The sequence below is a fragment of the Nocardioides sp. GCM10027114 genome (assembly GCF_042659625.1).
Taxonomy (GTDB): domain Bacteria; phylum Actinomycetota; class Actinomycetes; order Propionibacteriales; family Nocardioidaceae; genus Nocardioides.
The window spans coordinates 1-55695 of record NZ_JBHSSS010000016.1 but is presented as its reverse complement, the minus strand read 5'-3'; the positions used below and the strand labels follow the sequence as shown (position 1 = coordinate 55695).

Below are 55695 nucleotides of genomic sequence, written 5' to 3'. Positions count from 1 at the left end.
GGCCACTGCGACGTCTACCCGGTCGGCGCCGTCACCGTCGGGCTCGCCGGCGAGCGGCTCGCCGAGCTCGGCGCGATGGCCGACTCGGCCGCCCGGGTGCGGGTCTTCTCCGACGACGGCAAGTGCGTCAGCGACCCGCTGCTGATGCGGCGCGCGCTCGAGTACGTCAAGGCCTTCGACGGCGTCATCGCCCAGCACGCCCAGGAGCCGCGGCTCACCGAGGGCGCCCAGATGAACGAGGGCGAGCTCTCCGGCCGGCTGGGCCTCGCGGGCTGGCCGGCGGTCGCCGAGGAGGCGATCATCGCCCGCGACTGCCTGCTCACCGCGCACGTCGGGTCCCGGCTCCACGTCTGCCACGTCTCGACCGCCGGCTCGGTCGAGATCGTGCGGCAGGCCAAGGAGAAGGGCTGGAACGTCACCGCCGAGGTCTGCCCCCACCACCTGCTGCTGACCGACGAGCTCGCCGCGACCTACGACCCGATCTACAAGGTGAACCCGCCGCTGCGCTCGGCCGCCGACGTGGAGGCGCTGCGCGCCGGACTCGCTGACGGCACCATCGACATCGTCGCCACCGACCACGCGCCCCACCCCCATGAGGACAAGGACTGCGAGTGGGCGGCCGCGGCGTTCGGCATGCTCGGACTCGAGACCGCGCTGTCGATCGTCCAGCACACGATGGTCGACCCGGGCCTGCTCGACTGGGCCGGCGTCGCCGAGCGGATGTCCGCCGCCCCGGCCCGGATCGGCCGCGTCGCCGACCACGGCCAGGGGGTCGTCGAGGGCGCACCCGCGAACCTCGTGCTGCACGACCCGACCGCCCGGCGGGTGATCGACCCGACCGAGTCCGCCTCGCTCTCGCGCAACACCCCCTACCGCGGCATGGAGCTGCCGGGCCGGGTGATGGCGACGTTCCTGCGGGGCCGGCCCACGGTGCTCGACGGCAAGCTCGGCTGACCCGGTCGTGGAAGCCCCTGTCGCGCCCGGCCTCGACGGCCTGGACCGTGCCGTCGACGAGGTCGCCGCGACGACCGGCTTCGCCGGTGTGGTGCGCGTCGACCTTCCGGGGGAGCCGGTGCTCGAGCGGGCCTACGGCCTCGCCGACCGGCCCCACGGCGTCCCCCACGCCGTCGACACGATGATCGGGGTGGCCAGCGGCGCCAAGGTCTTCACGGCACTCACCGTGCTCCGGCTCGTGGAGGAGGGGGATCTCGCCCTCGACACGCCGGCCCGCGAGCTCCTCGGCGCCGACCTGCCGCTCGTCGACGACGCGGTGACGGTCGAGCACCTGCTGTCGCACCGCTCCGGCATCGGCGACTACCTCGACGAGGACGAGCTCGACGACGCCACGGCGTACCTCATGCCGGTGCCCGTCCACCGGCTCGACAGTGCCGAGTCCTACCTCGCCGTCCTCGACGGCCTTCCGCAGAAGTTCCCGCCCGGCACCGGCTTCTCCTACTGCAACGGGGGCTACTGCGTGCTCGCGCTGCTGGCCGAGCGGGCGGCCGGCGAGCCCTTCCACGACCTGGTGCGCCGGCACGTGATCGGGCGCGCCGGGCTGCGTCGCACCGCGTACCTGCGCTCCGACGAGCTGCCGGGCGACGCGGCGACGGGCTACCTCGGCGAGGGGCCGCGCACCAACGTCCTCCACCTGCCGGTGGTCGGCGGGGGCGACGGCGGCATCTTCACCACCGCCGCCGACGTACGCCGACTCTGGGTCGCCATCGACGACGGTCTTGTCGTCTCCGGGCCCGTGCGGGAGGCGATGTACCGCTCGCGCAGCGTGCTCGGCGCCCAGGGAGGCGACCAGGGCGACGAGAAGGTCGGCGACGACGGCTACGGCCTCGGCGTGTGGCGCTCGGGCGCCGCCGTGGCCCTCGAGGGGGCCGACGCGGGAGCGTCGTTCCGCTCCGTCCACGTGCCGGGCCGGGCCACCTGGTCCGTCCTGTCCAACACGACCGAAGGGGCGTGGCCGGTCGCGTCTCGCCTCGCCGGTCTGATCACCGGAGGGGGCCCGTCCCGCTGATAGGGTCGGGTCCGCTCGACATCCTTTAACGATCCGTCCCGTGAGGCGGAGAAGGAGGTAAGCGCGTGTCTGTGCACGCCCCTGCGATGCTCGTCCTCGAGGACGGCCGCACCTTCCACGGCGAGGCCTACGGCGCCGAGGGCGAGACCTTCGGCGAGGCCGTCTTCAACACCGGGATGACCGGCTACCAGGAGACGCTCACCGACCCGTCGTACCACCGCCAGGTCGTCGTCATGACGGCCCCGCACATCGGCAACACCGGCGTCAACGACGAGGACCCCGAGTCCCGTCGCATCTGGGTCGCCGGCTACGTCGTGCGCGACCCCGCCCGACGGGTGTCGAGCTGGCGCGCGACCCGCAGCCTCGACGAGGAGCTGCGCGAGCAGGGCGTCGTCGGGATCTCCGGCATCGACACCCGCGCGCTGACCCGCCACCTGCGCGAGCGCGGGGCGATGCGGGTCGGGATCTCCACGACCGAGACCGACCCGGGAGCGCTGCTCGCCCGCGTCCGCGGCTCGGCCGAGATGGCCGGCTCGGAGCTCGCCAGCGCGGTCTCCACCCACGAGGCCTACGTCGTCCCGGCGGTCGGGGAGAAGCGGTTCACCGTGGCCGCGGTCGACCTCGGCATCAAGGGCATGACGCCCGCGCGGATGGCCGAGCGGGGCATCGAGGTCCACGTGCTGCCCGCGACCAGCACGCTCGACGACGTGCTCGCCGTGCAGCCCGACGGGCTCTTCTTCTCCAACGGCCCCGGCGACCCGGCGGCCACCACCCACCAGGTCGAGCTGCTGCAGGACGCGCTCGGCCGGGGGCTGCCCTACTTCGGGATCTGCTTCGGCAATCAGCTGTTCGGCCGCGCCCTCGGCTTCGGCACCTACAAGCTGAAGTACGGCCACCGCGGCATCAACCAGCCGGTCATGGACCGCACCACCGGCAAGGTCGAGGTCACCGCCCACAACCACGGGTTCGCCGTGGACGCAGCGCTCGAGGGCAGCACCACCACGCCGTACGGCGAGGCGAGCGTGAGCCACGTGTGCCTCAACGACGACGTGGTCGAGGGCCTGGAGCTGCGCGACGACGGGGGCCGGCTGAAGGCCTTCTCCGTGCAGTACCACCCCGAGGCGGCCGCGGGGCCGCATGACGCGGCGTACCTCTTCGACCGGTTCTGCCAGCTGATGGACGGGAAGGCCTGACATGCCCAAGCGCGACGACATCAAGTCCGTCCTGGTGATCGGCTCCGGGCCGATCATCATCGGCCAGGCCTGCGAGTTCGACTACTCCGGCACCCAGGCGTGCCGGGTGCTCAAGGCCGAGGGCCTGCGCGTGATCCTGGTCAACTCCAACCCGGCCACGATCATGACCGACCCCGAGTTCGCCGACGCGACCTACGTCGAGCCGATCACGCCCGAGTTCGTGGAGCGGATCATCGACAAGGAGCGCCCCGACGCGCTGCTGCCGACGCTGGGCGGCCAGACCGCGCTCAACGCCGCGATCGCGCTGCACGAGCGCGGAGTCCTGGAGAAGTACGGCGTCGAGATGATCGGCGCGAGCTTCGAGGCGATCCACCGCGGCGAGAACCGCGAGCTGTTCAACGGCATCGTGGAGAAGGTCGGCGGCGAGGTCGCCCGCAGCTTCATCTGCCACTCCCTCGAGGACTGCGAGAAGGCCGTCAGCGAGCTCGGCTACCCGGTGGTCGTGCGCCCGTCGTTCACGATGGGCGGCACCGGCTCGGGCATCGCCTACGACGAGGGCGACCTGGCCCGGATCGCCGGCGCCGGCCTGGCCGCCAGCCCCACCACCGAGGTGCTGATCGAGGAGTCGATCATCGGGTGGAAGGAGTACGAGCTGGAGGTGATGCGCGACAAGGCCGACAACGTCGTCATCGTCTGCTCGATCGAGAACTTCGACCCGATGGGCGTCCACACCGGCGACTCGATCACCGTCGCGCCGGCGATGACGCTCACCGACCGTGAGTACCAGCGGCTGCGCGACCTGGCGATCGACATCATCCGCGAGGTCGGCGTCGACACGGGCGGCTGCAACATCCAGTACGCCGTCAACCCGGCCGACGGGCGGATCATCGTCATCGAGATGAACCCCCGCGTCTCGCGGTCCTCGGCGCTGGCGTCGAAGGCCACCGGCTTCCCGATCGCCAAGATCGCGGCCAAGGTGGCGATCGGCTACACCCTCGACGAGATCCCCAACGACATCACCACCCGTGACGACGGGCAGAGCACGCCGGCCGCCTTCGAACCGACCCTCGACTACGTCGTGGTGAAGGTGCCGCGGTTCGCGTTCGAGAAGTTCCCGGGCGCCGACCCGCGGCTGACCACCCACATGAAGTCGGTCGGCGAGGCCATGGCGATCGGGCGCAACTTCACCGAGGCGCTGCAGAAGGCGCTGCGCTCGCTGGAGAGCAAGGACGCCGTCTTCGACTGGCACCAGGAGTGGGTCGAGCTCGACAAGACCGCCCTGCTGGAGGAGATCCGGCTGCCCCACGACGGCCGGCTGCGCAAGGTGATGGACGCCCTGCGCTCGGGCGCCACCGCCGAGGAGGTCTTCGAGGCGACCCGGATCGACCCGTGGTTCGTCGACCAGCTGCTGCTGATCAACGAGGTCGCCGCCGAGGTGACCGCCGCCCCCGAGCTGACCCCGGCACTGCTGCGCAAGGCCAAGCGGCACGGCTTCTCCGACGCCCAGATCGGCAAGATCCGCGGGATGACCGCCGACGTGGTCCGCGGCGTGCGGCACGCCCTCGGCATCCGGCCGGTCTACAAGACGGTCGACACCTGCGCCGCCGAGTTCGCGGCAGCCACGCCGTACCACTACTCGTCCTACGACGAGGAGTCCGAGGTCGCGCCGCGCGAGCGGCCCGCGGTGATCATCCTCGGCTCGGGCCCCAACCGGATCGGCCAGGGCATCGAGTTCGACTACTCCTGCGTGCACGCCTGCCTCGCCCTGTCGGAGGCCGGCTACGACACGATCATGGTCAACTGCAACCCGGAGACCGTGTCGACCGACTACGACACCTCCGACCGGCTGTACTTCGAGCCGCTGACGCTCGAGGACGTGCTCGAGATCGTCCACGCCGAGCAGGCCGCCGGTCCGATCGCCGGCGTGATCTGCCAGCTCGGTGGGCAGACCCCGCTCGGGCTCGCGCAGGGCCTGGCCGACGCCGGCGTCCCCATCGTCGGCACCGCCCCCGAGGCGATCCATCTCGCCGAGGAGCGCGGCGCCTTCGGCCGGGTGCTCCACGAGGCCGGGCTGCCGGCCCCCAAGCACGGCATGGCCGCCTCGTACGGGCAGGCGCAGGAGATCGCCGCCGAGATCGGGTACCCCGTCCTGGTGCGGCCCTCCTACGTCCTCGGCGGCCGCGGCATGGAGATCGTCTACGACGACGAGGCGCTGCGCGGCTACATCGAGCGGGCCACCGAGATCAGCCCCGAGCACCCGGTGCTGGTCGACCGGTTCATCGACGACGCCGTCGAGATCGACGTCGACGCGCTCTACGACGGCACCGAGCTCTACCTCGGCGGCGTGATGGAGCACATCGAGGAGGCCGGCATCCACTCCGGCGACTCCTCGTGCGCGCTGCCGCCGATCACCCTGGGCGCGGCCGAGATCGACCGGATCCGGCGCGCCACCGAGGCGATCGCGCGCGGCGTCGGCGTCCGCGGCCTGATCAACATCCAGTTCGCGCTCGGTTCCGACGTGCTCTACGTGCTCGAGGCCAACCCGCGTGCCTCGCGCACGGTGCCCTTCGTCTCCAAGGCGACCGCCGTACCGCTGGCCAAGGCGGCCGCCCGGGTGATGCTCGGGGAGAGCATCGCCGACCTGCGCGCTCTCGGGGTGCTGCCCGCCGTCGGTGACGGGGGAGACCTGCCCGGGGACGCGCCGATCGCGGTCAAGGAGGCCGTGATGCCCTTCAACCGGTTCCGCACGCCGGACGGCCGCCAGGTCGACACCGTGCTGGGACCGGAGATGAAGTCGACGGGCGAGGTGATGGGCTTCGACGCCGACTTCGGCACCGCCTTCGCCAAGGCGCAGGCCGCGGCGTTCGGTCCGCTGCCCACCTCGGGCAAGGTCTTCGTCTCCATGGCCAACCGCGACAAGCGGCACATGATCTTCCCGATCAAGGTGCTCGCCGACCACGGCTTCGAGATCCTGGCCACGCAGGGCACCGCGGAGGTGCTGCGCCGCAACGGCGTACGCGCCGAGGTCGTCCGCAAGCACTACGAGGGCGAGGGCCCGCGGGGGGAGAAGACCACCGTCGGGCTGATCCTCGACGGCGACATCCAGCTGGTGATCAACACGCCCAACGGCTCGAGCAAGAGCGCCAGCGCCCGCGTCGACGGCTACGAGATCCGCACCGCCGCGGTGATGGCCAACATCCCCTGCATCACCACCGTGCAGGGGCTCGGCGCCGCGGTGCAGGGCATCGAGGCGATGCGCGCCGGCGACATCGGCGTGCGCTCGCTGCAGGAGTGGGCGGCCCGCACCACCACCGGCAACAACGGTGCCGGGGGAGGGGTCGCCGGGTGACGGGCTACCGGCTGCTGTTCGACCGGGTGCTGACCCGGACCGACCCCGAGCGCGCGCACCACGCGGCGTTCCGGGCGATCCGGGCGGCCCGGCCGGCGCTCACCGTCGTCGACCGAATGGATCGACGCACGACTGGCCCCGTCGAGGCCCTGGGCCTGACGTTCCCGCACCCGCTCGGCCTCGCGGCGGGCTTCGACAAGAACGCAGTCGGCATCGACGCGCTCGCCGCGCTCGGCTTCGGGCACGTCGAGGTCGGCACCGTCACAGGGGAGCCGCAGCCCGGCAACCCCCGGCCACGGCTGTTCCGGCTGCCCGAGGACCGGGCGATCGTCAACCGGATGGGCTTCAACAACGACGGCGCGGAGGCGGTCGCCCGACGGCTCGCCGCCCGGCAGGGGCGGCTCCGCCGGCGTGAGCACGGCGCCGGCCCGATCCTCGGGGTCAACATCGGCAAGACCAAGGTGGTGCCCGAGGAGGAGGCGGCCCGCGACTACGAGAAGAGCGCCCGGCTCCTGGCGCCGTACGCCGACTACCTCGTCGTCAACGTCAGCTCGCCCAACACCCCGGGCCTGCGCGACCTCCAGGCGGTCGAGAAGCTCGGGCCGCTGCTGGCGACCGTGCGCCGCGCCGCCGACGACGCGACGGGGCACAGCGGCGCGGACCGTCGGGTGCCGCTGCTGGTGAAGATCGCGCCCGACCTGTCCGAGGACGACGTGCTCGCCGTGGCCGACCTCTCGCTCGCCGAGGGGCTCGACGGCATCATCGCGACCAACACCACGATCCGCCGGGACCACCTCCGGACCGACCCCGCCCGGGTCGAGGCGATCGGAGCCGGCGGCGTCTCCGGCGTGCCGGTGGCGGAGCGCTCGCTCGAGGTGCTGCGGCTCCTCCACGGCCGGGTCGGCGACGCGCTGACCCTCGTCGCCGTCGGCGGGATCTCGACCGTCGAGGACGCCCGTGCCCGGCTCGACGCCGGCGCGACACTGCTGCAGGCCTACACGGCCTTCGTGTACGAGGGGCCGGCCTGGCCGCGGCGCATCGTGCGCGGCCTGGCGTCGAGCCCGAGGGCCTCAGGGGTGGCATGAGCCCGGGAGCAGTCACGGGGGCCGGGGGGCCCCGGGGTCCGGTCCACGTCACGGGCGAGCTGCTGGGCAGCCGTCGGCTCGGCGCGTTCCGGCTGCTCACGCTGGCCGCGCCGGGGGTGCCGGAGCGGTTCCGGCCGGGCACCTTCGTGGCCGTGTCGACGGGGCCCGAGCGGCTCGCCCGCCGGGCGCTGTGGATCCACCGGGTCAAGCCCACCGGCGGCTACGGCGCCACCCTCGAGCTCGTGGTCGAGCCCCGCGGCGCCGGGACCCGCTGGCTCGCCGAGCTGCCGGTCGGCGCGCGTCTCGAGGTGACCGGCCCGCTCGGCAGGCCGTTCGCGCTGCCCCGCGAGCGGGTGGGCTGCCTGCTCGTCGGCGAGGGGTATGCCGCCGCGCCGCTGTTCCCGCTCGCGGAGCGGCTGCGCGAGCGCGACTGTGCCGTGACGCTGGTGGTGGCCGGGGAGGACGAGGCACACCTGCTCTCGGCGCTCGAGGCGCGGCGCAGCGCCCGCGCGGTGACGGTGGTGACTGCCGACGGCTCGGTCGGCCGCCGCGGTCGCGTCGAGGACGTCCTGGAGACCGCCCTCGCCGAGTCCGGCGCCGAGGTCGTCTACGCGGCGGGACCCGCCCCGATGCTGCACGCCGTGGCCGCCGCCGCCGAGGCCGCGGGCGCGTGGAGCCAGGTGGCCCTCGAGCCAGACGTGGTCTGCGGCACCGGGTTGTGCCAGGGCTGCGCGGTGCCCGTCGTCGGCGAGGACGGCGTGGGGCGCGTGGTCCGCGGCTGCGTCGACGGGCCCGTGTTCCGCGGCGACCGGGTGCGCTGGTCCGACGTGCCGGCGGCGGCAGGAGCCGTCCGATGACCGCGACCGACGGGACCACGGCGGCCACCGACCTGCCCGACCTGCCCGACCTGGCGGGCCTGCCGCTGCGCAGCCCGGTCCTCGTGGCCGCGGGCTGCGGCGGGACGGGCCGCGAGCTCGAGTCGTTCGGTGCCCTCGACGTGGTCGGCGCCTTCGTCACCCGCTCGATCACCGTCGCGGCCCGCCCCGGCGGCCCGGTGCCGCGCGTCGCGGAGTCACCGTCGGGGCTGGTCCACGCGACCGGCCTGCAGAACCCCGGCCTCGACCACTTCCTCGCCACCGAGCTGCCGTGGCTGGTGCAGCGCGGGGTCCCCGTCGTCGTCTCGGTGGTGGGCCGCTCGCTCGGGGAGTACGCCGAGCTGGCCCGGCGGCTGGGCCGCGCCCCCGGGGTCGCCGGGGTCGAGGTGAACCTCGCCGAGCCGGACCCGGTGGGCCAGGGCCTCTTCGACGTGCGCGAGCCGTTCCACGCCGCGAGCGTGGTCGCCGCCGTTCACCGTGAGCTGCCGCGCGGCACCGCCGTCCTGGCGAAGCTGCGCTGCGACGCGGGGCGCGTGGTCGAGGCGGCGCGGACGGTCCTCGACGCCGGAGCCGGCGCCGTCGTGGTCGGCGGGTCGCTCCCGGCCGCGCTGCCGGACGGCCGGCCCGGCGGCCTGAGCGGACCCGCCATCGGCCCGCTCGCGCTGCGCTGCGTGGCCGACGTCCGCGCCGCGCTGCCCGACGCCGCCGTGGTCGGCTGCGGCGGGATCCGCGACGCCGACGGCGCCCGGGCGTTCCTCGCCGCCGGCGCCACCGCCGTCCAGGTCGGCTCGGCGCTGCTGCACGACCCCACCACCGCCACGCGACTCGTGGCAGAGCTGAAGGAGAGCACCCCATGACCCAGCCCCGGCCGACCGGGCCGTTCGGCGCCCGACTCCACGCCGCGATGGCCGAGCGCGGCCGGCTCTGCGCCGGTCTCGACCCCCACGCCTCGCTGCTGCGCGCCTGGGGCCTGGCCGACGACGTGGCCGGCCTGGAGCGGTTCGCCCTGGCCGCAGCCGAGGCGCTGGCGCCGGTGGTGCCGGTGGTCAAGCCGCAGTCGGCGTTCTACGAGCGGTTCGGCAGCCGTGGGATGGCGGTGCTGGAGCGGGTGGTCGAGACCTGCCGCGAGGCCGGCGCGCTGGTGCTGCTCGACGTGAAGCGCGGCGACATCGGCTCGACCTCGCAGGCCTACGCCGACGCCTACCTCGACCCGGTCTCGCCGCTCGCCGTCGACGCCATCACGGCGAGCCCGTTCCTAGGCGTCGGCTCGCTCCGGCCGATGGTCGACACCGCCCGCAAGCACGGCGCCGGGCTGTTCGTGCTCGCGCTCACCTCCAACCCCGAGGGGCCGGAGGTGCAGGGCGCCGTCGGCGCGGACGGACGGACCGTGGCCGGACGGGTGCTCGACGAGCTCCGCGACCTCAACCGGGACGAGGTGCGGTCGGGGCCGCTCGGGTCCTTCGGTGCGGTCGTGGGCGCCACCCTCGACGGCACCGACGAGGACCTGGACATCCACGGCCCGCTCCTGGTGCCCGGCTACGGCGCGCAAGGCGGCACCGTCGACGACATCCGGCGGATCTTCGGCCCGGTGTCCGGCTCTGTGCTGGCCAGCTCCTCCCGCGGCCTGCTCGAGGCGGGACCCGACGCGGCTGCCCTGCGCGACGCCGCCGGGCGGGCCACGGACGACCTCGCGGGGCTGGCGCGGTGAGGCAGCGGGTGAGCCCGCGTCCGGGGCTGGCCGCGGCGGTCCTGGTCGGCCTGGTCGGCCTGCTCGCCACGGCCGGCTGCGCCACCGAGCAGGAGCGCTACTGCGAGGCCGTGAGCGAGCGGCAGGCCGAGCTCAGCGAGGTCGTCGCCGAGGGCGGACCGACCGCGCTGCTCGACGCGCTCGAGATCTACCGCGAGCTCGAGGAGGAGGCCCCGCGCGACATCCGCGACGAGTGGCAGCAGGTCGTGGGCAGCCTCGAGTCGCTCGAGCAGGCGCTCGACGACGCCGGCGTCGACCCCGCGTCGTACGACCCCGAGGCGCCGCCCGACGACCTCACCGACGAGGAGCGCGCCGCCATCGAGTCGGCCGCCGACCGGGTCGGGTCCCTCGAGACGCGGGAGGCGCTCGCGGGCCTGGAGCAGCAGGCGCGCGACGTCTGCAAGACGCCGCTGACCCTCTGACCGGGGCGACCCCTCAGGACGGCTGCAGCCGGGCGAACAGCGCGGCCGTGGCCTCGAGCTCGTGGCGGCGCATGGGCGCCGCCAGCGCGCGCGGGGCGAAGAGGTGCTCGACGAGGGCGAACCGGTCACCGGTGTCGGTGTCGTCGATCATGAAGCGGTCCGTGACCTGGCCGGCCGCCGGCTCGACGCGGCCGTCGGAGGGCCTCACCACGCGGGGTGCGGTGCGGGAGTCTCCCATGACGAGACGGTAGGACCGCCTGGGCGCCGGCGGAAGCCTCGTTCGCGGTACGTCCGCGCCGTGCCCGGGTGGCCGGCCCAATTGCCGCGGGCTCCGGCTTCTGACTAGATTGGCGACCTCGCCCGCCCCCTGTCGATCGAAGGACCGCTGACCCGTGGCACTGCCCCCTCTGACGCCCGAGCAACGACAGGCCGCCCTCGACAAGGCCGCGGCGTCCCGGAGGGAGCGGGCCGAGGTCAAGAGCCGGCTGAAGCACTCCGGTGCGTCTCTCGTCGACGTGCTCCGCGAGGGGGAGAAGAACGAGGTCATCGGCAAGATGCGGGTCCTCGACCTGCTCCAGGCGATGCCCGGGCTCGGCAAGGTGCGGGCCCGCCAGGTCATGGAACGGCTCGGCATCGCCGAGAGCCGGCGGGTGCGGGGGCTCGGCGCCAAGCAGGTCGCCGCCCTCGAGCGCGAGTTCGCTGCTCGTGACTGAGGCGGTCAGGTCCCGGCTGGTCGTGCTCGCCGGCCCGACGGCCGTGGGCAAGGGCACCGTGGCGGCCGCGATCCGCGCCGACCACCCGGAGGTGTGGATCTCGGTCTCGGCCACCACCCGGAAGCCGCGTCCGGGCGAGGTCGACGGCGTGCACTACTGGTTCGTCTCCGACGCGGAGTTCGACGCCATGGTGGAGCGGGGCGAGCTGCTCGAGTGGGCGGTCGTCCACAAGGCGGCCCGCTACGGCACGCCGCGCCGGCCCGTCGAGGAGGCGCTCGCCGCGGGACGCCCCGCGATGCTCGAGATCGACCTCCAGGGGGCCCGCCAGGTCCGGCAGACCATGCCGGAGGCGCTCTTCGTGTTCCTGAAGCCGCCGTCGTGGGAGGAGCTGGTGCGCCGGCTCATCGGCCGGGGCACCGAGACCGAGGAGGAGCGGACCCGGCGCCTGGAGACCGCGCGGCTCGAGCTGGCCGCCGAGCCCGAGTTCGACGTCACCATCGTCAACCACGAAGTTCACGCCGCTGCCGACGAGTTGGTAACCTTGATGACGCTCCACCGGAGCGCCTGATCTGCCTGCCCGTCGGGCGGGCGTCCAGCCGACCAACCAACTCATGTGAGGCTCCCGCGTGTCTGCCCCCAACATCGCCGCCGAGGGCGTGACCAACCCCTCGATCGACGACCTGCTCACCAAGACCGACAGCAAGTACAAGCTGGTGCTCTACAGCGCCAAGCGGGCGCGCCAGATCAACGCCTACTACTCGCAGCTCGGTGAGGGGCTGCTCGAGTACGTCGGCCCCCTCGTGGACACCCACGTGCAGGAGAAGCCGCTCTCGATCGCGCTGCGCGAGATCAACGACGACCTGCTGACCTGCGAGGACATCGACCCCGCCGAGCTCGCCGCCGAGCAGGAGGCTGCCCGCGCCGCCGCCCTCGACACGGACTTCGGCACCACCGAGTGACCCACCCGGTCCGGTGACCACCCACGCGCACGACGAGGCCGCGACCCCCACGGGGGCGCGGCCCCGTGTCGTCCTCGGGGTCGGCGGCGGCATCGCCGCCTACAAGGCCTGCGAGCTGCTCCGCCGGTTCACCGAGTCCGGCCACGACGTCACCGTCGTCCCCACGGCCGCCGCGCTGCAGTTCGTCGGTGCCGCCACCTGGTCGGCGCTGTCGGGCAAGCCCGTGGCGGCCGACGTGTGGACCGACGTCCACGAGGTGCCCCACGTGCGGATCGGCCAGGAGGCCGACCTCGTGGTGGTCGCGCCGGCGACCGCGGACCTGCTCGCGAAGGCCGCCCACGGCCTGGCCGACGACCTGCTCACCAACACCCTGCTGACCGCGCGCTGCCCCGTGGTGCTGGCGCCGGCCATGCACACCGAGATGTGGGAGCACCCCGCCACCCGCGCCAACGTCGCGACGCTGCGCTCGCGCGGCACCCTCGTCGTGGAGCCCGCCGAGGGCCGCCTGACGGGCAAGGACACCGGCAAGGGCCGGCTGCCGGAGCCCGCCGAGATCTACGAGCTCGCCGTGGAGGTCCTCGCCCGCGGCGGCGAGGCGGACCTCTCGGGCCGTCGCGTGGTGGTCTCCGCCGGTGGCACCCGCGAGTACCTCGACCCGGTCCGGTTCCTCGGCAACCGCTCCTCGGGCCTGCAGGGCTACGCCCTGGCCCGCGCGGCCGCCGCACGCGGCGCGGAGGTCACCCTCGTCAGCGCCAATGTCTCGCTGCCCGACCCCGCCGGGGTCAAGGTGGTCCACGTCGAGACCACCGCCGAGCTGCGCGACGCCGTCGTCGGGGCTGCGCCCACCGCGGACGCCGTGGTGATGGCTGCCGCCCCGGCCGACTTCCGGCCGGCCTCGGTCAGCGGCAACAAGATCAAGAAGGCCGCCGACGGCTCGGCGCCCGCCATCGAGCTCACCCAGAACCCCGACATCCTCCACGAGATCTCCCACGGGCGGACGAACCCCGACGTGGTGGTCGTGGGCTTCGCCGCCGAGACCGGGGACGAGAGCGGCTCGGTCCTCGACCTGGCCCGGGCGAAGCTGGCGCGCAAGGGCTGCGACCTGCTCGTCGTCAACGACGTGAGCGGCGGCGCCGTGTTCGGCAGCCCGGACAACGAGGCCGTCGTACTCGGCGCCGACGGCTCCGCGACCGAGGTGCCGCGCGGCACCAAGGCCGCGCTTGCGCACGCCGTCTGGGACCTCGTCGCCCAGCGGCTGCCCTGACCACAGAGAGACGGGGCCACTGAGACGCCCGTCCCGCATCTCGGGACGACGGTTATGGTTGCCCCAACGACCCCCTACGGGAGAGGACCACAGTGCCCGGACGCCTGTTCACCTCGGAGTCGGTGACCGAGGGTCACCCGGACAAGATCGCTGACCAGATCAGCGACACCGTCCTCGACTACCTCCTCGAGCACGACCCCGCCAGCCGTGTGGCCGTCGAGACGCTGCTCACCACCGGCCTCGTGGTCGTGGCCGGCGAGGTCGCCACGACGGCGTACGCGCCCGTGGCCGAGCTGGTGCGACGCAAGATCCTCGAGATCGGCTACGACCACTCCGAGAAGGGGTTCGACGGCTCGACGTGCGGGGTCACCGTCGCCATCGGCGGCCAGTCGCTCGACATCGCTGCCGGTGTCGACGACGGCCACGAGTCGCGCGTCGGCTCGTCCGTCGACGAGCTCGACCGCCAGGGCGCGGGCGACCAGGGCCTGATGTTCGGCTACGCCTGCGACGACACCCCCGAGCTGATGCCGCTGCCGATCACCATCGCGCAGCGGCTCGCCGAGCGGCTGTCGACGGTCCGCAAGGACGGCACGCTGTCCTACCTGCGGCCCGACGGCAAGACCCAGGTCACCATCGAGTACGACGCCGACAACCGGCCCGTGCGCATCGACACGGTCGTGCTCTCCACCCAGCACGCCGACGACGTCGACCTGGTCTCGACCCTCGAGCCGGACATCAAGAAGCACGTCATCGACCCGGTGCTGGCCCACTTCGACATCCCGTCCGAGGGCTACCGGCTGCTGGTCAACCCGACCGGCCGCTTCGTCGTCGGCGGCCCGATGGGCGACGCGGGCCTGACCGGCCGCAAGATCATCATCGACACCTACGGCGGCATGGCCCGCCACGGCGGCGGCGCCTTCTCCGGCAAGGACCCGTCCAAGGTGGACCGCTCCGCGGCGTACGCCATGCGCTGGGTGGCCAAGCACGTCGTGGCCTCCGGCCTCGCCAAGCGCTGCGAGGCCCAGGTCGCCTACGCCATCGGCAAGGCCGCGCCGGTCGGCGTCTTCATCGAGACCTTCGGCACCGGCGTCGTCCCGGACGAGAAGATCCAGGAGGCCGTGCTCGAGGTCTTCGACCTGCGCCCGGCCGCGATCATCCGTGACCTCAACCTGCTGCGCCCGATCTACGCCAAGACCGCGGCGTACGGCCACTTCGGCCGCGAGCTCCCCGAGTTCACCTGGGAGCGCACCGACCGGGTCGACGAGCTCCGGGCGGCCGCGGGCCTCTGACCCCGCGCTTCGCGCCCCCACGCAGCGATCCCCGGATATCCGGGGATCGCTGCGCTTCTGGGGCATCGGAGTGCCCGAGAAGCGCGGCGAGTGCCGGGGGAGTGTGACTGATGAGGCGACATCCACACTGTCGCCGGGCGCTGGTAGACATGCGCGCATGACCGGCCACGCCCCCGAGGACGAGCTGCTCCCGGGGATGCGGGAGCAGGTGAAGGCCTCGCGCGCCAAGGCCGCAGCCACCCGGCGCCGCAAGGCCGCCGAGGTGGAGCCCGCCGCCACCGCCCCGGTCGCGCAGGTGCTCGTCGACGTGCCGCTGGCCCACCTCGACCGCCCCTTCGACTACCTCGTCCCCGCGGGCATGGCCGACGACGCCGTGCCGGGCGCGCGGGTCAAGGTCCGCTTCGCCGGCCAGGACGTCGACGGGTACGTCGTGGCGCGCGTCGACGCGAGCGAGCACGGCGGCCGGCTGTCACCGCTACGACGTGTCGTGAGCCCCGAGGCGGTGCTCAGCCCCGCCGTCGCCGAGCTCTCCGCCGTCGTCGCGGAGCGGTACGCCGGCACCCGTTCCGACGTCCTCCGGCTCGCCGTCCCGCCCCGCCACGCCACCACCGAGAAGCAGCCGTCCCCGGCGCCGGCCCGGCCGGCCACCCCCGACCTCGCGGCGGGACGGGCCGCGTGGGCCGGCCACGAGCCCGGCCCCGCCTTCGTCCAGCACCTCGCCGACGGCGGCACGCCCCGCGCCGTCTGGGCCGCGGCCCCGGCGACCGACTGGCCGCTGCTGCTCGCCCATGCGGCGGCGGCGACCCTGGCCTCCGGCCGCGGCGCGCTGCTGTGCGTCCCCGACCGGCGCGACCTCGAGCGGCTCGACGCCGCCCTCACCGCGGTCCTGGGGGAGGGCCACCACGTCGCGCTCACCGCCGACGCCGGGCCCGCGGCCCGCTACCGCGACTTCCTCGCCGTCAGCCGCGGCGCGCGCCGCGTCGTCGCCGGCACCCGCGCCGCCGCCTTCGCGCCCGTCCGCGACCTGGGCCTGGTGGCGGTGTGGGACGACGGCGACGACCTCCACGCCGAGCCGCGCGCCCCCTACCCCCACACCCGGGAGTTGCTGCTGCTGCGCGCCGAGCGGGAGGGCGCCGCCGCGCTCGTCGGCGGCTTCGCCCGCTCCGTCGAGGCGAGCTACCTGCTGCGCTCCGGCTGGGCCCGCGAGATCTCCCCGCCCCGGGCGCTGGTGCGCGAGCGTGCCACCGTCGCCGTCACGGGCGGCAACGAGCACGAGCTCGACCGCGACCCCCACGCCAGGGCCGCGCGGGTTCCCGCGGAGGTCACCCGCACCATCCGGAGCGCGCTCGAGCACGGTCCGGTGCTGGTGCAGACCCCCCGCACCGGCTACGCCGTCAGCCTGGCCTGCGAGCGCTGCCGCACCCCCGCCCGCTGCCGGGCCTGCACCGGCCCGCTGGCGCTGCCCGGCCCCACCCGCCCACCGGCCTGCCGCTGGTGCGGCGAGGTCCACGAGGGGTGGGCGTGCTCCGAGTGCGGCCACCGCGGACTGCGCGCCCCGGTGCTGGGCGACGTCCGCACGTCCGAGGAGCTCGGCCGGGCGTTCGCGCCGACCCGGATCGTCACCTCCAGCGGCGACCGGGTCCGGGCCGCCGTGGGTCCGGAGCGGGTCATCGTCGTGGCCACGCCCGGTGCCGAGCCGGTCGCGGACGGGGGCTACGCCGCGGTGGTGCTGCTCGACACGTGGCTCACCCTGTCGCGCGTCGACCTGCGGGCCGGTGAGGAGGCGCTGCGCCGATTCCTCGCCGCGGCGGCGCTGGTGCGGCCCGGCGGCCGGGTCGTCGCCGTGGGCGACCCCGCCCACCCGGTGCTGCAGGCCCTGGTCCGCTGGGACCCCGCCGGCTTCGCCGAGCGCGAGACCGCCGACCGCCTCGCCGCCCACCTTCCGCCGGCTTCCCGCCTGGCCACCGTCACCGGGAAGCCCGGTCCGGTCGACGACGCCCTCACGCTCCTCGACGCCCCCGCCTCCGCCGAGGTGCTCGGCCCGGTGCCGGTCGGGGAGGAGGAGTGCCGCGTGGTGGTGCGGGTGCCCCGGGCCCAGGGCGCTGCCCTGTCGGCGGCGCTCGGCGAGCTGCAACGGGTCCGCGCGAGCCGCAAGCTCGACCCGGTCCGGATCCAGGTCGACCCGCCCACCCTGTGACCCGTCCGGCGCCACCTAGACTTGACCGCTGCCCGCAGCCCAGCAGTTCGACCAGCAGCCCGAGGAGCCCCGTGGCCGTCCGCCCCATCCGCCTGTTCGGTGACCCCGTGCTGCGCCGCCCCGCGATCGAGGTCGTCGACTTCGACAAGGAGCTGCGCACCCTCGTCACCGACCTCACCGACACCATGCTCGACGCGCCCGGCGCGGGCCTCGCGGCGCCGCAGATCGGCGTCGGCCTGCGCGCCTTCACCTGGAACGTCGACGGCGAGGTCGGCCATCTGATCAACCCCGTGCTGGAGCTCTCGGAGGAGAAGCAGGACGGCCCCGAGGGCTGCCTGTCGATCCCGGAGCTCACCTTCGACTGCCTGCGCGCCCTGTCCGTGGTCGCCCGCGGCTTCAACATGTACGGCGACCCGGTCACGATCGAGGGCAGCGAGCTGCTCGCCCGCGCCATCCAGCACGAGAACGACCACCTCGACGGGGTGCTCTTCGTCGACCGCCTCGACACCGAGGCCCGCAAGGCGGCGATGCGGGCGATCCGCGAGTCGGAGTGGTTCGGCGCCGAGCAGCCGACGGTCAAGGTGAGCCCCCACCGCACCAACGGCCTGGGGTTCTGAGCATGCGCGTGGTCTTCGCCGGCACCCCCGAGGTCGCCGTCCCGTCGCTCGACGCCGTGGCGGCGTCCTCCCACGAGCTGGTCGGCGTCGTCACCCGGCCCGACGCACCCGCCGGCCGCGGCCGGCGGCTGGTCGCCAGCCCCGTCGCGCAGCGCGCCGAGGAGCTCGGCGTCCCGGTCCTCAAGCCCGAGCACCCGCGCGACCCCGAGTTCCAGGAGGCGCTGAAGGCGCTGCGCCCGGACTGCTGCCCCGTCGTCGCCTACGGCGCGCTGGTGCCGCAGGCCACCCTCGACATCCCCGTCCACGGCTGGGTCAACCTCCACTTCTCGGTGCTCCCCGCGTGGCGCGGGGCGGCGCCGGTGCAGCACGCCCTCTGGGCCGGCGACGAGGTCAGCGGTGCCACGACCTTCCGGCTGGTGCGCGAGCTCGACGCCGGCCCGACGTATGGCGTGATGACGGAGACGATCCGGCCGCGCGACACCGCCGGCGACCTGCTGGGCCGGCTCGCGGAGGGCGGCGCCGGACTGCTCGTGGCCACCCTCGACGGCATCGCCGACGGCTCCCTCGAGGCGCGGGAGCAGCCCGCCGAGGGTCTCTCGTTCGCGCCCAAGATCTCGGTCGAGGACGCCCGCGTCGACTGGACCGAGCCCGCGGTCGCCGTGGACCGTCGGGTGCGCGCCTGCACCCCGGTGCCCGGGGCGTGGACCACCCACGACGGCCAGCGGCTCAAGCTCGGCCCTGTGGTCCCGGTCGAGCACACCCTTCCCCCCGGGCAGCTGGAGGTGCGCAAGAACGAGGTCCTCGTCGGCACGGGGAGCTACGCGGTCCGGCTGACGGACGTCAAGGCCTTCGGCAAGCGCGAGATGCCGGCGGCCGACTGGGCGCGCGGCGTCCGGGTTGAGTCCGGGGACCGCCTCGGTGACGCTTGAGGCCATGACCGGAGGTGCCACGACCGCGGCGGACGGGGACCGGCCCGCCACCCCCGACGACGTCGACGAGATCTGCCGGAGCCTGCCGGAGACCGAGCTGGGGACATCCTGGGGCGACGTGCCGACCTGGAAGGTGCCGGCCGGCGAGAAGGGCCGCGGGTTCCTGCTCTACCGGCATCCGCACCCCACCGCCGTCGACCCCGCCACCGGCGAGATGTACGACGACCTCCTCGTGATCGTGACCCCGACCGCGGCCGAGAAGCAGGCTCTCGTGGCGGACGAGACCTCGCCGTTCTTCACCATCGACCACTTCCGCGGCAACAACGCCGTCCTCGTGCAGCAGTCGCGGCTCGGCGAGCTCGCCCGGGGCGACCTGGCGGCGATCATCACCGACGCGTGGGCAGCCCGCGCACCCCGGCGCCTGGTACGCCAGCACCTCGGCGAGGGCGATCGTGATGGCTGAGCGCCGAGGTCCCCGTCGGCCGGGCCCCCGGAGCACCCGCCGCCGACCGGCCGCGGACCCGGCCCGCGCCGCGGCGTACGACGTGCTCACCGCGGTGCGCGTCGACGATGCCTACACCAACCTGGTCCTGCCGGCCGTGCTGCGCCGCCACGGGCTCACCGGCCGCGACGCCGCGTTCGCGACCGAGCTGGCGTCGGGGACGCTGCGCCGCCTCGGGACGTACGACGCCGTGCTGGCCGCCTGCGTCGACCGGCCGCTGGCGAAGGTGCAGTCGAAGGTGCTCGACGCGCTGCGGCTCGGCACCCACCAGCTGCTGTCGATGCGGGTCCCGCCGCACGCCGCGATCAGCTCGACCGTCGACCTGGTGCGCGACCGCGTCGGTCAGGGGCCGGCGGGCTTCACCAACGCGGTGCTGCGCCGGGTGACCGACAGCGACCTGTCCGGTTGGGTGCGTCGCGTCGCCCCGGACCCGGCCGCCGACCCGCACGGGTTCGCCGCGGTCGCCCACGCCCACCCGGGCTGGGTCGTCGACGCGCTCGCGGAGGCCGTGGGCGAGGACGAGCTCGACGCGCTGCTCGCCGCCGACAACGACCCGCCGCGGGTGGTCCTCGTCGCCCGCCCCGGACGGGCGACGCGCGACGAGCTCCCGGGAACGCCGACCCCGCTCTCGCCGTACGGCGTGGTGCTCGACGGCGGTGACCCGGGCGGCGTCGCGGCCGTGGCCGAGGGCCGCGCCGGGGTGCAGGACGAGGGCTCGCAGCTGGTGGCGCTGGCGCTGGCCCGTGCGGGCGTCGACCCGGACCCGGCAAGGGACCCGGAGCGCGCGACCGAGCGCTGGCTCGACGCCTGCGCCGGTCCGGGTGGCAAGGCCGCCCTGCTCGCGGCGCTCGCGTACGAGCAGGGGGCCCTGCTGCTGGCCTCGGAGCGGCAGGAGCACCGCGCCGGGCTCGTCCGCCGAGCCGTCGCCGGTGCCGAGGGTTTGGTGGGTGTCGTGACCGCCGACGGCACCCGCCCCGCGTGGCGGGAGGGCTCGTTCGACCGGGTCCTGGTCGACGCGCCCTGTTCGGGGCTGGGTGCGCTGCGCCGGCGGCCCGAGTCCCGCTGGCGGCGCCGGCCGGAGGACGTGACGGAGCTGGTCCCGCTGCAGCGGCGCCTGCTCGGCGCCGCCCTCGACAGTGTGCGGCCCGGCGGCGTGGTGCTCTACGCGACCTGCTCGCCCGTTGTCGCGGAGACCGCCGGCGTGGTGCGCGACGTGCTCGCTGCCCGGGAGGACGTGGTCCTCGAGGACGCCGGGCCGTTGCTGCCCGAGGTGGCGGACGCCGCCGGGCCGCTGCCCGGCACCCTCCAGCTGTGGCCGCACCGGCACCGGACCGACGCGATGTTCCTGGCGCTGCTGCGCCGGCGTTGACCGGTCGCCGCCGGTGGTCCAGCGGATGACTAGGCGCACCGGACCGGCCCATCCCGCATCTGGGTGAAACGTGTGGCCATTGTTGGTGGTCGGTGGTCCAATGGCGCTACGGCGTCGCCACGGGGGGACGGGGCCGGTGGACGTCGGGAGGGCCCTATGCGACGGGCGACGGTCGTGACCGCGATGACCGCGGCACTCTCGCTGCCACTGGCGCCCGCGCTCGCCGACACCACCGTGGTGGTGCCCGGCCTGGCGTTCCCCGACTCGGGGACCTACCTCACCTGGTTCGGCTGCACCGACCTCTACCACGCGGACACCCGCTCGCCACAGATCCGCATCGCCCGTGACCAGGGCGGCGCCCCTGCCGGCACCCGGAGCTTCGGGGTGCGCATGCCCGGTGACGGCACCGCCTCTGGTCCGGTGTTCCGCGTCGACTCGGTGGCCGACACCACCGTGGCCGGCTTCACCGCGCGCTCCGACGGGGGAGGGGCCGGCGTCGCCTACGTCTGGTTCGTGACCCCCGACCTGCTGCCCGGCGAGGTCTGGTCCGGGCGCGCCGACCTGTCGGTCGGCCCCCAGTGGACCGAGGTCGACGCCGCCGGAGCCGACTACACCTGGACCCGCTACCAGGCCGTCACCGGCGAGGTCCTCGAGGACGGCGGCAGTGCCGGGATCGACACGTTCACCGCCGAGCACGGCGACGGGCCGGGCTATCTGCTGGCCGGCCTCGGCTGCGACGGAGAGGAGTTCGCCCTCGACGCGCTGGAGTTCGGCAGCCCCGGCGAGGTGACGACGTACGACCTCGAGGGGATGTCGGTCGCGACGACCATCACTGCCTCCGCGACCCGCGTCGAGCGTGGGGGAGAAGTGACGCTAAAGGGGTCCACCGTCGACGCCGACGGGGAGCCCGTGGGCGCGACGCTGGTGCTCGAGAGCAGGCCGGAGGGCGCCGCGGGGTTCAGTCCGGTGCCGGGTGGTGCGGTGCACGCGGGACCCGACGGGGACGTGACCGCGACCGTCTCGCCCAAGGTGACCACGGCCTACCGCTGGGCCCGGCCGGCCACCGGGTACGCCGACGGCGGCCACTCCGGCGAGGTCACGGTGAGGGTCGCCGAGGGCGCGACCCCGTCACCCACGTCGCCGTCCACCCCGACGAACGAGCCGAGCCAGACCAGCGAGCCGACCCCGTCGAACCCGGCCGGCCCGTCGAACCAGCCGAGCCCGACGCCTCCACCGCCGCCGACTCCGTCCGACACCCCGGGCCCGACCGGGTCGCCCTCGCCCAGCCCGTCCCAGAGCGAGTCGACCTCGCCTTCGCCCTCCTCGACTCCTGCGCCGACCCCGTCCGAGGGGACAACGACCGACCTGACGCCCGGACCCGAGGAGCCCCAGACGCCCGCGCTCCCGGAGCCGCCCCTCCCCGAGGCGTCCGCGACGTCCCCGGCCGGGTGAGCGCCGGCGCCGCGGCCGGTGACTGCCGTGCCGTAGGTTGAACGCATGCCGGACAGCCGGGACGCCGCCCACCGTAACCCCGACGTGGACGCCTGGTTCGCGTCCTGCTCCAACCCGCAGAAGGACCTCGTCCAGGCCGTGCGCGACGTCGTGCTCGGGGCCGACGACCTGGTGACCGAGACGATCAAGTGGCAGGCGCCGACGTTCAGGTACGACGGCAACATCGCGTCCCTCTACCCGAAGGCGACCAAGCACGTGTCGCTGATGTTCCACACCGGCGCGGCCCTGCCGGACCACGCGCTGCAGGGTCTCCGGGCCTGGATCGCCTCGCGGGACTCCGGGTCCTGACGTGGGGTCCTCCACCACCCCGGCCGTGGAGGTCGAGGTCGACGGTCGCGTCGTCCGCGTGAGCAACCCCGACCGGGTCTACTTCCCGGAGACCGGCGCCACCAAGCTCGACCTCGTCGAGTACTACCTGGCGGTCGGCGACGGCATCGTCAACGCCCTGCTCGACCGCCCGTGCATGCTGCACCGCTTCCCCAAGGGGCTGGCCGGCGACAAGGTGCACCAGAAGCGGCTGCCCGCCGGCGCTCCCGACTGGGTGGAGACGGTCCGCCTCCACTTCCCCCGGTGGAACCGGACCGCCGACGAGCTCTGCGTCACGGAGCTGGCCAGCGTGATCTGGGCGGTGCAGATGTCCACGGTCGAGTTCCACCCCTGGAACAGTCGCCGGGAGGACACCGAGAGCCCCGACGAGTGGCGGATCGACCTCGACCCCGGCCCGCTCTGCGACTTCGCCACCGTGCAGCGGGTGACCGGGGTCGTCCACGAGGTGCTCGACGGGCTCGGAGCGACCGGCTTCCCCAAGACAAGCGGCGGGAAGGGCCTGCACGTCTACGTCCGGATCCCTCCCGACCACGGCTTCCAGGACGTCCGCCGTGCCGCCCTCGCCTTCGCGCGGGAGGTCGAGCGCCGGGCGCCCGACGACGTCACCACCGCCTGGTGGCGCAAGGACCGCGACCCGCACCACCTCTTCGTCGACTACAACCAGAACGCGCGCGACCACACGATCGCCGCGGCGTACTCCGTGCGCGGAGTGGCCGACGCCCGGGTCTCCACCCCGGTGCGCTGGGACGAGGTCGACGACGTCGACCCGCGCGACTTCACGATCGCCACGGTCCCCGAGCGCTACGCCCGGCTCGGCGACCTGCATGCCGCCATCGACGACCATCCGTTCGACATCGCCCCGCTGCTGGAGTGGGCGGACCGTGACGAGCGCGAGGGCCGGGAGACCCCGGCCGACCCGGACGAGATCTGACCGCCCCTAGGATCAACGACCGTGGGCATCCAGATCACTCCGAGCATCCTCAACGCCGACTTCGCCGCGCTGGGCGCGGAGGTGGGCCGCATCCCCGGGGCCGACTGGGTCCACGTGGACGTCATGGACAACCACTTCGTCCCCAACCTGACGTTCGGGCCCACCATGGTCGAGGCGCTGGCGCGCAGCACCGACACCCCGCTCGACGCCCACCTCATGATCGAGGACCCCGACCGCCACGCCGTGACGTACGTCGAGGCCGGCTGTGGCTCGGTCACCTTCCACGTGGAGGCGGCAGCCGCCCCGGTGCGGCTGGCACGCGAGATCCGCTCCCACGGTGCCCGGGCCTCGATGGCGCTGAAGCCGGCCACGCCGGTGGAGCCCTACGAGGACCTGTTGCCCGAGCTCGACATGCTGCTGATCATGACCGTGGAGCCGGGGTTCGGCGGCCAGAAGTTCCTCGACCTGTGCCTGCCGAAGATCCGGCGGGCGCGCGCCATGCTCGACCGCCACGGCATCGAGACCTGGCTGCAGGTCGACGGTGGCGTCTCGCTGGAGACCATCGAGCGCTGCGCCGAGGCAGGCGCGGACGTGTTCGTCGCCGGCTCCGCCGTCTACTCCGCCGAGGACCCCGACGCGATGGTGGCCTCGCTGCGCAAGGCCGCCGAGCAGGCCGCTCCCGGGCGGTAACGGCCCGACGACCGGACCGACGACCGGACCGGGACGGCGGGCGCAGCCTGCCGTGTGGCACCCTTGTGCCAGCAGAGCCATGTGCTCGCGTGCACTGGGGTCGGTGAAATTCCGAGCCGGCGGTGAAAGTCCGCGACCCGGTCACAGCCAGTGACCGGTTGACCAGGTGGAACTCCTGGACCGACGGTCAGAGTCCGGATGGGAAGCGCACGCCGCAGGTCCCGACCGTTGCGACGGTCCGGGCAGCCAGGCCTCCCACCACCCCTGTCCCGCGGGCCGCCGACACGGACGGAGCGAGACGCATGGGGCGCGAGAGGCCCTTCACCGGGGCGGAGACCGTCGCGATGCGGCGTGCGCTCGCGCTGGCGGCCACGCCCGGCGTCCCCCTCGGCCCCAACCCCCGCGTCGGCTGCGTGCTGCTGGGAGAGGACGGCACCGCCGTCGCCGAGGGCTTCCACCGCGGCGCGGGCAGCGCCCACGCCGAGGTCGATGCGCTGCGTGCCGCCGGCGAGGACGCGCGCGGGACGACCGCGGTCGTGACGCTCGAGCCGTGCAACCACACCGGCCGGACCGGGCCGTGCGCCGAGGCGCTGCTCGCCGCCGGTGTACGCCGCGTGGTGTTCGCCCAGCCCGACCACAACCCCGTTGCGCAGGGTGGCGCCGAGACGCTGCGCGCCGGGGGCGTCGACGTCGCCGGCGGCCTGCTCGAGGACGAGGCCCGGGCCCTGAACCGGGCCTGGACCTTCGCGCTGGACCACCAGCGCCCCTTTGTGACCTGGAAGTTCGCCGCCACCCTCGACGGACGCAGCGCCGCGGCCGACGGGACCAGTCGCTGGGTCTCCGGCCGCGCTGCCCGCCTCGACACCCACCGGCTCCGCGCGGAGTGCGACACGATGCTGGTCGGGACCGGCACCGTGCTGGCCGACGACCCGCAGCTCACGGTCCGCGACGAGGAGGACCGGCCGCTGCCGCGTCAGCCCCTGCGGGCCGTCATGGGCCTGCGCGAGATCGACCCGGCCAGCCGTGTCCTGGACGACCAGGCCGAGACGGTCCTGCTGCGCACGCGTGACCCCCGCGAGGCGCTCGCCGAGCTCTTCGCGCGCGACCGGCAGCACGTCTTCCTGGAGGGCGGCCCGACGCTCGCCGCGGCCTTCCTGGCGGCCGGGCTCGTCGACGAGGTCGTCACCTACGTCGCGCCGATGCTGCTCGGCGACGGCCGCAGCGCCGTGGGCGACCTCGGCATCGGCACCATCGCCGACGCCCGTCGGCTCCGGCTCACGGACGTCACCACCGTCGGCACCGGCGCCGACGCCAACGTCCGCCTCACCATGACCCCGGGGGAGACCCCGGGGCCCAGCCCCCGAGAGGATCGCTGAATGTTCACCGGAATCGTCGAGGAGCTCGGCACCGTCGAGCATGTCGAGGACCAGGGCGACGCCGTACGGCTGACCGTCCGTGCCACGACGGTGCTCGAGGACGCGAAGCTCGGCGACTCGATCGCCGTCAACGGCTGCTGCCTCACCGTGGCCGCCCGCACCGACGACACCTGGACCGCCGACGTCATGCAGGAGACGCTCGACAAGACCTCGCTGCGCGGCGTCGCCGCGGGTGACCGGGTCAACCTCGAGCGCGCGGTCACCGCGCAGACCCGGCTCGGCGGCCACATCGTGCAGGGCCACGTCGACGGCGTCGGCGAGGTCCTGCGGCGGACCCCGAGCGAGCACTGGGAGGTCGTGGAGGTCTCCGTCCCCGAGCACCTCTCGCGCTACCTCGTCGACAAGGGGTCGATCACCGTCGACGGCGTGAGCCTGACCGTGGTCGAGGCCGGTGCCGACCGGTTCACCGTGAGCCTCATCCCCGAGACCCTGGCCCGGACCACGCTCGGCTTCCGGGCGCCGGGGGACCGGGTCAACCTCGAGACCGACGTCATCGCCAAGCACGTGGAGAAGCTGGTGCGCGCCTACACGCGCCCCGAGGAGCAGGAGACCCCCGCATGACCCCCCGCACCCCCCAGCACGGGACGGTCCGGCTCGACAGCGTCGAGCGTGCGATCGCCGACATCGCCGCCGGCAAGGCGGTCGTGGTCGTCGACGACGAGGACCGCGAGAACGAGGGCGACATCATCTTCGCCGCGTCGAAGGCCACACCGGAGCTGATGGCCTTCACCATCCGCTACTCCAGCGGCGTCATCTGCGTGCCGATGCCCGCGGACATGCTCGACCGGCTCGAGATCCCGCTGATGACCCCGCACAACAAGGACCGGCTCCGCACCGCCTACACGATCTCGGTCGACGCCCGCGACGGCGTCTCGACGGGGATCTCGGCGGCCGACCGGGCCCACACCGTGCGCGTGCTCGCCGACTCGGCCACCGAGCCGTGGGAGATCACCCGCCCCGGCCACGTCTTCCCGCTGCGCTACCGCGAGGGCGGCGTCCTGGTCCGGCGCGGGCACACCGAGGCGGCGGTCGACCTCGCCAAGCTGGCGGGCCTGACGCCGGCCGGCGTGCTCGTCGAGGTCGTCAACGACGACGGCACCATGAAGCGCGGGCCGGAGCTGCGGGAGTTCGCCGACGAGCACGGGCTCGCGATGATCTCGATCGAGGACCTCGTGAAGTACCGCCGCCGCCACGAGGTGCTCGTCGAGCGGGTCGCGGAGACGCGGCTGCCGACCAAGTTCGGCGACTTCACGGCGTACGGCTACCGGATCACGGTCGACGACTCCGAGCACATCGCGCTCGCGTACGGCGACCTGTCGGGCGACCAGCCGGTGCTCACCCGGGTCCACTCCGAGTGCCTGACCGGCGACGTGTTCGGCAGCCACCGGTGCGACTGCGGCCCGCAGCTCGACGAGGCCCTCGAGCGGATCGTCGCCGAAGGTCGCGGCGTCGTGGTCTACCTGCGCGGCCACGAGGGGCGCGGGATCGGGCTGGTGGCCAAGCTGCAGGCGTACGCGCTGCAGGACGGCGGTCGCGACACCGTGGACGCCAACCTCGACCTCGGCCTGCCGGCCGACGCCCGCCACTACGGCACCGCCACGCAGATCCTGCGCGACCTCGGCATCGGCAGCGTGCGGCTGCTGACGAACAACCCCGACAAGAGCACCAGCCTCGAGGAGTTCGGGGTGCCCGTGGCGGCGCGGGTGCCGCTGACCCCTCACCCCAACGACCACAACCTGGCCTACCTGCTGACCAAGCGGGACCGGATGGGGCACGACATGCCCCACCTGGCGGCCGACACCGTGACACAGAACGGAGACGCATCGTGAGTGGAGCAGGATCCCCCGACCAGACCCCCGTCGACTGCCACGACCTGCGGGTCGCGATCGTGGCGGCCAGCTGGCACGAGACCGTGATGGCCGGCCTCCTCGACGGCGCCCAGCGGGCGTGCAAGGACTACCGCGTCGAGGCGCCGGTGCTCGTGCGGGTGCCGGGCACCTTCGAGCTCCCCGTGGTGGCCCACACCCTGGCGAGCCAGGGGTACGACGCGGTGGTGGCGCTCGGCGTGGTGATCCGCGGCGGGACGCCCCACTTCGAGTACGTCTGCCAGGCGGCGACGGACGGCCTCGGGCGCGTGGCGCTGGACCACCAGACCGCGGTCGGTTTCGGCGTGCTCACGTGCGACGACGAGGAGCAGGCGCTCGACCGGGCCGGCCTGGCGACGTCCCGCGAGGACAAGGGCTACGAGGCCGCCTCGGCCGCGCTGGTGACGGCGCAGACCCTGCGGTCGGTCAAGCGCGGCTACGACACCTGACCCCCCGTCGTGAGCCCGTCGTCGGCCGGCGGGACCGCGTCGGGTGTGTCACCGGACACGCTCTAGGCTGGTGGATCGTGAAGACGTTCGAGGGGCTCTGGGAAGAGCTCAGTGAGAAGGCGCGCACGCGCCCGGAGGGTTCCGGCACGGTCCAGCAGCTCGAGGCCGGCGTGCATGCCATCGGCAAGAAGCTCGTCGAGGAGGCCGCCGAGTCCTGGATGGCCGCCGAGCACGAGTCCCGCGAGCGGGCCGCCGAGGAGATCAGCCAGCTGCTGTACCACGCTCAGGTGCTGATGCTGGCCAGCGGCCTCACGCTCGACGACGTCTACGCCCACCTCTGAGGAGACCGCGTGACCCAGAACCACAACGGCGGGCTGCTGCGGGTCGCCGTCCCCAACAAGGGGGCGCTCTCCCAGTCCGCCTCGGAGATCCTGCGCGAGTCCGGCTACCGCCAGCGCCACGACTCCAAGGAGCTCACGCTGGTCGACGCCGAGAACGGCGTCGAGTTCTTCTACCTGCGTCCCCGCGACATCGCGCTGTACGTCGGTGAGGGGACGCTCGACGTCGGCATCACCGGCCGCGACCTGCTGCGCGACTCCGGCGCCAAGGCCGACGAGGTGCTCGGCCTCGGCTTCGGCCGCAGCCGCTTCCACTTCGCCGGCCCCGTGGGCCACTACCGCGAGCTCGCCGACCTCGCCGGCAAGCGCATCGCCACGTCGTACACCGGTGTGGTGCGTGCCTTCCTCGAGGAGCGCGGCATCGAGGCCACCGTCACCCGCCTCGACGGCGCCGTGGAGACCAGCATCCAGCTCGGTGTGGCCGACGTGATCGCCGACGTGGTCGAGACCGGCAGCACCCTGCGCGCCGCGGGCCTCGAGACGTTCGGCGAGACGATCCTGGAGTCGGAGGCCGTCCTGGTCACCCGCGGCGGGGAGATCCCGCCGGGCTTCGAGATCTTCCGGCGCCGGCTCGAGGGCGTCCTGGTCGCGCGCAGCTACGTGATGATGGACTACGACATCCGCGCCGAGCGCGTCGAGCAGGCCTGCGCGCTGACGCCGGGCATCGAGAGCCCCACCGTCTCGCCGCTGCACCGCGAGGGCTGGGTGGCGGTCCGGGCGATGGTGCCGCGCGCCGGTGCCCAGCGCCTGATGGACGAGCTGTTCGAGCTGGGTGCCCGCGGCATCCTCCTCACCGACATCCATGCCTGCCGACTCTGAGCTGTCGCTGCCGCACACCTGGCGCCCGCTGGGCGTGCGGCTGGCAGGAGCGTTCTTCGGCGGGGCGCTGCTCGTGGTCTGCGTGGCCGCCTGGTTCGCCTTCGACCCCGAGACCCGGGCGAAGTTCACCCCGTTCCAGCGCGGCACCCTGCTGTTCCTGGGCGCCCTGGCCTTCTCCGCCGGCTTCGCGCTGACCCGCTCGCGGGTCGTGGCGGAGGAGGACCGGCTGGTCGTGGTGAACGGTTACCGCCGGCGCGAGTTCGAGTGGGCCGAGGTGCTGGCGGTGCACCTGCCGCCCGGCGCGCCCTGGGCCGTGCTCGACCTCGCCGACGGCACGACCGCAGCCGCGATGGGCATCCAGGGCTCCGACGGTGCGCGGGCACGTCGCCAGCTGCGCGAGCTGCGCGGGCTGATCGCCCGCCCCTGACGTCTCAGCCGACCGCGCGGACGCCCCAGGACGCGGCGAAGGTGTCGCCGTCCTCGCCGGCCGGAGCCAGCACCCGCAGCCCCTCGCCGGACCGGAACGCGTCGGCGGGAGCGGTCATCGGCTCGACCGCCAGGGACCGCCTGGCCGTCGCCGGCACGTCGTCACCGGAGTAGACCTGCAGCCAGCCGTGGGCGGCGTCGACCCACAACGCCACCCCGTGGCCGGTGGCGGGGTCCGCCAGGACCGTCACCGCGTGGCCGTGCTCGTCGCGGACCAGGTCCGTGAAGGCGTCGTCGAACGCCGTCGCGCCGATCTCGCGGCCCCCCGTGAAGTCGTACGCCGTCCCGGCGACCGGCTCGCTGCCCACGGGGATCAGCCGGTCGTCGACGAGCAGCCGGGTACGGGCCGGCAGCGTCAGCCGCAGCCCGTCCACGGGACCCGAGCCGACGGCGAGGTAGGGGTGGGCGCCGTGCGCGTAGGGCGCGGGCTCGGGGGAGAGGTTGGTGACGGACTGCGTGACCGTCAGGCCGTCCGCCGACAGGTCGTGGAGCACGTGGAGGTCGAGCGTCCAGGGGTAGCCGCTCTGGGCCATGAGGCGGCACGACAGCGAGACCGAGGTGTCGGTGTGCTCGTGCACCGTCCACGCCGCCCAGCGGACCAGGCCGTGGGAGGCGTTGCCGCGGGGGACGTCGCTGATGGGGAGCTGCAGGTCGTGCTCGCCGAACCGGTAGGCGCCGTCCCGGATCCGGTTGGGCCATGGGGCCAGCAGCTGGCCGCGGCCGCCGGACGGCATCGCGTCCTCGTCGAAGCCGTCGAGCAGCGGGCGCCCTTCGTGCTCGAGCATTCGGAGGGTGGCCCCGGACTCGGTCACGACGGCCCGGTAGCCGCCGGCCCGGATCTCGAACTGGTCTCCTGTCAGCGGCATGGGAGCACCCTAGTGCGGTGGTTCAGCCACCCGGGGCGAGGCGTCCCCAGCCGTCCACCCGCAGGTCGGCGGTGCCGGGGAGGCCCTCGCGCGCGAAGTGCTCCCGCTCCGCGGCGTGCCACACCTCCAGCTCGGACCGGATCTCGTGGCCGTCCCGGTCCAGCGCCCGCTCGAGGCGCAGCGCGTCGTCGTCGGCGGCGACCCACACGAGGCAGGCCCGCCGGTGCGCGAGGGCCCGGGCCCCCGCGCCGACGCCGTCGAGGACGAGCAGGTCGACCGGGAGCACCTCCTGCTCCTCGCCGACCCGGCCCTGCTCCCAGTCGTAGCGCCGGTAGCGCGCCGGGTGCCCGCCGGCGAGGGGCTCCACGACGAGGGTGCGCAGCCGGTCGGCGAGGCCCGGCAGCCCGCCCCAGCCGTCCAGCAGGTCGTCGGTGTGCACGACCTGGACGCGAGCGCCCCGCGCGGTCGCCTCCGCCGCCACGGCCCGGGCCAGCACGGACTTGCCCGACCCCGACGGCCCGTCGACGCAGACCAGCCGCCCGCGCCCGAGCCGGGCCGGCGACGACAGGGCGCGCTCCAGGACGGTGGTGACGGTCGTGGCCGGCACGGTCGAGGAGGACCCGGAGGAGGACACCGTCAGAACACCTGGCCCAGGCCGCGGTACGTCGGCACCGAGCCGACCACCTCCTCGCCCGAGACGAGGTGGACCTCGTTGGCGTGCTCGAAGAGCTCGCCCGACTTGGCGTGCCGGAACCACACGAGGTCGCCGATCCGCAGCCGGGCGGCCGTCGGCCCGGTCAGCGGCGTCTGCACCTCACCCGCGCCCTCGAGCGCCGTCAGCTGGAGGCCGGCGGGCGCCCACGGGACCGGCAGCCGGTCACGGCCCGCCGCGCCCGAGGCCACGAAGCCGCCGCCGTGCACTGTCACGACCAGCTGGTGCGGCCGGCGTACGACGGGGACGGCGAAGTACGCCGCGGGGCGCGGCTCGAAGGACCGGTAGTGGTCGAAGAGGGCGGGCACCAGCAGTCCCGAGCCCGCGGCCACCTCGGTGACGGTCGGGTCCTGCGCCGTCTCGGCGACCGAGCCCGAGCCGCCGGCGTTCCAGAACTCCAGCTCGACCTCGCCGTCCAGCGCGCGGGCGACCTCGCGGCGCCGGAGCGCCAGCTGGGCGTGGGAGGCCGACTTGAGGCGGCGGACCACCGCGGAGCGCAGCCGGTGGTGCGGCACGTCGTCGGCGACGCCGGCGACCTGGCCCTCGTAGGTCATCACGCCGACCAGCCGGAACCCCTGCCGGTCCGAGACCGCGCGCGCCAGCCGGATCACGTCCGCCACGTCGTGGAGCGGCGACCGCTTGGGGCCGACGTGGCGGCCGGCGACCTGGAGCCCGGCGTCGACGTCGATGGCCACCCGCACCGGCACGGCCCGCGAGGAGCGCAGGCTGTCGACCAGGTCGAGGTGGTCGACGTGGTCGACCATGAGTGTGATCGCCGCGGCCGCCTTCGGCGACGTCACCAGCCGGGACAGCGCGGCGCGGTCCACGGACGGGTAGGCCACCAGCAGGTCGTCGGAAAGGCCCTCCTCGTGCAGCCAGAGGGCCTCGGCGAGGGTGTAGCAGAGCAGCCCGCGGAAGCCGGGTCGGGCCAGCGCCCGCTCCAGCAGCGCCGGGACGCGGACGGACTTCGTGGCGAGGCGCACCGGCGTCCCGTCGGCGCGGTGGACCAGGTCCGCCGCGTTGGCGTCGAAGGCGTCGAGGTCGACCACCAGCAGCGGGGTGGACGTCAGTCGTGCCTCGGCCACGGCGGTCCCGAGCCGCGACCACAGGGCGTCGCGGTCGGCGGCCGTGGCCGCCATCAGGTGATGCCGCGCTTGCGCAGGATGGCCTCGATGTCGGCCATGTCGTCGTCGTCGTCGAGCGCCGGCTTGCCGGGCCCGGCCGCCTTCGGCAGCTGCTTGTCCTTGCGGCCCTTCGCAGCCCGGGGCTCGCCGTCGCCGCCCTTGACCGCGCGACCGCCGACCCCGCGCTCGCGCAGCACGCCGGAGACGAGCAGCAGCATCACGGCCGTGCCGGCCAGCGCAATGCCGATCCACACGCGCGGGCTGAGCACGAGGCCCGTCGCCCAGTCGGCGACGGAGCCGCCGATCTCGGTGAACATCTCCATCGTGCCGGTCATCCACGCCGCCGGGGGGAGCAGCGTCAGTCCGGCGCTGCGGAGGCCGGACGCGATCCCGCGCCTTCGGAACGCGACCCAGGTCCACGCCGCCAGCAGCAGCGTGAGGGTCAGCGTCAGGGCGCCCCAGGTGACCTCGTCCACACCCCCAGCCTTGCACACGGTCGGTGGGGCCGGGGGCGTGGACGGGGCCGGTCAGACGGCCGCCGGAAGCTGCCCCGGGACGGGCGCGCTGCCGAGGAGCCCGCGCGCCCGGAGCAGTGGCATCACCCCCTCGGCGAACCAGTGGGCTTCCTCGATGTGGGGGTAGCCGGACAGGATCAGCTCGTCGATCCCGAGCCGGTGGTACTCCTCGATCCGGTCGGCCACCTCCTCGTGGCTGCCGACCAGTGCCGTGCCGGCTCCGCCGCGGACCAGCCCCACACCGGCCCACAGGTTGGGGGCCACCTCCAGCTCACGGGCGGAGTCGAAGGTCGACCGTCCTCCGCGCAGCGCCGTCATCCGCTGCTGACCCGTCGACTGCGTCGCGGCGAGGGCGTGCTGGGCCCCGGCGACGGCGGCCGGGTCGAGCGTGTCGAGCAGCCACTGGGCGTGCCGCCACGCCTCCTTCCCCGTGTCTCGGGACAGGGTGTGGATCCGCAGCCCGAACCGCAGGTCGCGCCCCTCGCGCGCGGCGAGGTCCCGCATCCACGCGATCTTTTCAGCGACCTGGTCCGGCGGCTCTCCCCAGGTCAGGTACACGTCGGCGTGGCGGGCCGCGACCGGCCCGGCCGGGCCCGAGGACCCTCCGAAGTAGATGGTGGGAAGCGGCGAGATCCCGCCGCTGACCAGCGCACCGCGGACCGGGTAGCGCTCCCCGTCGTGGTCGAAGGGTGCGTCCAGCCAGGTGCCGCGGACCACGTGGAGGAACTCGTCGGTCCGCGCGTAGCGCTCCTCCTTCGACACCGTGTCGCCGAAGCGGGACTGCTCGGTCGGCTCGCCGCCGGTGACGACGTTGAGCAGCAGCCGCCCGCCCGAGATGCGTTGGTAGGTCGCCGCCATCTGCGCGGCCAGGACCGGGTGGACGACGCCGGGACGGAACGCGACGAGGAACTTCAGCCGCGACGTCTCCCTGATGAGCGCCGCTGTCGTGAGCCACGCGTCCTCGCAGAACGTGCCGGTAGGGGTGAGCACCCCCTCGAAGCCGAGGTGCTCGGCGGTCCGTGCGACCTGGGCGAGGTAGTCGATGGTCGGCTCGCGGTAGCCCTGCGTGGCGGTCTCGCGCAGGCCGGAGCGGACCGTGTGGGGCACGCCCTGGCCGGCCCCCAGGAGGGAACGGCTGTCGCCGGGCGTGGGCAGGAACCAGTGCAGCGTGAGGTTCATCGTCTCACCCACCCTTCGTGACGTCGTTGAAGGCGTCGGTGAAGAACCCTGTGACGTCGAGGCCCTCGGGCAGCAGTCCGGCCGCGGCGAACGTGTCTGCCATCTGCTGCTCGGAGTCGACGACGTCGGGTCCGATGGGGGCCAGCTCCACGTCGCGCTTGCGCACCGCGGCGAGGGTGACCTCCTCGGGGAGGCCGGTCTCCTCGGCCCACGCCTCGGCCCACTCCTCCTGGTGGGTCCGCGACCACACCTGCGCGCGCGCGATGCGCGCGAGGTAGTCCTCCAGAGCGGCCCGGGTGGCGGGGTCGTCCAGTGCGGCGTGGGAGACCGTCTGGAAGATGTATCCGTTCACGACGCCCCGTCCGGTCGTCAGCACCCGCGCATCGGCCTGGATCTCGGCCTGCGAGGTGTAGGGCTCCCACGTCACCCAGGCGTCCAGGTGCCCCGACGTGAACGCCGCCAGGGCGTCCGCCGGCTGGAGGTTCTGGACGTCGAGGTCGTCGTACTCGAGACCGGCGCGGTCGAGCTGCGCGAGCAGGTGGTAGTGCGCCGAGGAGCCCTCGGCCACGCCGACCTTCGCGCCGGCGAGGTCCTCGACCGACTGGATGTCGGAGTCCTCCGGCACGAGGACGGCGTCACCGCGCCCGCCGTACGTCGCCGCCTGCACGGCCGTGAACTCTCCCCGGGCGGCGGCCGCGAACAGCGGCGGTGTGTTGCCGACGCCGCCGACGTGGAGGGAGCCCGAGTTGAGTGCCTCGAGCAGTGGCGGACCGGAGGTGAACTCCTGCCAGGTGATCTCGTACGGCACGTCGCGCAGCTGGCCAGCGGCCTCGAGCAGCGCGCGGGACCCGCCACGCTGGTCGCCGACCACCAGGGTGACCTCATCGAGGTCCACGGAGCCGTCCTCGTTCACCGCGGCCTCGTTGCCGGTCGCGGCTCCGCCGCACCCTGCGAGCAGGGCGGCCGCGGCCAGCAGGCCGCCGGCGCGGAGGCGCGCCTGCGTCCGGTTGGGGTGGGGAAGTCGGGTGGTCATGCTGCTCCTTCGTCTCGTCGGTGGCTGGTGGTGCGGTTCGGGTTGGGTGGCAGGGGCCGGACACCGAGGGCCTGGAGGATCTCGGTGCGGGTGGTGGCGATCTCGGGTCGGGACGGCGCCCGGTCCGTGCGGGGCAGGTCGTCGAGCACCCAGGTGCGCACGATCCGTCCCTCGTCCATGAGCACGACGCGGTCGGCCAGCGCGAGCGCCTCGTCGACGTCGTGGGTGACGAGGAGGATCGCCATGGCGTGACGCCGCCACAGCTCGATGACGAGCTGGTGCATCTCGATCCGGGTGAGCGCGTCGAGGGCGCTGAACGGCTCGTCGAGGAGCAGCAGGTCGGGGTTGCCGACGAGCGCGCGGGCGAGCGACACGCGCTGTGCCTGGCCGCCCGAGAGCTGGAGCGGCCAGCTGTCCAGCCTCCCTCCCAGCCCGACCTCCGACAGGGCGTCCTCGGCGCGCCGGCGCCGGGCTCGGCGGTCGAGGTCGAGCAGGGCCAGCTCGACGTTCTGGCCGACGGTTCGCCACGGCAGCAGCCGTGGCTCCTGGAAGGCCACGGCCGTCCTGCCGTGCACCTCCACCTCGTCGGCCGGTGCGGGGTCGAGGCGGGCGAGGCTGCGCAGGAGCGTCGACTTGCCGCACCCGGAGCGGCCCAGGAGGACCACCAGCTCGCCGCGCCCGATCTCGAGGTCGACGTCGCGCAGCACCTCCACCCGGCCGAAGGACCTGTGGTGCCCGGTCAGCCGGGCGACGTGCCGCGACGACCCGCCCCTGGTCGGGGCCGCGGTGGGGTGAGGGGGAGGGGTCAGGAGCGCCATGCCAGGGCCTTCCTCTCGAGGTGACGGACGATGGCGTCGGTCGCCAGACCGAGCAGGCTGTAGACGGCCAGGCCGACGACGATGACGTCGGTCTGGAGGAAGTCCTTCGCGTGGAGGATCACGTGGCCCAGTCCCTCGGAGGCGCTGATGGTCTCGGCGACGATGAGGGACAGCCAGGCGATGCCCAGGCTCTGGCGCAGGCCGACCAGGGCCTGCGGGAGGGCGCCCGGGAACACGACGTGGCGGATCCGCTGCGTCCAGGTGAGGTGCATCGCCGCCGCGGCCTCGAGGATCTTCCGGTCGATGCCGCGGATGCCGGCGAAGGTGTTGAGGTAGAGCGGGAAGGTGGCCCCCAGGGCGATCAGGGCGACCTTGGGCGTCTCGCCGATCCCGAACCAGATGATGAACAGCGACACGAGGCCGAAGTGCGGGACGGTCCGCAGCATCTGCATCGGCGGGTCGACGGCGTCCTCGCCGACCCGGGTCAGCCCGGCGACGACCGCGAGGGTCACGCCGACGAGGGCGCCGATGGTGAACCCGATGCCGACGCGCTGCACCGACACGAGCGTGGCCGTGCCGAGCGTCCCGTCCTGCACCAGTCGCACGAAGGTCTGGCCGATCTGCTGGGGAGAGGCGAGCGTGCGCTCGTCGAGCATCCCGGTGCTGCTCGCGAGCTGCCAGAGCGCGACGATCGCGACCGGCGAGATCCAGCGCCTCAGGGCCTCGATCCGGGGGCGGCGCCCTCGTCGTCGCCCCGCGGTGCCGGCCGTGGATCGTCGGGCGGTCCGTCGAGCCTTTGGTTCCGCTGGTCCTGCTGTCGGAGGTGGAGGGGCGGTGGCGGGCTGGAGCCCTGCTGCCGCCGTCGTTGGTGTCTCGGTCGTGGTGGACATGCGGAACATGCAATACATCTAGACCAATTAAATCAAGCAAGACACTAGACAATGGGCGTGTCGTGGGTCACGAGGCCGGGCCGGTGCTGACGGGTCGCGGTTGCTCGTCGGCACAATGGAGGCCATGGCGACGCAGGAGGGAGACGGGCGGCTCATCCCCGACCCGGGGTTCGCGGGCGACGACGGTGCAGCCCCCGCCCGGCTGGTGGCTGCGCTGGCGGCGTACGCCGCGGACCGCAGCCGGTACGCCGAGGCGCTCGCCGAGCTGCGGCAGTCGCGGCTGCTCGTGCCCGTGGTGGCGGTGCTGGGGGAGGTCGAGGTCGACGCGGCGGGCCTCGCACACGACAAGTCCAGCGACATGGCCACCGTCCTGCTCACCGGGCGTGACGGCCGTCAGGCGCTGCTGGGGTTCTCGGGCATCGACCGGCTGCACGCCTGGAACCCGCAGGCCCGGCCGGTGCCGGTGACCGCCGTGCTGGCGGCGCAGTCCGCGGTGCAGGAGGGCGCGGACGCGCTGCTGGTCGACGTGGCCGGACCGGTCCAGCTGGTGGTGCAGGGCGAGGACCTGACCGCGCTGGCGGCCGGCTGGACGCTGGGTCGGGTGGGGGAGCGCACCGCCTGGATTCGGCCGCCGGAGGAATGATCCGGTAGCATCCCGCGTTGACCGATGAGTTCCCGTGCGTGCACGGGGGCACATCCCACAAGCGGAGGCAGCAACACGGTCTCCCACCCGCACCGACCGCCCAGCTCCACAGGTCGTCGGGTCCGGTCACGAGAGTGCTTCAGTCGGTGCCCACGGTATCCGTCCGACGCGGTCTCGGCGGCGTGATCCCCGTGAGGGTGGTGCGCCCGTGCGACTGGCTTCCGCTTGAGACAGAGCGGAAGCCTTTGTCATTTCCAGGGCGCGCACCAGCGGCCCGGGAGAGGCGCAGGCATCCGGCCGCGCTTTCCCAGGAGGACACATCAGCACCGAGCTTCGTATCAACGACCGGATCCGGGTACCCGAGGTCCGCCTCGTTGGTCCCAACGGCGAGACCGTCGGCATCGTCCCCACCGCCGACGCGCTCCGACTCGCGCAGGAGGCCGACCTCGACCTGGTCGAGGTGGCCCCGATGGCGCGCCCTCCGGTCTGCAAGCTCATGGACTACGGGAAGTTCAAGTACGAGAACGCCCAGAAGGCCCGTGAGGCGCGCCGGAACCAGACCAACGTGATCATCAAGGAGATGAAGCTCCGGCCCAAGATCGACCAGCACGACTACGAGACCAAGAAGGGTCACGTCGTGCGGTTCCTCAAGGCCGGGGACAAGGTGAAGATCACGATCATGTTCCGTGGTCGCGAGCAGCACCGTCCGGAGCTCGGCTTCCGGCTGCTGCAGAAGCTCGCGGAGGACGTCGAGGAGCTCGGCTTCGTCGAGTCGGCTCCCAAGCAGGACGGCCGCAACATGATCATGGTGCTCGGCCCGCACAAGAAGAAGGCCGACGCCAAGGTCGAGATGAAGGCCGCCAAGGAGTCCAAGGCCGCCGAGCGCGCCGCCGAGGAGGCCGAGGAGCGTGCCGAGCGCACCGCTGCGAATGCCGCCCGTCCGGCCGCGCAGAAGAAGGAGCGTCGTCGCTCCGAGAACCTCGACCCCGACATCGAGGCCTGAGACCACCCGCAAGGACTGAGAACGGGTCGCTGCCCCCGCGGCCCGGTGGAAAGAGAGCAGAGAGATGCCGAAGAACAAGACGCACTCCGGTGCCAGCAAGCGCTTCCGGGTGACCGGCTCGGGCAAGATCCGCCGCCAGAAGGCCGGTCTTCGCCACAACCTGGAGAAGAAGCCCTCCAAGATGACGCGTCGCATGGCCGGCACCACCGAGGTCGCCAAGGCCGACGTCAAGCGCGCCAAGAAGCTGCTCGGTCTCTGAGCCGACCCCCTCGGGTCGAGCCGGGACCTCCCACCCCAGAACGTTTGTTGAACAAGGAGTACTGACATGGCACGCGTCAAGCGCGCAGTGAACGCACAGAAGAAGCGTCGGGTCGTCCTCGACCGCGCCAGCGGCTACCGGGGCCAGCGCTCGCGCCTCTACCGCAAGGCCAAGGAGCAGGTCACCCACTCGCTGGTCTACAGCTACAACGACCGCCGCAAGAACAAGGGCAACTTCCGCAAGCTGTGGATCCAGCGCATCAACGCCGCCGCGCGTGCGCAGGGCATGACCTACAACCGCTTCATCCAGGGCCTGAACCTCGCCGGTGTCGAGGTCGACCGCAAGATCCTCGCCGACCTCGCCGTCAACGACGTCGCCGCGTTCAACGCGCTCGTCGAGACCGCGAAGGCCGCCCTGCCCGAGGACGTCAACGCGCCCAAGGTCTCGGCCTGAAGCAGGTGACCCCCCTCGCTGCGGGCAACGCCCGCATCAAGGAGGCACGGAAGCTCAGCCGCCGCTCGGTTCGCGCCGAGCGGCGGCTTTTCCTTGCCGACGGCCCGAAGGCCGTCGCCGAGGCGCTGTCCGTGCCGGACTGCGTCGTCGAGGTCTTCGCGACCGAGGCCGCCACCGGCCAGTACGCCGACCTCGAGGCGCGCAGCCCGCGCTGGACGCTGGTCGACGACCGGGCCATCGCCGGGCTCAGCGACAGCGTCACCCCGGCCGGGGTCGTCGCGGTGTGCCGCTTCGTCGACGTGCCGCTCGCCGAGGTCCTAACGCCGTTGGTTGAGGTGCGAGGCCGGCCACGGCCGAGTCTCGAAACCCCTGCACCGACGCAGGGCCCCCGCCTCGTCGCTGTCTGCGCTGACGTGCGCGACCCCGGCAACGCCGGCACCGTCATCCGCACCGCCGACGCCGCGGGGGCGGACGCCGTCGTGCTCGCCGGGTCCTCCGTCGACGCCTACAACCCGAAGACGGTCCGGGCCACGGTCGGCAGCCTGTTCCACCTCCCCGTCGCGACGGGAGGCGACCCCGCCGCCGTCGTCGAGGCGGCCCGTGGCGCGGGGCTGACCGTGCTGGCCGCCGATGGCGACGGCGAGACCGACCTCTTCGAGGCCGACAGCCTGCTCGCCGGGCCCACGGCCTGGCTCCTGGGCAACGAGGCCTGGGGCCTCCCTGCGGAGCTCGCAGCGCTCGCCGACCACCGGGTGCGGATCCCGATCCTCGGACGGGCGGAGAGCCTCAACCTCTCGACCGCCGCCGCGGTCTGCCTCTACGCCTCGGCGCGCGCCCAGCGCGGTTGACGGCCCCGGACCCGTCGCTGCTGCCTTAGGGTGAGCGGGTGGCCCCAGACTCGGCAAGGACAGCGGCCCCGGGCACTGCGCCGGGGATCGACGCCCGGCAGCTGGCCGACGCGCTGCCGGACGGCGTCGTCCTCGCCGACGCGGAGCAACGGGTGGTGCTCGTCTCCGCCGTCGCTGCGCGGATGCTCGGCGTCGAGGCCGACGACGTCGTCGGCAAGCCGGTCGCCGACGTGCTCGCGCTCCAGAACCAGGCCGGGAACGACTGGATGTCGTGCAACCGCCCCTACGACGGGCTGCGGACCCGGGTCGCAGTGCCCGAGCAGTCGTGGACGCTGCCGCAGGGCACCGAGGTGCTCGTCAACGCCCGCATCGTGCGGAGCGAGCCGGGGGGACCGGTCTCCCACGTCGCCGTGGTGATGCGCTCCGGCCGGGGACGCGCGCGGCTCGACCGCGAGCGGTCCGACCTGGTCGCCACGGTCGCCCACGAGCTGCGGTCCCCGCTGACGGGCGTGAAGGGCTTCGTCGCGGCGCTGCTCAACCGCTGGGAGAAGCTCAACGACGAGCAGAAGAAGCTGATGCTCACCACCGTCCATGCCGACTCCGAGCGGCTCAGCCGGCTGATCGCAGAGCTGCTCGACGTGGCCCGCATCGACACCGGGCGGCTCTCCCTCTTCCCGCGACCGTGCGACGCGACCGTGCTCGTGCGACGGGTCGTGGACTCCGTGCAGGCCGGCACCGCCCGGCGGATCCACTACGACCCGCCCGAGGGGTTGCCGGAGATCAGCGTCGACCCCGACAAGTTCACCCAGGTCGTCACGAACCTCGTCGAGAACGGCGTGCGCCACGGCGAGGGGACGGTCACGGTCACGACGACGCCGCTCGGCGGCGGTGACGAGTTCCCGGGCGTCCGGCTCGTGGTGGAGGACGAGGGCGAGGGCATCGCCCCGGAGATCCGGCGCCGGGTGTTCACCAAGTTCTGGACCAGCGGGGTGCGCGGCGGCTCGGGGCTGGGCATGTACCTCGTCAACGGGCTGGTGCGGGCGCACGGCGGCAGCGTGACCATCGGAGACGCCGCCGGGGGAGGGGCGCGGGTCGAGCTGGTCTGGCCGGCCGAGGACGCCCGCCCGGGTCGGCCCCGCGACTGAGTCTCGGAACCCCGTCGCACCGCACGCACCGACCTTCCTAGACTTGTGCCCCGTGCCGGCGGCAGCCGGCCACGCCCACGGACCGGCGAACCGCCGGCCCAGCCACTGCACAGTGCCGCCCGGAAGGCAGAGATGTCGGGACCGAACACCGATTACGACCCCGTCGAGGTCACGCCCCTCAAGGCCGAGGAGGTCGAGGCGATGCGTGACGCGGCCCTGGCCGCCATCGCCGGGGCCGCCGACCTCGCCGAGCTCAAGGAGGTCCGTCTCGCGCACGCCGGGGACCGGTCGCCGCTCGCACTCGCCAACCGCGAGATCGGGGCGCTCCCGCCGCAGGCCCGCAAGGAGGCCGGCCAGCGGGTCGGCCAGGCCCGGGGCGCCGTCAACCAGGCCCTCGCCAAGCGGCAGGCCGTGCTCGAGGAGGAGCACGAGGAGCGGATGCTCGTCGAGGAGACCGTCGACGTGACGGTCCCGACCGACCGCGAGCCCGCCGGTGCGCGCCACCCGCTCACCACCGGCGCCGAGCTGGTCGCCGACATCTTCGTGGCCATGGGCTGGGAGGTCGCCGAGGGCCCGGTCATCGAGGCCGAGTGGCTCAACTTCGACGCGCTCAACCTCGGGCCGGACCACCCGGCCCGCACCATGCAGGACACCTTCTGGACCGACCCGTCCGATCAGGGCGTGGTGCTGCGCACGCACACCTCGCCGGTCCAGGCGCGGACGATGCTGACGCGCAAGCCGCCGATCTACGTCGTGTGCCCGGGCCGGGTGTTCCGGACCGACGAGTACGACGCCACGCACAGCCCGATGTTCCACCAGGTCGAGGGCCTCGCCGTCGACGAGGGCATCACCATGGCCCACCTCAAGGGCACTCTCGACCACTTCGCCACCGCCATGTTCGGCGAGGGCATCACGACCCGCTTCCGGCCGTCGTACTTCCCCTTCACCGAGCCCAGCGCCGAGGTCGACCTCGTGTGCTTCGTGTGCCGGGGGACCGGCACCGACGCAACCGGCCAGGGCGGCCCGAGCTTCTGCCGCACCTGCCGCGGCGAGGGCTGGATCGAGTGGGGCGGCTGCGGCGTCGTGAACCCGCGCGTCCTGACCGCGTGCGGCGTCGACGCCGAGCGCTACTCCGGCTTCGCGTTCGGCATGGGCATCGACCGCACGCTCATGTTCCGGCACGGCCTCGAGGACCTGCGCAGCCTGTTCGAGGGCGACATCCGCTTCACCACGGCCTTCGGAACGGAGCTCTGACCCGATGCGTACCCCTGCCAGCTGGATCCGCGAGTACGTCGACCTGCCGGCCGACGTCACCACGGAGGCGCTGACGTCGCGGCTCACCGACCTCGGGCTCAAGCTCGAGGGCATCGAGAGCGCGGGCGACCAGATCCGCGGGCCGCTCGTGGTCGGCCGGGTGCTCACCATGGAGCCCGAGCCGCAGAAGAACGGCAAGACCATCAACTGGTGCACCGTCGACGTCGGTGACGCCAACGGGACCGGTGAGCCGCAGGGCATCGTCTGCGGTGCCCACAACTTCGCTCCCGGCGACCTGGTCGTCGTCGTGCTGCCCGGCGGCGTGCTGCCCGGCGGCTTCGAGATCTCGGCCCGCAAGACCTACGGCCACGTCTCCGCCGGGATGATCTGCTCGGCGCGCGAGCTCGGTCTCGGCGAGGACCACGACGGCATCATCGTGCTGCCCGCCGGCGCCGGGGAGCCGGGCGAGGACGCCTTCGACCTGCTGGGGCTGCGCGAGGAGGTCATCGAGTTCGAGATCAACCCCGACCGGGCCTACGCGCTGTCGCTGCGCGGCGTCGCCCGCGAGGCCGCGCTCGCGTTCGATGCGCCGTACCGCGACCCGGCCGAGCGGCAGGTCCCCCCTGCCGACGACGCCGGCTACCCCGTGGTCGTGGACGACCCGGTCGGCTGCCCGGTCTTCGTCGCCCGCACCGTGAGCGGGCTCGACCCCGAGGCGACCACCCCCGACTGGATGGTGCAGCGGCTGCAGCAGGCCGGCATGCGCCCGATCTCGCTCGCGGTCGACGTCACCAACTACGTGATGCTGGAGATGGGCCGGCCCATCCACGGCTACGACCTCGACAAGCTGCAGGGCACGATCCGCGTCCGGCGCGCCGAGGCGGGCGAGCAGCTGACCACGCTCGACGGCACCCGCCGCGACCTGTCGCCCGAGGACCTCGTCGTCACCGACGACTCCGGGATCATCGGCCTGGGCGGCGTCATGGGCGGCGAGACGACCGAGATGTCGGCGACGACGACCCGCGTGCTCGTCGAGTCGGCCCACTGGGACGCCGTGTCGATGTTCCGCACCGGCAAGCGCCACCGCATCAGCTCGGAGGCCGGCAAGCGCAACGAGCGCGGCGTCGACCCCACGATCTGCGAGGCCGCGGCCGACCGGGTGGTCGAGCTGCTGGTGGCTCACGGCGGCGCCACGGCCGAGCCGGGCGTCACCGTCGTCGGGACCCCGCCGACCCGCCCCGGCATCCGCATCGACTACGACCTCCCGGCCCGGGTGACCGGCATGCCCATCGACGCCGCCACCGTGGTCGGCAACCTCGAGGCGATCGGCTGCGCGCTCGACAAGGACGACACCGGGCTGACGGCGACGCCGGCCCCGTGGCGCCCGGACCTCAACGACCCCTACGACCTCGTCGAGGAGGTCGCGCGCATCGTCGGCTACGGCAACGTCCCGTCGGTGCTGCCGACGGCGCCGTCCGGCCGGGGGCTGACCCGCGAGCAGCGGCTCCGCCGCCGCGTCGGTCGCCTGCTCGCCGGCACCGGCGGGGTCGAGGTCGTCAGCTTCCCGTTCGTGGGGGAGGCGGCCTTCGACGCCCTCGGCCTCCCCGCGGACGACGCGCGCCGGTCCACGGTGCGCCTGGCCAACCCGCTGTCCTCGGAGGAGCCCGGCTACACCACGACGCTGCTGCCGGGCATCCTCAAGGCGGCCGCCCGCAACCTCGGCCGCGGCGCCGCGGGCGTCTCCCTCTTCGAGACCGGCACCGTCGCGTTCCCCACCGGTCGCGGTGCGGCGCCGATCTACGGCGTGGACCGGCGCCCGACCGACGAGGAGCTCGCGGAGCTGCTCGCCGCCGTGCCGTCCCAGCCGCTGCACCTGGCGGCCGTCCTGGCCGGCGAGCGCGAGCGCTCGGGCTGGTGGGGCGAGGGTCGCCAGGCCGGCTGGGCCGACGCCGTCGCCCTCGCCCGCCGGGTGGCCGCCGACCTCGGGCTGACCGTCGAGGTCCGCTCCGCCCAGCTCGCCCCGTGGCACCCGGGCCGGTGCGCCGAGGTGCTCGTGGCGGGTGAACCCGTCGGCCACGCCGGTGAGCTCCACCCGCGGGTCTGCACGGCGTTCGGCCTCCCCGCGCGCAGCGCCGCCGTCGAGCTCGACCTCGACGCGCTGATGGCCCACGCCGTCGACGTGGTGCCCGGGCCCGAGTTCTCCACCTTCCCGGTCGCCAAGGAGGACGTCGCGCTCGTCGTCGACGCGTCGGTGACCGTGGCCGCGGTGGAGGCTGCGCTCCGGGAGGGGGCTGGCGAGCTGCTGGAGTCGATCCGGCTGTTCGACGTCTACACCGGCGAGCAGGTGGGCGAGGGGCGCAAGTCCCTGGCGTTCGCGCTCCGCTTCCGGGCACCGGACCGGACCCTCACCGAGGAGGAGACCGGCGCCGCCCGCGACGCCGCCGTCGCGCGAGCGGCCGAGGTGACGGGCGCCGCCCAGCGGGCCTGACGGTCACGCCCGCTGGCGCGGGCGTGATCAGTCGATCGGGTGGTCGACGGCCGCCCGGAACCGGTCGTGGACGTCGCGGTCACCGGTGACCGCGACGTCGCGGTCGTCGCCGCGACGCCACAACCACGTGTCGAGCGCGGCCGCCGGCCCGGCCACCGTCGCGTCCGGCTCGACGCCGGGGTCCCCGACCACGCGGATGTCCCCGTCGTCGTAGTGCTTCCCGTTGCGCGGGTCGGTCCCCACGAAGCGGCCGAGCTGCACCCAGAACCGGTCACCGGTGTCGGTGCAGTCGACCCGGACGTGCTGGGGGAGCGGGTGGAACTCGCCCCAGGGCGGCGTCCCGCCGTACATCACCTCGAGGCACTCCAGCACGCCGTCCGCGGCCAGCGCCGGGTCCAGCGGCGTGACGACACCAGCGGTCTGCTCGGCGTCGAGCCGGTGGATCATCGCCTCGTGCGCCTGCCGGCGGAACGTGAAGCCCACCGTCTGCTCGGTCGACCAGGACCAGGCGGGGTCGGCGGGGTCCGCCCCGCGCAGTGCCCCCGCCAGGCGCGCCGAGTGCTCGTCGAACGCCGCGAGCAGGTCGGCGTACTCCGTCGGCCTCGGCGGCTCGTGGTCCCGCTCGTCCGGAGCGGCGGGACGTCCGGCGACCACCCCTGCCCAGAACGCCTGCACCTCTGTGAGGTGCCACAGCAGGTCGGCGGCGTCCCAGTCGGGACAGCCCGGGACCCTCGCGGCGGGGTCGCAGTCCGCCAGCACCTCCCGGAACCGACGTGACTCGGCGCACAGGTGGTCGAGGTAGACGTGGGGCTCGAGTCTCGGCATGCTCGGAAACCTAGCGGCCGTGACGCCTCTCACGCCTTCCCGTTTCCGACCCACTTTCACATGGGCATGCAGTCGACTGTATAGTCATGCATATGACACCAAGGGTCGCGGTCGCCGGAGCCAGCGGGTACGCCGGAGGGGAGGTGCTGCGCCTCCTGCTCGGGCACCCGGGCGTCGAGATCGGCGCCCTCACGGCCGGGTCCAACGCCGGAGAGACGCTCGGCTCGCTGCAGCCGCACCTCGTGCCGCTGGCCGACCGGGTCCTCGAGCCCACCACGGCGGAGGTGCTCGCCGGCCACGACGTGGTCTTCCTCGGCCTGCCGCACGGTCAGTCCGGCGAGATCGCCCGCCAGCTGGGCGACGACGTCGTCGTCATCGACTGCGGCGCCGACTTCCGGCTCACCGACCCGGCGGCCTGGGAGGCGTTCTACGGAGGGGAGCACGCCGGCTCCTGGCCCTACGGCCTCCCCGAGCTGCCGGGCGCCCGCGACGCGCTGGCCGGCGCGACCCGGGTGGCCGTGCCCGGCTGCTACCCGACGGTCTCGACGCTCACCATCGCGCCGGCGGTCGCCGCCGGGCTCGTGGAGCCCGAGGTCGTCGTCGTGGCGGCGTCCGGCACCAGCGGCGCCGGCAAGGCCGCCAAGCCCCACCTGCTCGGCAGCGAGGTGATGGGCAACGCCAGCGCCTACGGCGTCGGCGGCGTTCACCGGCACACCCCCGAGATCGTGCAGAACCTCTCCTCGCTCACCGAGCGGGAGGTCCGGGTGAGCTTCACGCCCGTGCTCGTGCCGATGCCGCGGGGCATCCTCGCGACCGTCTCGGCACCGCTGGCTGAGTCGCTGACCGCGGGGCTGACCGCCGAGGAGGCCCACGAGGCCTACGCGAAGGCCTACGCCGACGAGCCGTTCGTCCACGTGCTGCCTCCGGGGCAGTGGCCGCAGACCAAGTCCGTGACCGGCTCGAACGCGGTGCACGTCCAGGTGACCGTCGACGCCGCCGCGGGTCGCCTCGTGGCGGTCGGGGCCGTCGACAACCTTGCCAAGGGCACCGGCGGCGCGGCCGTCCAGTGCATGAACCTCGCCCTCGGTCTCGACGAGACCACCGGGCTCTCGACCGTGGGAGTGGCCCCGTGACCGACCAGCCGACCGACCAGCAGCCGGACCAGCAGACCGCCTGGACGCTGACCCGCCACCGCGACGCGCTCGCCGTCGTCCGGCTGGGCCCCGGCACGGAGATCCCCGGGTGGGCGACCTCGTCGACGCTGTTCTCGGTCACCGCGACGGCGACCGAGACCTCCCTGGTCTGCCACGCGTCGTCGGTGCCGACGAAAGCACGCCGCGAGGGGCCGTTCGTCGCCTACCAGGTCGCGGGTCCGCTCGACTTCGCCCTCGTCGGCGTCCTGAGCGCGTTGCTCGCGCCGCTCGCCGATGCCGGGATCAGCGTCTTCGTCCTGTCCACCTTCGACACCGACTGGATCCTCGTGCCGGCCGGCTCCGCGGACGACGCCGACGCGGCGTGGGCCGCCGCCGGGCACACGGTCCAGCTCGAGGAGTCCGCATGAGCATCACCGCACCCCGGGGCTTCCGGGCGGCAGGCGTGGCGGCCGGCCTCAAGGCCAGCGGCGCCCGTGACGTGGCCCTCGTGGTCAACGACGGCCCGGGCCACGACTCGGCGAGCGTCTTCACCAGCAACCGCTGCAAGGCCAACCCGGTGCTGTGGAGCCAGGAGGTCGTCAAGGACGGCACCGTCCGCGCGGTCGTCCTCAACTCGGGCGGCGCCAACTGCTACACCGGCCCCGACGGCTTCCAGACCACGCACGCCGTCGCCGAGCGCGTGGCCGAGCACCTCGGCATCGGCGCCGTCGACGTCGTCGTGTGCTCCACCGGCCTCATCGGCCTCGCGAACGACCGGACCCAGGTCCTGTCCGGCGTCGATGCGGCCCACGCCGCGCTCGGCGGCGGCGAGGAGGCCGGCGCCGCGGCCGCCGAGGCGATCATGACCACCGACTCGGTGAGCAAGCAGGTGGTCGTCGAGGGCGCCGGCTGGTCGGTCGGCGGGATGGCGAAGGGCGCCGGGATGCTCGCGCCGCAGCTGGCCACCATGCTCGTCGTGCTGACGACCGACGCCGTGGTGCCGGCCGCGGACCTCGACAAGGCCCTGCGCGCGGCGACGCGGGTCAGCTTCGACCGGCTCGACTCCGACGGCTGCATGTCCACCAACGACACGGTCACCGTCATGGCCAGCGGCGCCAGCGGCATCACGCCCCCGCTCGACGACTTCACCGCCGCCCTGACCCAGGCCTGCACCGACCTCGCGATGCAGCTGCTCAAGGACGCCGAGGGAGCCGACCACGAGATCGCCATCACCGTCCTCAACGCCGCCAGCGAGGACGAGGCCGTCGAGGTGGGCCGCAGCGTCGCCCGCAGCAACCTCTTCAAGGCGGCCGTCTTCGGCAACGACCCCAACTGGGGCCGGGTGCTGGCGAGCATCGGCACCACCTCCGCGACCTTCGACCCCGCGGACCTCGACGTCGCGATGAACGGCGTCTGGGTCTGCCGGCAGTCCACGCCCCACGCCGACCCGGCCACCGTCGACCTCACCGGCCGCGAGGTCAGCGTGACCATCGACCTCAAGTCCGGGTCCGAGCGCGCCACAGTCTGGACCAACGACCTCACCCACGCCTACGTCCACGAGAACAGCGCCTACTCCTCATGAGCACACCTGACGCCCCTGACGCGATCGCCTACACGACCCACGACCCGAGCAAGCCCGACCCCGCCAAGGCGCGCACGCTCGCCGCGGCGCTGCCGTGGCTGAAGCGCTACCACGGGAAGATCCTGGTGGTGAAGTACGGCGGCAACGCCATGACCGACGACAACCTCAAGCGGGCCTTCGCCGAGGACATCGCGTTCCTCCGGTTCGCCGGCTTCCGCCCGGTCGTCGTGCACGGCGGCGGGCCGCAGATCTCCTCGATGCTGGACCGGCTCGGGATCGAGTCCGAGTTCCGCGGCGGCCTGAGGGTCACCACGCCCGAGGCGATGGACGTGGTCCGGATGGTGCTGGTCGGCAAGGTCCAGCGCGAGCTGGTGGGCCTCATCAACGAGCACGGCCCGCTCGCGGTCGGCTGCTCCGGCGAGGACGCCGGCCTGTTCACCGCCACCCCGACCAACACCGTCGTCGACGGCGAGGAGGTCGACCTCGGCCTCGTCGGCGAGGTCACCGCCGTACGGCCGGAGTCCGTGCTCGACCTGATCGAGGCGGGCCGGATCCCCGTCGTCTCGAGCGTCGCCCCCGACGAGTCGGGGCAGGTCCACAACGTCAACGCCGACTCCGCCGCGGCCTCGCTCGCCGTCGCGCTCGGCGCCGAGAAGCTCCTCGTGCTCACCGACGTGGAGGGTCTCTTCCTCGACTGGCCGAGCTCGGAGGACGTCATCGGCGAGATCAGCCCCGAGGCGCTCGAGCAGCTGATGCCGACGCTGGCGTCGGGCATGGTGCCCAAGATGGGCGCCTGCCTGCAGGCCGTGCGCGGGGGTGTGAGCAGGGCGACGGTCGTCGACGGCCGCGAGCCGCACGCCGTGCTCCTCGAGCTGTTCACCGACGAGGGCGTCGGCACCCAGGTGCTGCCCGGCGTCGAGACCAAGACCCGCAAGGCGAGGGACACCCCGGCATGAGCACCCACGACGACCTCCAGCAGCGGTACGCCGCCTCGCTGATGAACACCTTCGGTCCGCCCAAGCTCGTGCTGGCGCGCGGCAAGGGCGCCCACGTCTGGGACGTCGACGGCCGCGAGTACGTCGATCTCCTCGGCGGCATCGCCGTGAACGCCCTGGGCCACGCCCACCCCGCCCTCGTCGAGGCCGTCTCCACCCAGCTCGGCACCCTGGGCCACGTCTCGAACTTCTTCGCCAGTGCGCCCCAGATCGAGCTGGCCGAGCGGCTGCTCGGTCTGCTGGGAGCGTCCGGGTCCACCGGCGGGAAGGTCTTCTTCGCCAACTCCGGCGCCGAGGCCAACGAGGCCGCACTCAAGGCGACCCGGCGGACGGGCCGCACCCACGTAGTGGCCGCCGAGGGCGCCTTCCACGGGCGGACCATGGGGTCGCTGGCGCTGACCGCCAAGGAGGCCTACCGGACCCCGTTCGAGCCGCTGCCCGGGGGAGTCACCTGGGTGCCCTACGGCGACGTCGCGGCCCTCGAGCAGGCGGTGACCGAGGAGACCGCGGCCGTGGTCCTCGAGCCGGTCCAGGGCGAGGCCGGCGTGGTGCTGCCCCCGGCGGGCTACCTCGCCGAGGCGCGCCGGATCACCTCGGCGAAGGGCGCGCTGCTGTGGCTCGACGAGGTGCAGTCGGGGATCGGCCGCACCGGACGCTGGTTCGCCCACGACGGCTCCGGGGTGACCCCGGACCTGGTGACCCTCGCCAAGGGCCTCGGCGGCGGCATCCCGATCGGCGCCTGCGTCGGACTCGGCCCGGCCGCCGACCTGCTCCAGCCCGGCCACCACGGCACCACCTTCGGGGGCAACCCGGTCGCCTGCGCCGCCGCGCTGGCGGTGCTGCGCACCATCGACGACGAGGGCCTGCTCGACCACGCCACCGCGCTCGGCGCCCGGCTGCGCGACGGGCTCGCCGCCGACCCGCGGGTCACCGAGGTGCGCGGCGAGGGCCTGCTGCTCGGGATCGAGCTCGCCGCCGAGGCCTCGGCCGCGGTCGCGACCACTGCCCTCGAGCACGGCTACATCGTCAACAACCCGACGCCGACCACGATCCGGCTGGCACCGCCGCTGGTCCTCACCGACGGGGACGTCGACGACTTCCTCGCGGCGTGGCCCCGGATCCTCGACGACGCCGTGCCCGCGGAGAAGCCGGGGGAGACCCCATGACCCGCCACTTCCTCCGCGACGACGACCTCTCCCCGGCCGAGCAGGCGCGCGTCCTGGCGCTGGCCGCCGAGATGAAGCGGGCGCCGTACGACCACCGGCCGCTGGCCGGTCCGCAGACCGTCGCGATGGTCTTCGACAAGCAGACCCTGCGCACGCAGGCGTCGTTCGCCGCGGGCATCGCCGAGCTCGGGGGCTACCCGATGGCGGTCGACGGCCGGCTCGCCGGGATCGGCGAGCGCGAGTCGGTGGCCGACGTCGCGCGGGTCCTCGGCCGTCAGGCCTCCGTCATCGTCTGGCGCACCTACGCGCAGGCGCGTCTCGAGGAGATGGCGCAGTACGCCGGGGTCCCGGTGGTCAACGCCCTGACGGACGACTTCCACCCCTGCCAGCTGCTCGCCGACCTCCTCACGGTGCAGGAGCACAAGGGGCGGCTGGAGGGCCTCACCGTCGCCTACCTCGGCGACGCCGCCGGCAACATGGGCAACTCGTGGCTGCTCGCCGGCGCCACCGCCGGGCTCCACGTCCGGATCAGCGCCCCCGAGGGCTACCTCCCCGAGGACCAGCTCGTCGACGAGGCGGTCCGGATCGCCGAGGGTACCGCCGGCTCCGTGGAGCTCGAGCCCGACGCGAAGGCCGCCGTCGCCGGCGCCGACGTCGTGGTGACCGACACCTGGGTGTCGATGGGCAAGGAGGACGAGGCCGCCGAGCGCGGCGAGGTCTTCCGCGGCCACGCCGTGACGGCGGACCTGTTCTCGCTGGCCGCGCCCGACGCGATCGCGATGCACTGCCTGCCGGCGTACCGGGGCAAGGAGATCGACGCCGAGGTGCTCGACGGGCCGCGCAGCGTGGTCTGGGACGAGGCCGAGAACCGGCGCCACGCCCAGAAGGCGATCCTGGCCTTCCTGCTGGAGGAGTCGTGATGCCCCGATGAGCACCGCGATGCGACCCCACACCAAGACGGCGCGCCACCGCTGCATCGTCGAGCTGGTCTCCCAGCACGAGGTGCGCTCCCAGAGCGAGCTCGCCGAGCTGCTGGCCCGCAACGGCCTGCACGTCACCCAGGCGACGCTCTCGCGCGACCTCGTGGAGCTCGACGCCGTCAAGGTCCGTGCCCCCTCCGGGGCGCTCGTGTACGCCGTGCCGGGGGAGGGCGGTGACCGACGACCGAGCGCGCCGGGCGAGACCGCCGCGGCGACGCACCGGCTGTCCCGGCTGCTGAACGAGCTGCTCGTCAGCGCCGAGGCCAGCGGGACCCTCGTCGTCCTGCGCACGCCGCCCGGCGCGGCCCAGTTCCTGGCCAGCGCCTTCGACAAGGCCGAGATCCCGGGCGTCCTCGGCACCATCGCCGGCGACGACACCGTCCTGGTGATCGGCCGCGAAGGCACCGGCGGCGACGAGCTCGCCGCCCGGTTCCTGGCCCTTGCCGAAGCCCACCCAGACCAGAAGGACTCCACACCGTGAGCAAGGTTCTCACCTCCCTCCCCGTCGGCCAGCGGGTCGGCATCGCCTTCTCCGGCGGCCTCGACACCTCCGTCGCGGTCGCCTGGATGCGCGAGAAGGGTGCCGTTCCGTGCACCTACACCGCCGACATCGGCCAGTACGACGAGCACGACATCGCGGGCGTGCCCGGCCGCGCCCTCCAGTACGGCGCCGAGATCGCGCGGGCGGTCGACTGCCGCCGCACCCTCGTCGAGGAGGGTCTCGCGGCGCTGGTCTGCGGCGCCTTCCACATCCGGTCCGCCGGCCGGGCCTACTTCAACACCACGCCGCTCGGCCGTGCGGTGACCGGCACGCTGCTGGTCCGCGCGATGCACGAGGACGGCGTGGACATCTGGGGCGACGGGTCGACCTTCAAGGGCAACGACATCGAGCGGTTCTACCGCTACGGCCTGCTGGCCAACCCCGAGCTGCGGATCTACAAGCCGTGGCTGGACGCCGACTTCGTCGCCGAGCTCGGCGGCCGCAACGAGATGAGCCAGTGGCTCACCGAGCGCGACCTGCCCTACCGGGACAGCCAGGAGAAGGCCTACTCCACCGACGCCAACATCTGGGGCGCGACCCACGAGGCCAAGACCCTCGAGCACCTCGACGTGTCGCTGGAGACGGTCGAGCCGATCATGGGCGTGAAGTTCTGGGACCCGTCGGTCGCGATCGAGACCGAGGACGTCACGATCCGCTTCGACTGCGGCCGGCCGGTGGCCATCAACGGCACGACGTACGACGACCCGGTGGCGCTCGTCCACGAGGCGAACCGCATCGGCGGCCGCCACGGGCTCGGCATGTCCGACCAGATCGAGAACCGGGTCATCGAGGCGAAGTCGCGCGGCATCTACGAGGCGCCGGGCATGGCACTGCTCTGGATTGTCTACGAGCGGCTGCTCAACGCCATCCACAACGAGGACACCATCGCCGGCTACCACGCCGAGGGCCGCAGGCTCGGCCGGCTGCTCTACGAGGGCCGGTGGCTGGACCCGCAGGCGCTGATGCTGCGCGAGTCCATCCAGCGCTGGATCGCCTCGCTCGTCACCGGCGAGGTGACCCTGCGGCTGCGACGGGGCGAGGACTACACGGTGCTCCGCACCGACGGGCCGGCGTTCTCCTACCACCCCGACAAGCTGTCGATGGAGCGCACCGAGAACGCCGCCTTCGGTCCCACCGACCGGATCGGGCAGCTCACGATGCGCAACCTCGACATCGCCGACTCGCGGTCCAAGCTCGAGCTGTACGCCGCCCAGCCGCTCGACCAGGGCCAGGTCCTCGTCGAGAACGGCGCCCTCCTCGGCGAGATCGAGGCGGGCGGCGGCGCCCGCATCGCGCGCAACCCGGCCGCCGAGGGCGACGCGAGCGACGCGGCCCTCGACCACGTCGCGATGGAGATCGGCACCGACTGATGACGACTGACGGCACCACCAACACCGGCAAGCTGTGGGGCGGCCGCTTCTCCGGCGGCCCGTCCCCGGAGCTCGAGGCGTTGTCCCGGTCGACGCACTTCGACTGGCGGCTGACGCCCTACGACCTCGCGGGCTCGCGCGCCCACGCCCGGGTGCTGCACGCCGCGGGGTTGCTGGGCGACGCCGACCTGGCCGAGCTCCACCGCGGCCTCGACGTGCTGGGGGAGCGGTACGCCGCCGGCGAGCTCCACCCCGACCCCTCCGACGAGGACGTGCACGGCGCACTCGAGCGGCTGCTGCTCGAGGAGGTCGGCACCGAGGTGGGCGGTCGGCTCCGGGCCGGGCGCAGCCGCAACGACCAGGTGGCCACGCTCTTCAAGGTCTTCCTGCGCGACCACGCGGCGGTGATCGCGGGACAGGTGCTGGACCTGGTCGACGCGCTCGCCGAGCAGGCGGCCCGCCACCTCGACCCGCACCCGGCCGTGATGCCGGGGCGCACGCACCTTCAGCACGCCCAGCCGGTGCTGCTGGCCCACCACCTGCTCGCCCACGCGTGGCCGCTGCTGCGCGACGTGGAGCGGCTGCGCGACTGGGACGCCCGGGTGGCCGCGGACTCGCCGTACGGCTCGGGGGCGCTGGCCGGCTCGAGCCTGGGCCTCGACCCCGAGGCCGTCGCGCGGGAGCTGGGCTTCGCCGGGTCGAGCGCCAACTCCATCGACGCCACCGCGGCGCGCGACTTCGTGGCCGAGTTCGGCTTCGTGACCGCCATGGTCGGCGTCGACGTGAGCCGGCTGGCCGAGGAGGTCATCCTCTGGGCGACCCGCGAGTTCGGATTCGTGACGCTGCACGACTCCTGGTCGACCGGGTCGAGCATCATGCCCCAGAAGAAGAACCCCGACATCGCGGAGCTCGCCCGTGGCAAGGCCGGCCGTCTCGTGGGCAACCTCGCCGGCCTGCTGGCCACGCTCAAGGCGCTGCCGCTGGCCTACAACCGGGACCTCCAGGAGGACAAGGAGCCGGTCTTCGACTCCGTCGACACCCTCGAGGTGCTGCTCCCGGCCTTCACCGGGATGGTGGCAACGCTGACCTTCGACACCGGGCGCATGGCGGAGCTGGCGCCGCAGGGCTTCTCGCTCGCCACCGACGTCGCCGAGTGGCTGGTCCGCGAGGGCGTGCCGTTCCGGGTCGCCCACGAGGTGGCCGGCGCCTGCGTCCGCCGGTGCGAGGAGCTCGGGGTCGAGCTCCACGAGCTCACCGACGAGCAGCTGGCCGAGATCAGCCCCGCGCTGCGGCCCGACGTCCGCGACGTGCTCACCGCCGAGGGCTCGGTCGGGGCACGCGACGGCCGCGGCGGCACCGCGCCCGTCCGGGTCCGCGAACAGCTCGCCGAGCTGACCGAGCGCGTCGCCGCGCACCGGGCGCGGCTGGCTGGCGACGCCTGACCGGAGCCCCGATCTCCGTGGACGTCCGCGAGCTTCTCCGTGCACCCGCCCTCGAGGTGGCGCCACGGCTGCTGGGCTGGACGGTGCGTCACGAGACCGCCGAGGGTGCGGTGACCGTGGAGCTGACCGAGGTCGAGGCCTACGAGGGCGGGTCGGACCCGGCCTCCCACGCCCACCGCGGCGAGACGGCACGCAACCGGGTGATGTTCGGGGAGGCGGGACACCTCTACGTCTACCTCTCCTACGGGGTGCACTGGTGCGGCAACGTGGTGACGGGGGAGGTTGGCACGGCGAGCGCCGTGCTGCTGCGCGCGGGCCGGGTGGTCGAGGGCTGCGAGCTGGCTCGCTCGCGCCGCGGCGAGCGGGTCCGCGACCGCGACCTGGCCCGCGGGCCGGGTCGGCTGGGTCAGGCCCTGGGGCTCGGCCCACACCTCGGCGGCGCCGACCTGCTCGGCGGAGGGCCGATCACGCTGGTGCCGGGGGAGGGACTGGACCCCGGCCGGCTGCGGAGCGGCCACCGGGTCGGCGTGGGCCGGGCCCACGACCTGCCGTGGCGGTTCTGGGTGGCGGACGAGCCGACGGTGAGCGCCTACCGGCGCTCGCCCCGGGCCAGGTGAGCCGGTGTGGACCCCGGATCCCGCTCAACCACGGGGCTGACGGCCTGCGCAGGCGGCCGGCGTCCCCCGCGCGGACACCCGATTTTGGCGGCCAGGACACCCGCTGCTAATGTTCTTCCTGTCGCCGCGAGCGACTCCCACACCAGGCCGAGAGGCCAACGGCGGTGGGCTTGTCGCGCGCCCGGCACCGGATCGAGAAGCCCCGAGTTGACGGGGTCTGACCGGCCCGGTAAGTTTTACCAGGTTGCCCCGGGGGCGAGGCCGAGAGGCTGAGTCACGGTGCGCGGCTGATGTTTGAGAACTCAACAGTGTGTCATAGTCGACGAATTAGTTTGTTATGCCCCGTCTTGTCGACCATTCGTGGTTGA

At 73.8% G+C, this 55695-nt stretch carries 58 protein-coding genes and 1 riboswitch (1 of these 59 only partly in view); of the genes, 48 read left to right on the top strand and 10 right to left on the bottom strand.

Translation table 11 applies throughout. From position 1 onward, the window contains the following. The 9 genes from ACFP2E_RS08040 to ACFP2E_RS08000 all read left to right on the top strand — a co-directional run. A protein-coding gene (locus tag ACFP2E_RS08040; RefSeq protein ID WP_378522127.1) for a dihydroorotase crosses the window boundary here: on the top strand, positions 1-954 show its 3' portion. Its footprint begins 348 nt before the window's first position; only the last 954 of its 1302 coding nucleotides appear in the window; its start codon lies off the left edge, out of view; its stop codon occupies positions 952-954. 7 nt (positions 955-961) lie between these two features. Continuing rightward, positions 962-2023 (top strand): serine hydrolase domain-containing protein, encoded by a 1062-nt coding sequence (locus ACFP2E_RS08035; protein ID WP_378522126.1) that lies wholly within the window; start codon positions 962-964, stop codon positions 2021-2023. Positions 2024-2109: 86 nt separating this feature from the next. Further along, the gene (gene carA, locus ACFP2E_RS08030; protein WP_378522138.1) at positions 2110-3216 is read left to right on the top strand and encodes a glutamine-hydrolyzing carbamoyl-phosphate synthase small subunit; all 1107 of its coding nucleotides are present in this window, start codon (positions 2110-2112) and stop codon (positions 3214-3216) included. A 1-nt stretch (position 3217) separates the two neighbouring features. Continuing rightward, on the top strand, positions 3218-6565 hold the full coding sequence (carB, locus tag ACFP2E_RS08025) for a carbamoyl-phosphate synthase large subunit (protein WP_378522125.1): 3348 nt from the start codon (positions 3218-3220) through the stop codon (positions 6563-6565). Further along, on the top strand, positions 6562-7650 hold the full coding sequence (locus tag ACFP2E_RS08020; protein ID WP_378522124.1) for a quinone-dependent dihydroorotate dehydrogenase: 1089 nt from the start codon (positions 6562-6564) through the stop codon (positions 7648-7650). Before carB ends, ACFP2E_RS08020 begins: the two co-directional genes overlap by 4 nt. Continuing rightward, positions 7647-8507, top strand: a complete 861-nt coding sequence (locus tag ACFP2E_RS08015) for a hypothetical protein (protein ID WP_378522123.1) — start codon at positions 7647-7649, stop codon at positions 8505-8507. Before ACFP2E_RS08020 ends, ACFP2E_RS08015 begins: the two co-directional genes overlap by 4 nt. Then, positions 8504-9382, top strand: a complete 879-nt coding sequence (locus ACFP2E_RS08010; protein WP_378522122.1) for a tRNA-dihydrouridine synthase — start codon at positions 8504-8506, stop codon at positions 9380-9382. The genes ACFP2E_RS08015 and ACFP2E_RS08010 overlap by 4 nt, the downstream gene beginning before the upstream one ends. Beyond that, complete coding sequence (gene pyrF, locus ACFP2E_RS08005) at positions 9379-10233, top strand: orotidine-5'-phosphate decarboxylase (RefSeq protein WP_378522121.1); 855 nt, start codon at positions 9379-9381, stop codon at positions 10231-10233. The genes ACFP2E_RS08010 and pyrF overlap by 4 nt, the downstream gene beginning before the upstream one ends. 8 nt (positions 10234-10241) lie before the next feature. Then, positions 10242-10694, top strand: a complete 453-nt coding sequence (locus ACFP2E_RS08000) for a hypothetical protein (protein WP_378522120.1) — start codon at positions 10242-10244, stop codon at positions 10692-10694. 13 nt (positions 10695-10707) lie between these two features. Here ACFP2E_RS08000 and ACFP2E_RS07995 read toward each other — a convergent pair whose 3' ends face one another. Continuing rightward, positions 10708-10932, bottom strand: coding sequence for a hypothetical protein (locus ACFP2E_RS07995; protein WP_378522119.1), 225 nt, complete (start codon positions 10930-10932; stop codon positions 10708-10710). A gap of 154 nt (positions 10933-11086) precedes the next feature. Between ACFP2E_RS07995 and mihF the strand changes: the two genes are divergently transcribed. The 21 genes from mihF (at position 11087) to ACFP2E_RS07890 (ending at position 29387) form a co-directional block, all read left to right on the top strand. Continuing rightward, a complete protein-coding gene (gene mihF, locus ACFP2E_RS07990; protein ID WP_378522118.1) occupies positions 11087-11407 on the top strand; it encodes an integration host factor, actinobacterial type in 321 nt (106 codons plus the stop codon). Continuing rightward, complete coding sequence (gmk, locus tag ACFP2E_RS07985; RefSeq protein ID WP_378522117.1) at positions 11400-11975, top strand: guanylate kinase; 576 nt, start codon at positions 11400-11402, stop codon at positions 11973-11975. The genes mihF and gmk overlap by 8 nt, the downstream gene beginning before the upstream one ends. 58 nt (positions 11976-12033) lie before the next feature. Continuing rightward, complete coding sequence (gene rpoZ / locus ACFP2E_RS07980) at positions 12034-12366, top strand: DNA-directed RNA polymerase subunit omega (protein ID WP_378522116.1); 333 nt, start codon at positions 12034-12036, stop codon at positions 12364-12366. 13 nt (positions 12367-12379) lie between these two features. Next, positions 12380-13630 carry a bifunctional phosphopantothenoylcysteine decarboxylase/phosphopantothenate--cysteine ligase CoaBC gene (gene coaBC, locus ACFP2E_RS07975; RefSeq protein WP_378522115.1) on the top strand — a complete coding sequence of 417 codons (1251 nt, stop codon included), beginning with the start codon at positions 12380-12382 and terminating at the stop codon, positions 13628-13630. Between the two features lie 92 nt (positions 13631-13722). Beyond that, a complete protein-coding gene (gene metK / locus ACFP2E_RS07970; protein WP_378522114.1) occupies positions 13723-14919 on the top strand; it encodes a methionine adenosyltransferase in 1197 nt (398 codons plus the stop codon). 157 nt (positions 14920-15076) lie between these two features. Beyond that, positions 15077-17116, top strand: a complete 2040-nt coding sequence (locus ACFP2E_RS07965; RefSeq protein ID WP_378522113.1) for a primosomal protein N' — start codon at positions 15077-15079, stop codon at positions 17114-17116. A gap of 71 nt (positions 17117-17187) precedes the next feature. Further along, entirely contained in the window at positions 17188-17733 is a 546-nt protein-coding gene (gene def, locus ACFP2E_RS07960; protein WP_378522112.1) for a peptide deformylase, read from the top strand. A gap of 2 nt (positions 17734-17735) precedes the next feature. Then, positions 17736-18662 (top strand): methionyl-tRNA formyltransferase, encoded by a 927-nt coding sequence (gene fmt / locus ACFP2E_RS07955; RefSeq protein ID WP_378522111.1) that lies wholly within the window; start codon positions 17736-17738, stop codon positions 18660-18662. 4 nt (positions 18663-18666) lie between these two features. Next, a complete protein-coding gene (locus tag ACFP2E_RS07950; RefSeq protein WP_378522110.1) occupies positions 18667-19125 on the top strand; it encodes a hypothetical protein in 459 nt (152 codons plus the stop codon). Next, positions 19118-20533, top strand: a complete 1416-nt coding sequence (locus ACFP2E_RS07945; RefSeq protein ID WP_378522109.1) for an RsmB/NOP family class I SAM-dependent RNA methyltransferase — start codon at positions 19118-19120, stop codon at positions 20531-20533. Before ACFP2E_RS07950 ends, ACFP2E_RS07945 begins: the two co-directional genes overlap by 8 nt. A 156-nt stretch (positions 20534-20689) precedes the next feature. Then, entirely contained in the window at positions 20690-21985 is a 1296-nt protein-coding gene (locus ACFP2E_RS07940) for a hypothetical protein (RefSeq protein WP_378522108.1), read from the top strand. Positions 21986-22030: 45 nt separating this feature from the next. After that, entirely contained in the window at positions 22031-22333 is a 303-nt protein-coding gene (locus tag ACFP2E_RS07935; protein WP_378522107.1) for a DUF1801 domain-containing protein, read from the top strand. 1 nt (position 22334) lies between these two features. Beyond that, positions 22335-23303 carry a non-homologous end-joining DNA ligase gene (gene ligD, locus ACFP2E_RS07930; RefSeq protein ID WP_378522106.1) on the top strand — a complete coding sequence of 323 codons (969 nt, stop codon included), beginning with the start codon at positions 22335-22337 and terminating at the stop codon, positions 23301-23303. A gap of 21 nt (positions 23304-23324) precedes the next feature. Continuing rightward, positions 23325-23993 carry a ribulose-phosphate 3-epimerase gene (gene rpe, locus ACFP2E_RS07925; RefSeq protein WP_378522105.1) on the top strand — a complete coding sequence of 223 codons (669 nt, stop codon included), beginning with the start codon at positions 23325-23327 and terminating at the stop codon, positions 23991-23993. A gap of 85 nt (positions 23994-24078) precedes the next feature. Further along, positions 24079-24208, top strand: a riboswitch (FMN riboswitch). Positions 24209-24295: 87 nt separating this feature from the next. Continuing rightward, positions 24296-25369: a bifunctional diaminohydroxyphosphoribosylaminopyrimidine deaminase/5-amino-6-(5-phosphoribosylamino)uracil reductase RibD gene (gene ribD, locus ACFP2E_RS07920; RefSeq protein ID WP_378522104.1), complete on the top strand. Its 1074-nt coding sequence runs from the start codon at positions 24296-24298 to the stop codon at positions 25367-25369. Next, the gene (locus tag ACFP2E_RS07915) at positions 25370-25990 is read left to right on the top strand and encodes a riboflavin synthase (RefSeq protein ID WP_378522103.1); all 621 of its coding nucleotides are present in this window, start codon (positions 25370-25372) and stop codon (positions 25988-25990) included. Next, the gene (locus ACFP2E_RS07910; RefSeq protein ID WP_378522102.1) at positions 25987-27258 is read left to right on the top strand and encodes a bifunctional 3,4-dihydroxy-2-butanone-4-phosphate synthase/GTP cyclohydrolase II; all 1272 of its coding nucleotides are present in this window, start codon (positions 25987-25989) and stop codon (positions 27256-27258) included. The genes ACFP2E_RS07915 and ACFP2E_RS07910 overlap by 4 nt, the downstream gene beginning before the upstream one ends. Continuing rightward, the gene (gene ribH, locus ACFP2E_RS07905; RefSeq protein ID WP_378522101.1) at positions 27255-27743 is read left to right on the top strand and encodes a 6,7-dimethyl-8-ribityllumazine synthase; all 489 of its coding nucleotides are present in this window, start codon (positions 27255-27257) and stop codon (positions 27741-27743) included. Before ACFP2E_RS07910 ends, ribH begins: the two co-directional genes overlap by 4 nt. A 74-nt stretch (positions 27744-27817) precedes the next feature. Then, complete coding sequence (locus ACFP2E_RS07900) at positions 27818-28084, top strand: phosphoribosyl-ATP diphosphatase (RefSeq protein ID WP_378522137.1); 267 nt, start codon at positions 27818-27820, stop codon at positions 28082-28084. Positions 28085-28117: 33 nt separating this feature from the next. After that, the gene (gene hisG / locus ACFP2E_RS07895; RefSeq protein ID WP_378522136.1) at positions 28118-28960 is read left to right on the top strand and encodes an ATP phosphoribosyltransferase; all 843 of its coding nucleotides are present in this window, start codon (positions 28118-28120) and stop codon (positions 28958-28960) included. Further along, the gene (locus tag ACFP2E_RS07890) at positions 28944-29387 is read left to right on the top strand and encodes a PH domain-containing protein (protein ID WP_378522100.1); all 444 of its coding nucleotides are present in this window, start codon (positions 28944-28946) and stop codon (positions 29385-29387) included. The genes hisG and ACFP2E_RS07890 overlap by 17 nt, the downstream gene beginning before the upstream one ends. A gap of 4 nt (positions 29388-29391) precedes the next feature. Here the strand turns inward: ACFP2E_RS07890 and ACFP2E_RS07885 are convergent, their stop codons facing one another. Genes ACFP2E_RS07885 through ACFP2E_RS07850 form a run of 8 tightly spaced genes read right to left on the bottom strand, consistent with a single transcriptional unit; the run spans position 29392 to position 36349 of the window. Further along, positions 29392-30312: an aldose 1-epimerase family protein gene (locus ACFP2E_RS07885; protein WP_378522099.1), complete on the bottom strand. Its 921-nt coding sequence runs from the start codon at positions 30310-30312 to the stop codon at positions 29392-29394. Between the two features lie 22 nt (positions 30313-30334). Beyond that, the gene (locus ACFP2E_RS07880) at positions 30335-30946 is read right to left on the bottom strand and encodes a uridine kinase (protein ID WP_378522098.1); all 612 of its coding nucleotides are present in this window, start codon (positions 30944-30946) and stop codon (positions 30335-30337) included. Between the two features lie 2 nt (positions 30947-30948). After that, the gene (locus ACFP2E_RS07875) at positions 30949-32163 is read right to left on the bottom strand and encodes an amino acid deaminase/aldolase (RefSeq protein WP_378522097.1); all 1215 of its coding nucleotides are present in this window, start codon (positions 32161-32163) and stop codon (positions 30949-30951) included. After that, complete coding sequence (locus tag ACFP2E_RS07870) at positions 32163-32624, bottom strand: hypothetical protein (RefSeq protein ID WP_378522096.1); 462 nt, start codon at positions 32622-32624, stop codon at positions 32163-32165. Before ACFP2E_RS07870 ends, ACFP2E_RS07875 begins: the two co-directional genes overlap by 1 nt. A gap of 51 nt (positions 32625-32675) precedes the next feature. Beyond that, on the bottom strand, positions 32676-33842 hold the full coding sequence (locus ACFP2E_RS07865) for an LLM class flavin-dependent oxidoreductase (RefSeq protein ID WP_378522095.1): 1167 nt from the start codon (positions 33840-33842) through the stop codon (positions 32676-32678). A 4-nt stretch (positions 33843-33846) separates the two neighbouring features. Next, positions 33847-34875 (bottom strand): ABC transporter substrate-binding protein, encoded by a 1029-nt coding sequence (locus ACFP2E_RS07860; protein WP_378522094.1) that lies wholly within the window; start codon positions 34873-34875, stop codon positions 33847-33849. Further along, on the bottom strand, positions 34872-35693 hold the full coding sequence (locus tag ACFP2E_RS07855; protein ID WP_378522093.1) for an ABC transporter ATP-binding protein: 822 nt from the start codon (positions 35691-35693) through the stop codon (positions 34872-34874). Before ACFP2E_RS07855 ends, ACFP2E_RS07860 begins: the two co-directional genes overlap by 4 nt. Beyond that, positions 35681-36349, bottom strand: coding sequence for an ABC transporter permease (locus tag ACFP2E_RS07850; protein WP_378522092.1), 669 nt, complete (start codon positions 36347-36349; stop codon positions 35681-35683). The genes ACFP2E_RS07855 and ACFP2E_RS07850 overlap by 13 nt, the downstream gene beginning before the upstream one ends. A gap of 358 nt (positions 36350-36707) precedes the next feature. Here ACFP2E_RS07850 and ACFP2E_RS07845 point away from each other — a divergent pair, with 358 nt between their 5' ends. The 8 genes from ACFP2E_RS07845 (at position 36708) to pheT (ending at position 44676) form a co-directional block, all read left to right on the top strand. Next, positions 36708-37226 carry an SseB family protein gene (locus tag ACFP2E_RS07845; protein WP_378522091.1) on the top strand — a complete coding sequence of 173 codons (519 nt, stop codon included), beginning with the start codon at positions 36708-36710 and terminating at the stop codon, positions 37224-37226. 250 nt (positions 37227-37476) lie between these two features. Then, positions 37477-38229, top strand: a complete 753-nt coding sequence (gene infC, locus ACFP2E_RS07840) for a translation initiation factor IF-3 (RefSeq protein WP_378522135.1) — start codon at positions 37477-37479, stop codon at positions 38227-38229. 64 nt (positions 38230-38293) lie between these two features. Further along, on the top strand, positions 38294-38488 hold the full coding sequence (gene rpmI, locus ACFP2E_RS07835) for a 50S ribosomal protein L35 (protein ID WP_378522090.1): 195 nt from the start codon (positions 38294-38296) through the stop codon (positions 38486-38488). A gap of 66 nt (positions 38489-38554) precedes the next feature. Continuing rightward, a complete protein-coding gene (rplT, locus tag ACFP2E_RS07830; protein ID WP_378522089.1) occupies positions 38555-38941 on the top strand; it encodes a 50S ribosomal protein L20 in 387 nt (128 codons plus the stop codon). A gap of 5 nt (positions 38942-38946) precedes the next feature. After that, positions 38947-39789: a TrmH family RNA methyltransferase gene (locus ACFP2E_RS07825; RefSeq protein ID WP_378522088.1), complete on the top strand. Its 843-nt coding sequence runs from the start codon at positions 38947-38949 to the stop codon at positions 39787-39789. Between the two features lie 38 nt (positions 39790-39827). After that, positions 39828-40934 (top strand): ATP-binding protein, encoded by a 1107-nt coding sequence (locus ACFP2E_RS07820; protein ID WP_378522087.1) that lies wholly within the window; start codon positions 39828-39830, stop codon positions 40932-40934. 132 nt (positions 40935-41066) lie between these two features. Further along, entirely contained in the window at positions 41067-42188 is a 1122-nt protein-coding gene (pheS, locus tag ACFP2E_RS07815; protein ID WP_378522086.1) for a phenylalanine--tRNA ligase subunit alpha, read from the top strand. A 4-nt stretch (positions 42189-42192) separates the two neighbouring features. Continuing rightward, complete coding sequence (gene pheT, locus ACFP2E_RS07810) at positions 42193-44676, top strand: phenylalanine--tRNA ligase subunit beta (RefSeq protein ID WP_378522085.1); 2484 nt, start codon at positions 42193-42195, stop codon at positions 44674-44676. A gap of 27 nt (positions 44677-44703) precedes the next feature. Here pheT and ACFP2E_RS07805 read toward each other — a convergent pair whose 3' ends face one another. Beyond that, complete coding sequence (locus ACFP2E_RS07805) at positions 44704-45501, bottom strand: maleylpyruvate isomerase family mycothiol-dependent enzyme (protein ID WP_378522084.1); 798 nt, start codon at positions 45499-45501, stop codon at positions 44704-44706. A 92-nt stretch (positions 45502-45593) separates the two neighbouring features. On the opposite strand from ACFP2E_RS07805, the gene argC reads away from it, so the two are divergent. From argC to ACFP2E_RS07755, 10 genes are read left to right on the top strand one after another with little or no spacing between them, the layout of a single operon-like run. Continuing rightward, entirely contained in the window at positions 45594-46634 is a 1041-nt protein-coding gene (argC, locus tag ACFP2E_RS07800; RefSeq protein ID WP_378522083.1) for an N-acetyl-gamma-glutamyl-phosphate reductase, read from the top strand. Beyond that, a complete protein-coding gene (locus ACFP2E_RS07795) occupies positions 46631-47062 on the top strand; it encodes an ACT domain-containing protein (protein ID WP_378522082.1) in 432 nt (143 codons plus the stop codon). The genes argC and ACFP2E_RS07795 overlap by 4 nt, the downstream gene beginning before the upstream one ends. Beyond that, complete coding sequence (gene argJ / locus ACFP2E_RS07790; RefSeq protein WP_378522081.1) at positions 47059-48216, top strand: bifunctional glutamate N-acetyltransferase/amino-acid acetyltransferase ArgJ; 1158 nt, start codon at positions 47059-47061, stop codon at positions 48214-48216. Before ACFP2E_RS07795 ends, argJ begins: the two co-directional genes overlap by 4 nt. Further along, positions 48213-49172, top strand: a complete 960-nt coding sequence (gene argB, locus ACFP2E_RS07785; protein ID WP_378522080.1) for an acetylglutamate kinase — start codon at positions 48213-48215, stop codon at positions 49170-49172. Before argJ ends, argB begins: the two co-directional genes overlap by 4 nt. After that, complete coding sequence (locus tag ACFP2E_RS07780; protein WP_378522079.1) at positions 49169-50377, top strand: acetylornithine transaminase; 1209 nt, start codon at positions 49169-49171, stop codon at positions 50375-50377. The genes argB and ACFP2E_RS07780 overlap by 4 nt, the downstream gene beginning before the upstream one ends. Beyond that, positions 50374-51297: an ornithine carbamoyltransferase gene (argF, locus tag ACFP2E_RS07775; protein WP_378522078.1), complete on the top strand. Its 924-nt coding sequence runs from the start codon at positions 50374-50376 to the stop codon at positions 51295-51297. Before ACFP2E_RS07780 ends, argF begins: the two co-directional genes overlap by 4 nt. A gap of 7 nt (positions 51298-51304) precedes the next feature. Next, a complete protein-coding gene (locus tag ACFP2E_RS07770; protein WP_378522077.1) occupies positions 51305-51838 on the top strand; it encodes an arginine repressor in 534 nt (177 codons plus the stop codon). Further along, positions 51835-53268, top strand: a complete 1434-nt coding sequence (gene argG / locus ACFP2E_RS07765; protein WP_378522076.1) for an argininosuccinate synthase — start codon at positions 51835-51837, stop codon at positions 53266-53268. The genes ACFP2E_RS07770 and argG overlap by 4 nt, the downstream gene beginning before the upstream one ends. Beyond that, positions 53268-54710 carry an argininosuccinate lyase gene (gene argH / locus ACFP2E_RS07760; protein ID WP_378522075.1) on the top strand — a complete coding sequence of 481 codons (1443 nt, stop codon included), beginning with the start codon at positions 53268-53270 and terminating at the stop codon, positions 54708-54710. The genes argG and argH overlap by 1 nt, the downstream gene beginning before the upstream one ends. A 17-nt stretch (positions 54711-54727) precedes the next feature. After that, entirely contained in the window at positions 54728-55327 is a 600-nt protein-coding gene (locus ACFP2E_RS07755; RefSeq protein ID WP_378522074.1) for a DNA-3-methyladenine glycosylase, read from the top strand. Positions 55328-55695: the final 368 nt, after the last annotated feature.

Excerpts from the sequence above, each read along its gene's own strand:
- ACFP2E_RS07945 (WP_378522109.1), top strand. The coding sequence starts at position 19,118 with ATGGCTGAGCGCCGAGGTCCCCGTCGGCCGGGCCCCCGGAGCACCCGC.
- ACFP2E_RS07865 (WP_378522095.1), bottom strand. The coding sequence starts at position 33,842 with ATGAACCTCACGCTGCACTGGTTCCTGCCCACGCCCGGCGACAGCCGT.
- ACFP2E_RS07910 (WP_378522102.1), top strand. The coding sequence starts at position 25,987 with ATGACCCCCCGCACCCCCCAGCACGGGACGGTCCGGCTCGACAGCGTC.
- carB (WP_378522125.1), top strand. The coding sequence starts at position 3,218 with ATGCCCAAGCGCGACGACATCAAGTCCGTCCTGGTGATCGGCTCCGGG.
- ACFP2E_RS08015 (WP_378522123.1), top strand. The coding sequence starts at position 7,647 with ATGAGCCCGGGAGCAGTCACGGGGGCCGGGGGGCCCCGGGGTCCGGTC.
- ACFP2E_RS07950 (WP_378522110.1), top strand. The coding sequence starts at position 18,667 with ATGACCGGAGGTGCCACGACCGCGGCGGACGGGGACCGGCCCGCCACC.
- ACFP2E_RS08010 (WP_378522122.1), top strand. The coding sequence starts at position 8,504 with ATGACCGCGACCGACGGGACCACGGCGGCCACCGACCTGCCCGACCTG.
- ACFP2E_RS07805 (WP_378522084.1), bottom strand. The coding sequence starts at position 45,501 with ATGCCGAGACTCGAGCCCCACGTCTACCTCGACCACCTGTGCGCCGAG.
- rplT (WP_378522089.1), top strand. The coding sequence starts at position 38,555 with ATGGCACGCGTCAAGCGCGCAGTGAACGCACAGAAGAAGCGTCGGGTC.
- rpmI (WP_378522090.1), top strand. The coding sequence starts at position 38,294 with ATGCCGAAGAACAAGACGCACTCCGGTGCCAGCAAGCGCTTCCGGGTG.
- fmt (WP_378522111.1), top strand. The coding sequence starts at position 17,736 with ATGCGCGTGGTCTTCGCCGGCACCCCCGAGGTCGCCGTCCCGTCGCTC.
- ACFP2E_RS07965 (WP_378522113.1), top strand. The coding sequence starts at position 15,077 with ATGACCGGCCACGCCCCCGAGGACGAGCTGCTCCCGGGGATGCGGGAG.
- ACFP2E_RS07890 (WP_378522100.1), top strand. The coding sequence starts at position 28,944 with ATGCCTGCCGACTCTGAGCTGTCGCTGCCGCACACCTGGCGCCCGCTG.
- argH (WP_378522075.1), top strand. The coding sequence starts at position 53,268 with ATGACGACTGACGGCACCACCAACACCGGCAAGCTGTGGGGCGGCCGC.
- ACFP2E_RS07875 (WP_378522097.1), bottom strand. The coding sequence starts at position 32,163 with ATGGCGGCCACGGCCGCCGACCGCGACGCCCTGTGGTCGCGGCTCGGG.
- argJ (WP_378522081.1), top strand. The coding sequence starts at position 47,059 with ATGAGCATCACCGCACCCCGGGGCTTCCGGGCGGCAGGCGTGGCGGCC.
- ACFP2E_RS07915 (WP_378522103.1), top strand. The coding sequence starts at position 25,370 with ATGTTCACCGGAATCGTCGAGGAGCTCGGCACCGTCGAGCATGTCGAG.
- argF (WP_378522078.1), top strand. The coding sequence starts at position 50,374 with ATGACCCGCCACTTCCTCCGCGACGACGACCTCTCCCCGGCCGAGCAG.
- pheT (WP_378522085.1), top strand. The coding sequence starts at position 42,193 with ATGCGTACCCCTGCCAGCTGGATCCGCGAGTACGTCGACCTGCCGGCC.
- ACFP2E_RS07770 (WP_378522077.1), top strand. The coding sequence starts at position 51,305 with ATGAGCACCGCGATGCGACCCCACACCAAGACGGCGCGCCACCGCTGC.
- ACFP2E_RS07855 (WP_378522093.1), bottom strand. The coding sequence starts at position 35,693 with ATGGCGCTCCTGACCCCTCCCCCTCACCCCACCGCGGCCCCGACCAGG.
- ACFP2E_RS07995 (WP_378522119.1), bottom strand. The coding sequence starts at position 10,932 with ATGGGAGACTCCCGCACCGCACCCCGCGTGGTGAGGCCCTCCGACGGC.
- pheS (WP_378522086.1), top strand. The coding sequence starts at position 41,067 with ATGTCGGGACCGAACACCGATTACGACCCCGTCGAGGTCACGCCCCTC.
- ACFP2E_RS07845 (WP_378522091.1), top strand. The coding sequence starts at position 36,708 with ATGGCGACGCAGGAGGGAGACGGGCGGCTCATCCCCGACCCGGGGTTC.
- ACFP2E_RS07935 (WP_378522107.1), top strand. The coding sequence starts at position 22,031 with ATGCCGGACAGCCGGGACGCCGCCCACCGTAACCCCGACGTGGACGCC.
- ACFP2E_RS07850 (WP_378522092.1), bottom strand. The coding sequence starts at position 36,349 with ATGCTCGACGAGCGCACGCTCGCCTCTCCCCAGCAGATCGGCCAGACC.
- ACFP2E_RS07860 (WP_378522094.1), bottom strand. The coding sequence starts at position 34,875 with ATGACCACCCGACTTCCCCACCCCAACCGGACGCAGGCGCGCCTCCGC.
- pyrF (WP_378522121.1), top strand. The coding sequence starts at position 9,379 with ATGACCCAGCCCCGGCCGACCGGGCCGTTCGGCGCCCGACTCCACGCC.
- ribD (WP_378522104.1), top strand. The coding sequence starts at position 24,296 with ATGGGGCGCGAGAGGCCCTTCACCGGGGCGGAGACCGTCGCGATGCGG.
- ACFP2E_RS07885 (WP_378522099.1), bottom strand. The coding sequence starts at position 30,312 with ATGCCGCTGACAGGAGACCAGTTCGAGATCCGGGCCGGCGGCTACCGG.
- carA (WP_378522138.1), top strand. The coding sequence starts at position 2,110 with ATGCTCGTCCTCGAGGACGGCCGCACCTTCCACGGCGAGGCCTACGGC.
- ACFP2E_RS07940 (WP_378522108.1), top strand. The coding sequence starts at position 20,690 with ATGCGACGGGCGACGGTCGTGACCGCGATGACCGCGGCACTCTCGCTG.
- argC (WP_378522083.1), top strand. The coding sequence starts at position 45,594 with ATGACACCAAGGGTCGCGGTCGCCGGAGCCAGCGGGTACGCCGGAGGG.
- ACFP2E_RS07780 (WP_378522079.1), top strand. The coding sequence starts at position 49,169 with ATGAGCACCCACGACGACCTCCAGCAGCGGTACGCCGCCTCGCTGATG.
- argB (WP_378522080.1), top strand. The coding sequence starts at position 48,213 with ATGAGCACACCTGACGCCCCTGACGCGATCGCCTACACGACCCACGAC.